We start from the raw sequence: 56,308 nt of genomic DNA, 5'->3' as shown, positions 1-56,308 counted from the left end.
GTGTTGCTGTGGGGCCTGGTACGCCCGTGGGGCCAGGTCTTCCCCCGCTGGACGCCGTGGCTGCGGGGTCGGCGTGTGCCCCGCCGGCTTCCCCTGGCTCCGGCTGCGATCGGTGCTGCCACCCCGGCTCCGTACGGGGTGTTCGGAGTCGCCTATGCCGCCCTGTCCTCGGCCGGCGTGGTCACGATGCGGCGCGGCGACTTCCCTTCCTCGAGCGACGCGCTGCTGGTGACCTGGGTCGGCATGACAGCGTTCGCCGTCCACGGGACGGCCCTGGTCGTCGCCATCCGCTCGTACTGGCTCCGGACCCGGCCACAGCCCCGACGCATGACCTCCCTTTCCTGACGGGCAGGTGAGCGATGTCCTCGTGCGGAGGCCGGCAGCCACCCCGGTCCGGGGCACCGCCGGATTCCCCGCCAAGGCGCCACGACGACCGTGCGGAACCGCTCCTCGCGGATGGGGGAGGTGTGGGAGTCGTTCGACATGGTGAAGCAGGAGTTTCTCGCCACCGGCGAGACCTCGGTCGTACTCACACAGGTCCATGCCCGCGCTCGGGCGACCGGCCGTGAACTCGGCTTCCCGATCCTGCAAACGATCACGGTCAAGGACGGGCGGATCACCGAGGTCCGCCCCTTCTACGGGGACACACGGGCGATCGCCGACGTCTGCACCGTGCCGACATCGGCCCCGCCGGACTGACGGCCGACACCGGCGTCGCCGGGCGATCGCCGCCCACTGGCGTGACGCCTCCCGCGTCCCCTTGTCCTCCATTCGCAGCAGTTGCGATGGCCCGCCCCCACGCTCTGGGCGACGGTGGGCAAGGCGTCGGCCGCCATTGCCGACGCGTGGACGACAGCCGAGGAGACAGCGTGTCCGACCGTCATACGATGCTGCGTGGATTGCACGATGTGGGGCTGGCCGCCTGGTTCGGCGGCTCCCTGATGGGCGCGGTCGGATTGAACGGCGCCGCCCGCGACGAGGGCGGAACCTGGGCGACGACGGCGCGTATCGCCAGTTCCGGCTGGGGCAAGTGGACACCGGTCAACGCCGCGGCGATCGCCGCCCACCTTTTCGGCTCGGGCGGCTTGCTCGCGGTGAACGCGCCCCGCGTGGCCGCCCAGCAGGGCGTGGCCGCCTCCACCCTCGCCAAGACCGTCCTGACCGGAGCCGCACTCGCGGCCACCGCCTACAGCCGCGTGCTGGGCAAGAAGATCGAACTCGCCTCCTCTGCCGACCCGGAGGACGCCCACAAGGCCGCCAAGCACCCCATCGACACCGACAAGGCCCAGCAACACCTGACCTTCATGCAGTGGGCCGTCCCGGCGCTGACCGGCGGTCTGCTCGTCCTCAACGCCCTGCACGGAGAGCAGCAGCGCCCCGCCGAACAGGCCCAGGGCATGTGGCAGCGCGCCCTGTCCATGACACCCGACGTGCCGCACTGGCACTTCTCCCACTGAGGGAAGGCGGCACGGGCTCGACCACCGCGGTCCAGCGTGAACGGCGCGCTGCCCCGGGACCGGGGGCCGGGCCCGCTCGCCCAAGTCGTCCCGTATGCGGCCGGACATGCCGGACACGGTCGCCCGAATCCGCGGGCACCCCGTCGAGGGCGGCGGCCGTCCGCGACCGTCGGGGAACCTGCGGGCTGTGCACCTCCGCGACCGTACGGTGCGGGGCCCTGCCGTCACAGACCACCGCACTCGGAGGACTGTGCTGCCACCAGGCCCTGACCTGCCGCGGTGCGGAAGTAGAGGACCGAGCGGCCGGCGCGCCGGCGCTGAGCCAGACGAGCCTCACGCAGGATCCGCAGGTGCCGGCCGACCGAACCCAGAGGCAGGCCGGTGAGAGCCAGCAGCTGGGTGGTGGACTTCGGGGTGTCGAGCAGGGTGAGGAGTTCCGCTCGGGCGGTCCCGAGAAGGGCGGCCAGAGCCCTCGGTGCCGCGCGGAGGCCGTCGCCGGCCAGAACCCCTGAGCACGGGTAGACGACCGCGTACCGCCGCACGGAACGCGAGCACCGATCGTCGGCGGACGGGACGTCCCAGCACAGCCAGCTCTGGCTCAGGGTGACCGGGACGAACATCAGCCGCCCCCGGAAGAGTTCCAGCGGCGGGCCGTCGCAGACAGTGGTTCGCAGACGGTCGCCCCCGAGCCAGCGCATGTCCGGGCGCATCTCGTTCAGAGCGGCGGCCCAGCCGTGCCGCCCGAGCCGGGCGGTACGGGCGACGATATCGGCCTCCATGATCCCGAGGCGGCGTGGCCACGAGGGCTCGACGGTCTCCGACCAGACCCACTCCAACAGGCCCGCGGCCCGCTGGGCCAGGTCGTCGCGGCGCAGCAGCTCCGGCAACGGGCCGTTGAGCGACTCCTCCAGGTCGGCGCGGACCGCCGCGGGCGGGGCGCTGCGGACCTGTTCCAGCTCCTCGGGGAACGTGCGACCGCCGTCGCCCGCCGGGGCGGGGGTGAGGAAGGTCGCGTTCCAACGGCGTCGCAGCGCGGCCCTGACCAGAATTGCCGTCACCGGATCACCGGCGAGGCGGTCCCGGTAGCGGGACAGGTGAGCGGCGAGCCACTGGTGCTCCCCGAGGTGGGCGGCGCGGCCGTGGTGCAGGGTCTTCAGGCCGGCGAGCGTCTCGGCCAGCGGAGAGATGACGAAACGGCTCCCGGCGAGAGTGTCCGAATCGACCCGCCACCAGCTCATTGGTTTCGCCTCCCCGCGAAGGATTACGACCGCTGCCCCATGTCGGAGACGCTCTCCGCCATGCGCGCGTATCGAGAATTGTTCCGTACCAGCGAATTCACCCCCCTCTTCCTCGCCTCGGCCGGGCAGACCACGGCCCAGACGATCGGCGGGCCGGCCCTCGGCATCCTGGTCTACGAGCGGACGGGCTCGGCGCTGCTGTCCTCCCTTGCCATGTTCGGTACCGCCTTCGCCCAGGCGGTGGGGGCGGCCACCGTACTGTCCGCAGCGGACCGGCTGCCACCGCGCGCCGCCATGACGGTCCTCGGCCTCCTCTTCGGAATGGGCGTGGCCGTGCAGGCCATACCCGGCCTGCCCGTGTGGGCCGTGTTCGCGGTACTGCTGGCGCTCGGCGTCGCCGGGTCGGTCAGCGGCGGGGTCGGATACGGGCTGCTCAACGACATCCTGACCCGGGACGGATATCTTCTGGGGCGCTCCGTCCTCAACATGTCGGTCGGGGTCATCCAGATCTGCGGCTTCGCGCTCGGCGGCGCGCTGGTGCCGATGATCTCGGCGCGCGGCACGCTGCTCCTGTCCGCCGTCCTGTACGTGGTGGCCGCCGTGGTGGCGGGCTGCGGGCTGAGCAGCCGGTCACCCCGGGGTGCCGGGAGGGCGTCGATCGCCGAGACCTGGCGCACGCACGCACGGCTGTGGTCGCTGGCGCCCCGGCGGTACGTCTACCTCGCGCTGTGGGTGCCGAACGGTCTGATCGTCGGGGTGGAGTCGCTGTACGTCCCGTACGCGCCCGACGACGCGGGCCTCCTCTTCGCCTGCGGGGCCGTGGGGATGCTGGTCGGGGACGTCGTCGCGGGCCGCTATCTGCCGGCCCGCTGGAGGGAGCGGCTGCCCGTCCCGTTGTGCGTCCTGCTGGCCGCTCCGTACCTGCTCTTCTCGATCGGCCCCGGATTGTCGATCGCCCTGGTGCTGGTCACCGTCGCCACCTTCGGATACGCGGCGGGGCTGCTGCTCCAGGAACGGCTGATGGCACTGACGCCCGACGCACTGAGCGGGCAGGCACTCGGCCTGCACAGCTCCGGGATGCTCACCATGCAGGGGGCCGGGGCGGCGGTGGCCGGGTCCGTGGCCGAACTGACGTCACCCGCCACCGGGATGGTGGTGACGGCGGCGGCCTCGCTCGCCGTGACCTTGCTGCTGGCACCCGGGCTACGCGGCGGCCCGGCGGCCACCGTGGCCACGGCCCCGGAACAGAGAGCCGCCACGCCGCCGTCCTCCTGAAGGCGCACTGGAGCCGTACCGCCGGTCCGATCCCGATCGGGCGACTCCTCCGCCGGCAGCTCGCGTCGGCGTCAGGCCTCGCGCCGCTCATACGGGGGGCGTTGAGTACCCGTACTCATGCGGGCGGCGTCGCCTCGTTCGTACCGTCGACCCCATGAGGAAGATCGCCGCGCTCCTGGCCCTGCTGCTGGCCGCCCTGACGACCACGGGCTGTTCCGTACTGGAGCGGGATTACCCTGCCGGCGACCCGGCGAAGCTGGCCCAGCGTCTCAGGGACCGCGCGCAGTGGGCGTACGACGGCATGGCCCTGCCGCCCCACAAGGCGGTCGGTCCCCGACCCGTTGAGCCCCAGCACAGCTGCTACGCGGGCGGCTTCACGATCGACGAAACGGTCCCCGACGTTGTCACCTTCAGCCTCACCTGGACGGTCGAAGGCATCCCGGACGACGTCGCCCGTGCCACGGAAGCCCGCTTGCGCCGGGAGTTCACCTCCGCCGGCTGGACCCTCACCCACGACGGCAACCGCCGGATCAAGGACCACGTCGAGTACGGCTTCCGCTTCGAAGATCCGTCGACAGGCGACAAGTTCGACCTGGACTGGAACAACTCGACCACCTCCCTCTTCCTGTCCGGCTATACGCCTTGTGCGCAGGTCCCCCAGGAGGCGGCCGACCATCCCTCAGCGCAGACCTGGACCCCTCAAACCGCCTGAAACGCCGCTCCGATCCGCGTCTGCGCGTAGGTGCTCACCTTCTGGCCCGCGTGCACGTCCGAGGGCCTCCCTTCCCCGACGTGGCCCGTCCTTAGCTGCTGGGCTCCCATCGGCGTCCCAGGGTGTCGTACGTGTACTGGGGCAGGCCCTCGATGGCGCTGGTGCGGAACGGACGGCCGTCGTCGTCGATGCGCACCGTGCCCTTGCGGCCCTGGGAGGACCAGTCCAGCTCCAGGTACCAGCGGCAGTCGCACGAGCTGGTCCCGGCCGTGACCAGCAGGACCTCGGGTTCCTTCGCCGAGACGCGGTAGGGCATGCGTACGGCCGGGATCGGCGTGCCGGCATCGTTCCCGGCGACCGCGCGGGCGAGGGGGCGGTCCTTGTCCAGGTCCACGGCGAAGTACCGGGGAGTGATCGAGCCGCCGCAGCCCTGATCCATGGCGTAGGCGTTGCCCTCGGCCGGCGCCTTACGGCCGACCACGCGCACACGCAGCGCCTCCAGTACGACGGCTGTGTCGCTGCGCCCCTGCACCGACAGATGCACGAGCGTTTCGCCGCCGTCCACCGCGCCTTGTGTCGCCGCCCAGGGCGCCGCGTCCTGCGGGGCCGGGGGAGGGGGGACCTGGCTCGGCGGCTTGGCGATGACGTAGTCGTGACCGCAACCGAGCTTCCACGTGTGGGAGGTGACGGACCAGGTGAGCGGCAGCCCGGCAGGCTGTGCACCGCGGGGCGGGGTGGAGGTCGCGCCGGGCGGGCGAGAGGTGTCCGGCTTCCTCTTCGGGGTGGCCGAGCCCGAAGGCCGCTCGGAGGCGGGGGCCTGGCTCGGGCTGGGTGAGGCATCCCGTCGCTTCGGGTGCCTGGCCTTGGCCGTACCGGGCGCCGCCGGACCGGCGGCCGGGGAAGGACCGTCGGCGGACGCCCGCCGCCCGTCCGGCAGCACGAACAAGGCCCCGAGCATCGCGAGTACGGCGCAGACGGAGGCCAGTCCGACCACGAGAGGTCTACGGCGGTGCCAGGGGCGGCGCGGGGGCGCCGGCGCCGGCGCGGGCGCGCCGGGCGGTCCGGGCGCAGGGTCCGCTGCGGCGACCGGACCGCCGGTGGCCTTCGGCGCCGTGTCCGGTTCGGCGATGCCCTCCACCGCTGTGTCCGGTCCGTTCGCCGCGTCGTTCACGGCTCCCGCCGCCATGGCGTCGGGCGCGCTCTCCGCCGCCCCCGCCGTAAGAGGCCGACGGCGGGCCGCCGCTGCCAGGAGCCAACGGCGGTGGAGTTCCAGGCGGTGTTCCGCAGTCGCCCCGCACAGGGCCGCGAAGCGCTCCACGGGGGCGAAGTCGACCGGCACCGCGTCACCCGCACAGTAGCGGTGCAGCGTCGAGGTGTTCATACCCAGACGGCGGGCCAGCGAGCCATAGCTGCGGTCCGTTCGCTCCTTCAGCGCCCGCAGCAGCGCCGCGAACTCCGCCACCTCGTCGATGCCGTCGCCGTCGTCCCGTACCGCCACGGCTTCCCCCGTCCTCGTACGACCCCACCCGGCCCGGGACGGCATCCCAGGCACCTCATGTACCTGCACGTCAGAGGGGCTGGGACGGTTCCACCCCGCCCGATCGGCCGTCGGCTGTTGCGCCCGGCCGCTGTGATCGCTGATGCTCTTGGTGCCGCACCGCCCAGGCCCGGGCCGACCAGCCGGCCTCGCCGCGGCGTCCACGTCCACGCACTCATCCACGGGGGAACACCCATGTCCATGCGCATCCGAACGAGCGCTCTCACCGCACTCGGCGTCGCCGCCCTCGCAGCGGGCACGGTCCTCACGGCACCGGCCGCCGGCGCCGCGCCGAAGGCCGCCGCGCCCACGTTCCTGTCGGCGTCCCAGTTGCCGCCGCACCCGACGTCGTCCTGGACCGCCGGGCCGGTCACCGACGGGTTCCCGGAGGAACTCGGCCTCTGCGTGAGCACGGAGGGCGTGCCCGCCTACGACTACCGGCACCGGACGTTCCGGACCGACCTGGACACCAGCGCAGTGCAGCTGACCGTCGTGACGGGCACAGCCGCCCAGGCCAAGGCCCTGGCGAAGCACTACGACGACCTGATCCGCACCTGCGCCGACCGTATCGAGAAGTCCTCGCCCGACGTCGAGGCCGAGGGCCGGGACTACGGCACGCTGCCGGTCGAGGAGGGCGCCCGCGTCCGTGGCCTGCACACCGAGACGTCCTGGGGTGCCACCGACATCGCCCTGCTGTCGGTCGGGCGCGACGACAGGACCGTCACCGTCGTGGAGTGGAGGCAGATGGGCGACTTCGGGAACGCGCCCGTCGCCGCCTTCAAGAAGACCACGAGCACGGCTGTCAACAAGCTCTACTGACCGGGCGGCCATCCGGAAAGGGCGGGGCCAGTGGTGCGGCCACCGGCCGTGCCGCTGCCCTGCCGGGTCTCGCCGCCGTGTCGCTGTCCTGCCATCGTGCGGTCGCTCCGTGCCCATTCCGTGGCTGGCCGACCGGTCACCGTCGCGCTGGTCGCCCGCGCCGAGGGCGGGCGCCCCGGGGCGGGCGCCCGCCAACACGCCCAGGCCGTACCCGCGATCCGCCGATCCGTCCCGCTGAGCTTCCTTGGGCGGCGGCAGCAGATGCTGTGCCTACAGCGGCACCGGCACGGCCGGCCCGCCCACTGCGGCGGCTGCGTCTTGCTGAGCCGGAAGTGGTGGAACACTCCAATACAGGCTCATGATCGTTGTTCCTGGCGGGGCCGCCGAGTACGGGGAAGTCTGCGCAGACTTGCAGGGCGTGGTCGGCCGGGCCGGTCACCACGTCCGTGCCCCGACCGACCCAAGGACTGTCATCGTGAGCGAGCGTGTTCTCACCCCCCGCAACCGGGGCTTCCTCTTCCTCGACTCCCACCCGGCGGGCTGCCGGAAGCTGGTGGACGACATGTGGCGGGCATGCCCGGCACCCGCCGGCGTGCCTGTCGACGACGGGCCGGTCGCGCTGGTCATCGGCTCCTCCGCGGGATACGGCCTCGCCGCCACGCTTGCCGGACTCAAGCGCGCCGGTATCCGCGGTATCGCGGTGTCCTTCGAGAAAGCCCCCACCGTGCGGCGTACCGCGACGGCCGGCTGGTACCGCACCGCGGCCACCGCCGACATCGCCCGCAGCGCCGGGCGGGACATGGTCTTCCTCAACGGCGACGCGTTCTCCGACTCGATGAAGGAGCAGGTCGCCGACCTCATCGAGCAGCGTTTCGGGGGCCGACTCGACTACCTGATCTACTCGGTGGCCGCGCCCCGGCGCACCGACCCCGACACCAATACCACCTACGCATCGGTTCTCAAGCCGATCGGCCGGGCGAACCGCACCAAGACCCTCATCTTCGACGATGAAGGCGTTGCTGAGGTCCGCGAGGTGGAGACCGAACCCGCCGAGGGCGACGACGTGGAGCAGACCGTCGCCGTGATGGGTGGTGCGGACTGGGAGCGCTGGATCGAGCACCTCGCCGCGCGAGGGCTGCTTGCCGACGGGTTCGCCACCGCCGCGCTGTCCTACATCGGCTCGTCCCTGACGGCGGCGATCTACCGGCAGGGCACCATCGGCGCGGCCAAAGCCCATTTGGAGGCCACCGCCCGCACCCTGAACGAGCGCCTCGACAAGACCGTGGGCGGGCTGGCCGTGACCTCCGTCAACGGCGCCGCCGTCACCCAGTCCTCCACCGCGATCCCCGGCATCGCCCTGTACACCGGCCTGTTGCGCGGCGTCCTCGGAGAGGGCCTCGTCCCGCCGATCCGCCAGCTCGCCACCTTGTGGGACCAGCTCACCGGCGCCGCCCCGCTCGTCCTGGACGACGAAGGCCGCATCCGGCTGGACGCCTTCGAACTGGCCGACGACGTGCAGGCGGCCGTCGCAGAACGCTGGGAGACCGCCACCACGGCGACCGTCGCCGACCTGGCCGACCTCGACTGGTTCCGCGCCGAGGTCCGACGCCTCTACGGATTCTCCGTCCCCGGCATCGACTACACAGCGCCAGTCGCCACCGACGTCCCTTGGCCCGCCTCCACCTTCTGACCGGTCCGTTAGGAGGACAAACATGATCAACTCCTTCCCCCCTCGGAAGGTACGCGGAGCACTGGTCATCGTCGCCATGCTGACCGCTTCAGCCTTCCCGGCGCTCCTGGCCGTCCTACCGCTGGCGCTCAACGGCGCGCAGCAGCTCCTGACCGACTCCACTCCCACGCACACCACGTCCGCCGCAGCGGGGTCCGTCATGCTCATGGCCGCCGCGCTTCCCTTCGTCGGCGGGCTCGCCACGCTGGGCTATGGACGGGCTCGACTGTCGAATGACAGGGCCTGGGGGGTGACGGCTGCGTTCGTATTCATTACTGGCCTCATCGCCTGCGTCGTCGCCATGTTCTACGCCGCCTGATCGTCTCCCCGATGGCTGCCGGCCCACCGTGCACCGTGCCCGAAGCACACATTCGGGCGGACGCCGCCTCGGCGTCCGGCACATGACCAAGCGGGCGAAGCAGCTCGGGGCGCCGTTCGAGGGCAGAGGGTGGCGGCTCAGCCGGACAGCGCGACGGTGAGGCCCACGTCGGCCCGCTTCCCGGGAAAGCCCAACTGTGTGACGCGCCCCGGCCGCGCGCGCTCGGCACCGCTGACTCCAGCACCGCCCCGCGCCGCCGGCGCGGCCACGTGGTCGTGTCGCTCCCGGACAGCCGCAGCAGAGCGAACGTGACGAAGTGTGCCGGCCACTGGCCCGTGGTTCGGGCCGCATGGGTGCCGTGCCGCGCCGCGCGAGCCGGTCCCGCAGCCGTTCGCATGCGAGGCGCCCGGCGGCGTCCCGTACCACAGACTCGTCGTCCAGTGTGGTTGGGTAGAGCGCGGGCGGACCATGCAGGCGTACCGGCGGGCCAGGAGGACCAACTCGGCACGCTCGGCCCGGTCCTCGACGCCGCCGTGCTCTCCGGGCCGCCGCACCGTGTCCCTCCACCCCGGTTGGCGGCGGCCTGGCCGCCTCGCGCAGCGCGGAGGCGGTCCGCCTGGACGACGAGGCCTGCGCCGAGGAATGAGCTGGACCCTCGGGTCCGGCTGGTCAGCCGTTCACCGGGGGGCCGAGCCCGGAACCGGGGTCGTGGATCGGAAGCATCAGCGCCGAGTCGGTGTGGAGCGTGATGCGCACCGGTGTGAAGGAAGTGGTGTCCACCGGCGACACCCCGTTGCCGGGATTGCGGGCGTAACGCGGATGGGCGCCCCCGCTGATCTGCCAGCGTATGCGGTGACCGACGGCAAATCTGTGGGCGGTTGAGCTCATCGGCACGGTGATCTGCGACGGCTCGTGCCCGTCCGTCCGCAGACGGCCCAGCCCGTCACAGATGTTGACGGAGCGGCCCCGCGTGTCGACGTCGCACAGACGGGTGAAGACGTCGCCATGACCGGTGTCCGTGGAGATGCTCAACCGCGCCGAGACCGGTCCGAGGATGTCCACGGGCTCGGTCAGCGGGGGGCTGGTGAACGTCAGGACGTCTTCCCGAGCCTCCAAGCTGCTGTTGTCGCGAGGTCCGGCGGTACGGGAGAGCACAGGGCCGCCGAGAGACGGGGTGGGGTCGTCGGGGTCGTAGCGGAACGACGCCAGTGGTGCCGAGTCCGTGGGAGCCTGCCGGGTCAGATGCCCCTGCGCGGTGGGAAACCAGGGGCCGACGGCCCTGGTCGGTGGCCAGTCGTCGAGGTCCCGCCAGGCGTTTTCGCCGCCGATGTGCACGCGCACCCTTGTGGGACGAACGCCGGAGGGGTCGGCGTGCAGGTGAGCGCGCAGCCAGGTGAGGCTTTCGGCGAACACCTCGGGCCACCCCTGTTGCAGGGCGGAGGTGTGGGTCCAGGGGCCGACAAGCAGGCTGGTCTCGCATCCGGCCAGACGTAGCCGGTCGTACTGCTCGAAGGTCTGATCGGCCAGCGCGTCATGCCATCCGGTGATCAGACTCGTGGGCACGCCGAGCCGCCCCGCCACCCGCGCCAGGGACGCGCCCCGCCAGTACGCGTCCTCGGCGTCCGGGTGTGTCATCACGTCGTCCAGCCACGGCACTTCGCCCCCCAGGGCTGACGCGTACGCCCCGCGCAGCGGCTGCGCGGTGGTGACATCACGCAGGCGTCGTTGCAGGCGCAGTGTCGCCCTCAGGAACGGCCCCATCCCCTGGTGCTGGTAGGTCATGCCGACGGCGACGGCGAGTGCGGTCTCCAGGCGTAGCGCACCGTGCGCATGGAACAGGGCGTAGGGATCGTGCAGGCCCACCTGCACCACCATTGCCTTCAGCTCCGGTGGCGGGTCCTCGGCGAGGGCCCATTGCACGTAGCCCAGATAACTGGGGCCGACGGTGCCCAGTGTCCCGTCGAACCAGGGTTGCTCGCGCAGCCAGGACACCGAGGCCTGGCCGTCGGCGGCCTCGTTGCGCCACAGGTCGAACGCACCCCCGGAGCCGCCGGTGCCGCGGCAGCTCTGCAGGAGTACGTGGAAGCCCTGTTCGGCGAAGAGCAGGCCGTACATAGGGGACCACGGCAGGCCTCTGCCGTACGGCGAGCGCACCAGGAGGGTGGGGAAGTCGCCCTCGGCACGCGGAAAGTAGTGGTCCGCGATCAGCGAGCTGCCGTCGGCGGCCGGCACCAGCAGCCCCGGCTCCCACCCGACATCGTGCCGTTTGGCTGGGAGGCCGCGCCAGGTCGCCCTCATCAACCGTGAGGCCAGGGGCGGCCTACCGGAAGGCGGAGCCCAGGGCGGCCTCGACGCGGAACCGTGCACGCGTGATGTCATCGTTCCCCTCGCTATTCTCGTACGTTGTACGAGAATAAAGGATGCTTGACTGTGGCCCACAAGGGCCATCGATCAAGGAAGGAGCATGGTCATGCCCCGCGACGGAGGGGGCGATGCCCCAAGCCTCGACCCGCAACAGCTCTGGCTGACCTCCGGTCGGCCGCGCAGGGGTCGGAAGCCCGGCTACAGCCGAGAGACGATCACCGCGGCAGCCGTTGCCTTGGCGGACGCCGAGGGTCTCGAAGCGGTCACCATGAGGAAGGTCGCCGCACAGGTCGGAGCCGGCGTCATGTCGCTGTACAGCTATGCCCCGGACAAAGAGACACTGCTGCACCTGATGGTCGACCATGTCAGCGGCGAACTGCCGATCACGAACACGCTCACCGGCGACTGGCGCGCCGACCTGAAAGCCATCGCCCACCTCCAGCGCACCCAGATGCTGCGACACCCCTGGCTGCCCGCAGCCCTGTCCACCCGGCGCATCCCCGGTCCCAACATCCTGGCCTTCCTGGAGCACGCGCTCGCCGCCCTGCGGCCCACTGGACTGGACGGCAGGGCGAAGCTGGAGATCTTCGCCCAGCTCACCGCATTCGTGGCCGGGCACGTCGCCCACGAAATCGCGCAGGCCACAGCCGCGCAGTCCCCTGAGCGGGCTGCAGCCGAAGCCCGCTACCTCGCCGCCGTCGCCGCGGACGGACACCACCCGGAACTTGCCGAAGCCCTCTCCGCCCCCGGGCGCCCCCTCACCCCCGAAGCCACCTTCGTCCGGTTCCTCAACCGCCTGATCGCTGGCCTCGACACCAAGTGATCCCGCACTGCCGGTGTTCGACGAGAGTCCGGTAGGTGTTCGCGACGGCGCGACGGCGCGTCGGCGGGCAGCGGGGTGGTGCGGCCGACCGGCCGCGGACCGCCGCCGGAGTCCTCGCGGCCAGCACCGCGCGGGCGGGGCGGCGCCCGCGCCCGGGTTGCCGCCGTACTTCAGGCCGTGCTCACGCGTCTGCCGACCTGCGGACGCGGGCGTGGGGGCTGGCACCACGAAGCTAATCAAGTTTGACTACTTGACTCTCAGGGCATACGGTCAACGAAAGTCAGCAACCTGCACAAGGGGGACCCGTGACCGTACTGCCCGACACCGGCTATACCCCGTCCGCCGAGGACCGCGCGAGCCTGGACGCCTGGTTCGCCGCGTACGACTCGGCCGGCGCCCGGCGCGACATCGGCCGCATGGCCGACATGGCAGTCTTCCCGCTCAACCTGGTCAGTGATGACTCCAAGGGCGACGGCCGCACCACTCAGTGGACCCGCCAACAGTTCATCGACACCATGAGCCAGGTCATGAGCGAAGGAGGCGGCGAGGTGATCTCCTTCGAGTCGACCCGCACCCCGGTCTTTCTGAGCCCGTCGATGGCCGTGGTGTTCACCGACTCGACCATGACTGCCGGTGAGGAGAAGCGGCAACTGCGGTACGCCGACATCCTCGTACGGCGAGGGGGAACCTGGGCCTTCCAGACCATGGTCCAAAGCGGCTGGGGCGACGCCCTGAGCTGACCGGCCGACGGGTTCGTGGGTCGGGAACGCCCCGGAGGAGCAGGCCGATGTACTGGGCCGACGCCGTCGGCCACGTCCGTCCGGGCCTGGGCCGCCCTGCAACTGGCGGTCCAGGCCGTGCCCGATTGAGCGATGTACTTCCATGGCCTCGGCGTGCCCTGACGCACCCTCACACGGCGCGGGACAGGCGAGGGCGGACGGACGGATACGGGCCGGGGAGCCGGGGGCGTACGGGCCGGCGGCTCCCTGGCGTTTAGGCCGCCACGAGTTCCTCGGCGACGAACGTGTCCACGAACTCCTTCGCGCGCCGGTCGAGATCGGCGTACTGCGCCTCTCGCTCAGCGCCAGTGACCGCTTCGCCGACCAGGAGGTTGCCTTCGGCGTCGACGCGCTGCGGGCGTTCCTCCGCGTCGGTGAGCAGGGCGACGGTGGAGTGGGACAAGCCGCAGTAGGAGGCGATGCCTTCGCTCAGATTGGCTTCGAGGACGGTTTGCATCCCCTCCACGACGGGATCGTCGCCAGTGGCGCCGGCCAGGCCCAGCCACAGCATGCGCTTGCCGGCGAGGCGGGGCTTGCTGCGGCCGTAGGCGAACCCGTAGTTCCATACGCGGTCGATCCAGCCCTTGAGGATGGCGGGCACGCTCTGCCAGTACACCGGGAAGACGGCGACGATGACATCGGCGTCGAGGATGCGCTGCATATGGGCGTGCACTTCGTCCGAATACGGCTTTTCCCTGTTGCCCCAGTCCGGCTGGTCCGACGTGGTCATCCGCGGGTCGAACCCCTCGGCGTGCAGGTCGAGCAGGTCAATGCGGTACCCGGCGGCTTCGAGCCGGGCGGCAGCGCGGCGGGCCGTGTGCGCGGTGAGGGAATCGGTGCGGTGGTGGGCGACGACCACGAGGGCTGTCCTGGCATGGCTGTTGTGCTGCTGCACGGTGTGTCTCCCGGCTGGTCTCGGTCGATTCGGTGAAACCAGTACAGCCGCGGTGACGTAGATGATCCATGGGAGAAGCGCTTCGGAACATAGGAGATCGTCTACGATGCGTTCCGTGGATCCTTTGAGTTCGTTACTGAGCGGCATCCGGGCCGAGGGTTCGGTCGTCAGTCACGCCGTATTGACGGCCCCTTGGACCATCCGCTTCGCCGACGACGCACCGCTCACCATGATCAGCGTGCTGCGCGGCGGGGGCACTCTGATGTTGCCCGACGGCACCGAGAGAGCGGTCGGCGTGGGCGATACCGCCATCGTGAGCGGCCCTGCACCGTTCCATCTCGCGGACCATCCCACCACTGTCCACAGCTCCCATGCCGCGTACGAGATCGCCTGCTTCACCAAGGACGCCGAGTGCACCGCCCAAGAACTCGACGGTATCCACTGGGGCACCGATGCGGAGGAGGCGACCGCGCTCATCGTGGGCGCCTACCGCGCCTCGGGCCATCGGCACGAGCGGCTCCTGCGTGCCCTGCCGCCCGTCCTGGTGATCAAGGAGGACGTCGAGGTATGTGCCTGGCTGGAGACGGCCGCCGCCGATGCCGCCCAACTCTCGGCCGGTTCACAGGCGTTGATGGACCGGCTCCTCGACTGGGCCCTGGTGTGCACGTTGCGCAACTGGTTCGACCGGGCCGGCGCCGACGCGCCCAGCTGGTACCGGGGTCTCTCCGACCCGGTCCTCGCCCCCGCCCTGGAGGCCTTCCATGACCGGCCCGCCGAGGCCTGGACAGTGGCGTCGCTGGCCACTCGAGCCGGCGTCTCCCGGGCGCTGTTCGCCAAGCGCTTCACCAAGCTGATGGGCCGCCCGCCTCTCGCCTACCTCACCGAATGCCGCATGGACGAGGCCGCGGCGCTCCTGACCGACACCGATCTCAGCATCGCCCAGATCGGAAGGTCGGTCGGCTATGCCGACGCGTTCGGCTTCAGCGCCGCGTTCAAACGCCACAAGGGCCTGAGCCCCAGGACGTTCCGCGCCGCAGCGGCCTGAGTTCCGGTCCGGGCGACCTCTGCTGGCCACCATCCACTGCACCCCTCAGCGGGGGGATGGCTGCGGGGGCGGCGCCCCCGCCGTTTCGCGGCCCGGCGCCCGGCCCTGTTGGGGCGCTTCAAGTCGCGGCGTTGCGTTGGTTGTCATTCGGTGCCGGTGCCGGTGCCGGTGCCGGTCACGTCGGCTGCGGGAGCGCGGCCGATCGTTACGGGTGGACGCTGAGGTCGCCGTAGGTCGACAGAACACCGGCCAGGCTGCCCGGTTTGTGCCGCAGCGTGGAGTCCAGGAAGGCGAGAGTGGCTGCGGCGACGACGCGCGGGCTTTCGGCGCGGCCCAGGGAGCCGACCATGGAGCGCACGGGCGGCAGGTAGAGAGGAGCGTCCATGAAGGTGAGGTGTGCGGAGCCGGGGATGGTGAGCCGGTAGCTCGTCGCGGTGCTGCGCTCGAGGGCCTTGGTGAGGCGCGGTATGTAACGCGAGTCGGTCTGGGGAGTGATGGCCTGGGTGAGCCCGAGCGCCGGCTGGTGGTAGGAGGTCGGGTCGGGATCGCGGGGATAGCCGTCCAGATCGATGACGGCGGCGAACCGGCGGTCCTGGCGGGCTGCCTGCAAGGCGGCAGCACCACCCAAAGAGTGACCGGTCACCGCGGCCCGGCCGGTGTCCAGACGCCCGGTCAGCGGGCCCGCGATCCGACCTTTGTCCAGACGGCCCAGTTGAGTCAGGCCGAAGCTGAGGTCCGCGGCGCGAATTCTCGTTGTTTCAATGGCCCGCTTGTCGTCTTCGTCGTCGTTGCCGGTGGGAGCGATCTTCGTGTTGATCGTTCTGCCATCGGCGAGAACGACGGCGGCGGAGTCGTAGGGGTGGTCGAAGGCGGCGACCACGTAGCCGTGGCTGGCCAGTTCCTCCGCCCAGGCGGTGCTCTGGGTACGCACTCCGCCCAGCCCGGGGGAGAACAGTACGACCGGAAACCGTCCGCCCTTGTCGGCGACCGGGGCGTTGAAGACCGCATGGGTGTGGGCGCGGGGGACGCCGTCGACCAGGAAGCCGGGCAGACCGGCATAGCCCGCGAGGGCGTCGGAGACGGTGTGTGCCTCGTCCCGCGTGCGTCCGAGGTACTGGGCCCGCTGCGCGTCTGCGGGGCTCTGTTGCGCCGGGTACCAGAGCTGGACCACGACCGTGCGCCGGTCTCGAGGGTCCGCCGTGGCGGTCTCAAGACGGTGTGGGTCGGTCCACTGCACCACGCGGGTACCGACCGCGAAGTCCCCTGACGGCGTGGGGAACACGGGTACGGGGAACGCCCAAGCGGCCACCGGGCCCGTGGCGATCAGGCCGAGGCAGGCCGCCGACCCCGGCAGCGCCAGCCACCATCGCGCCCGCCACGCCGGCCGGCCGCTGCGTCGCAGCAACGGAGACACGGCGAACGGCAGCGCGCAGGCAGCGCCGGCCAGTACCGGCAACATCTGCCAGCGGAGCCCCGCCACGCTCAGCACGATCGCAGACAGTACGACGACCGATCCCGCCGCGATCGTGACGCGTGGACGGGTGGCGGGGGGAAGCCAGCGCGCCCCCACGATCGCGGCGGCACCCAGCAAGGCGAGGACTTCCAGGGGGGACATGTACAGCCTCGTGATGATCTCGGTCACCCGGCCATCCTCGGCGCGGGGCACGCGCTGCTGCATCGGCCCCCGGTCGCTATCAGGTGCGACTGGAGTCGCACCCGAACACGCCGGGTCAGCGTCCGGTGTGCGACCACGGGAGGAGGCAGAGACCATCCTGTGGTGGCATCGCGCCCGGCGACGCCCGGCGGAGTGGGACCTGGGGCAGCAGGGCGGAGCGCGGCCCGGAAGCGGCGGGGGCGCGTGGCCGGCGCGCGGCGGCCCAACCGCAGATGCTGGACTCCACGGTCGCGCGACGGCACGGCCTACCGGGAATCGGCGGCGGGCGGGGGGGCAAAACGGCGGGCCGCCGGTGGCGGCGGCGCGCGGCACAGCAGCGGATGACGCGCCTTCGATCGAGCTAGGCCGGATCGGGTTCGTCGTGGATGCTCAATGCTCCTGCGAGGTCGAGGTCGCCGGCGGTGCCATGTGCGCCCGCGTGGACGAGAAGCACTGCGCCGAGCGCGGTGCTCCAGAACGTCCTGGCCTCCACGTTGAGCGGCCGGCGGGCCCGCCAGCCGCGCTTTTCGATGAGCTGGCGCACGAAGCGCTCGGATTGCAGGAACAGCAGCTGGAGGTGCTCATCGACCACGGGGGCGAGCTCGGGCTTGGAGATCCCGGCGGCGAGTGCTCGCGTGACTGACGGGAGCGAGGGCATGGCCAGTACGGCGCGGGCGATGTTGCGCCGAAACGTCGCTGCATCGGGGGCCTGGCGACCGATGCGCTCAATGCGTCGGGCGTCGTGCAGCAGGCCGAGAAACGCGGCGTGCACCAGGAGCGAGTCCTTGGAGCCGAAGTAGTACGTGACCTGATTGGGGAAGACGCCTGCCGCGTTCGCGATCTCCGCGACGCTCACTTCGGCGCCGGGCCGTTCCCTGCAGAGCCGTGCGGTGGCCTCGATGAGCCGGTGCCTCGTCGCGCGACCGCGGTCACGCGACGGAGCCGGCGTTGATCGTGCTTCGCTGCTTCGCTTCTTCTCCACACCAGAATTGTATGTGATACAACAAAGGGGTTCGCTTGTATCTCATACAAGAAAGTTTGAGGGGCATGCACCGCACGCACCGCACTGAAGTCGTCGTGACCGGACTCGGCGCGATCACCCCACTCGGGGCAGACGTAGCGTCCACCTGGGACGCCCTGCTCGCCGGCGAATCGGGCATCCGCGGAGGCGTCCCGCGAGGCCACGAGGACGCCGGCCTTCCCGACGACCTCGTCGCGGGGACGATGGCGATCGACCCCGCCGAGTCGCTGCCGCCGGTGCGGGCCAGGCGGCTCGACCGCTCACAGCAGGCGGCCTTGGCCGCGGCGGCCGAGGCCTGGGCCGATGCCGGGGCCCCGGAGGTGGAGCCGGAGCGACTCGCATCGGCGATCGGCACGGGCATCGGCGGCGTACAGACGCTGCTGAAGGAAGACGACGTCCTGGAGGCGTCCGGGACGCGGCGCGTCTCGCCCCGTACGGTCCCGATGCTCATGCCCAATGCGGCGGCGGCGCTGATAAGCATCGAATACGGTGCACGGGCCGGTGTCTACACACCCGTCTCGGCGTGCTCTTCCGGCGCTGAGGCGATCGCCCTGGGGGCCAGGCTCATCCGGGCCGGCGAGGCGGACGTGGTGATCGCGGGCGGGACGGAGGCCGCGATCACACCGATCACCGTCGCCGGATTCGCCCAGGCGAAAGCACTGTCGCGGCACACCTTCGAACCCGCCTCTGCGTCCAGGCCGTTCGCCGCGGACCGCAGCGGATTCGTCCTCAGTGAAGGCGCGGCCGTCATGGTGCTGGAAAGCGCCGAGCATGCCGACGCCCGGGGAGCGCGCGTCCACGCGGTGCTCGCCGGCGCCGGCATCGCCGCCGACGCCCACCACATCACGGCACCCGCACCGGACGGCTCCGGTCAGATCGCGGCCATGCGGAAGGCCCTCGCACAAGCCGGTTTGGCTCCCGAGCAGATCAGCCACATCAATGCCCATGCCACCGGGACGCCGGTCGGTGACGCTGCCGAGGCGCACGCGATCGCGGAGGTCTTCGGCCACGCCACCGTGACCGCCCCCAAGGCGGCGCTCGGTCATCTCTTCGGCGCCGCTGGCGCGATCGAAGCACTCATCGCCGTCCTCAGTGTGGAGCACGGTGTCATCCCGCCGACCCGCAATCTCACCGCGGTCGGCGTCGATCCCGACATCGATCTCGATGTCGTCGCAGAGCGACGAGACGTCCCTCAGGAGGCCGTGCTCAGCAATTCCTTCGGCTTCGGGGGGCAGAACGTCTCGCTCATCGTCACCGGTGCACCGCACCATGCGTCCCGCGTGGCCTCGACGGCACCTTGACCGACGCGAACGCCGGCACCCCACTGTGGTGCGGGCCGGGCCGGGTTTGCTGCCTGCTGGAAGCAGGCCCGACGCCCGTGCATGCTGCCGTGCGTGCCGCGCCCCGTCGGCCGCCGGCACGCCGGCCCGGACTGTCCGTTCACTTCGTCGTCGTTGCCCCATCGGCGGCCCGGGCCGACGAGGACCAGGGCGCCGCCGTGGTCTACCGCAACGACGACGCCCAGGTCGTCGTCGACCGGCTACCCACACGCCCGGCTCGACCGCGCGGCGGTCGACATGGTCGAAGCCGACCGCACGGACGCCGAGGCCGTCATCGGCTACGAGACGGTCCGAGCGGTGATGGATACGGCTTGTTCCGAGGCGTCAGGGGGACGATCATTCGGTCATGAGACCCGAAGTGCAGACGTTCGTCGCTGACGGACCGCTTCCCGACTGGGACGCGAGCGAGGATGAGATCGACCGGCGTGAACGCCAGCTGGTCGGGATCTCCCGTCCCGTTACGCCAGAAGAGGCGGCTGCCCTGGCCACTTGCTTCGGCCCCGACGATTGCTACGGCGTCGCCTGGACGCTCGTGCACCTGATCGAGACGGCTCCCGGCCCGGTGCCACAGCTGGAGGGCCCGGGTCCGGAAGCCGGCGACTGGGCCGAGGTTCTGAGGACGCGATGGGGCGGCTAGCCGCCGCTCTCGGACCGTGCCGTTGGCCCACCCCTGCCCCTTCGTTCCTGCCCACCAGGCGGCAGGATGGGCGGTGGCGATGAGCGAGACGGAACTGCTGGCGCTCCAGAGTGAACTCGACTGACCGGATGGTGAGGGGCGTGCACGGTGACGCCACCCGCCCCCGCCGTCGCGAAAGGGCGCCTACGGTGGGCTGCGGGGCGGCGGATAGCGTGCGGGCATGGCGATGACGGGGAAGCGACGGATTCTGTACCGGCAGGGCACTGGGTTCTGGGGGATGACGGCGAAGTGGGTTGTGGTCTTCGGGGCTCTGTACCTGGTGGACGGCGGGCTGCTCCGGTCGTGGGGCGACGCTCTGGTCTGGCCGATGATCGGGATCCTGCTGTGGGTGCCGTTCGGGATCGGCGTCGTCTGGTATCCGAAGAAGGACCAGCGCGTCGAGCTGACGGCGCGTGAACTGCGGGTGCGCCGCAAGCGGCTGCCGATGGAGAAGGTGAACCTGCTGCATGTGGCGCGGCTGTGGCTGGAGGGGCGGTCGACCGCGGACGTTCAGCCGGTGCTGGAGTGGACACGGGGCGACCGGGTGGTGTGGGTGCCGCTGCGGGACGGCCGGGCGTTCGGCGTGGAGTTCCGCGACCCGGCCGCTTTCGCCAAGGTTTTCGGGGCCTTCGCGGTCGCGGCGTGCGGCGGGCCCGACATCGTCCGCGCGAGGGCCGCAGCGGAGACCTACCAGGAGCCGCGCCCGATGCGGCCCCGCCCCGCCGACGACGCGGGCTCCTGGCTGGACGTCCTGGACGTCTTCAGCTGACAGCCGGAAACGCCCGGCAAGGGGCAGCGCTCCGGGCGCGGCCTGACGCCGCCGTGGACGCTGTGCCCGGCGGCTGCTGAGCGAGCGGGGCGTGGTCCGCTTGTGGCAAGTCCTCCTCTTCAGGGGGCCTCCGTCTCCCTGAACCAAGGAGGCAGAGGGCGAAGCCGACGGGGACCGCGACCAGCCCTGGCGTCTGTAAGGGGAAGACGTGGAAGTCCCGGTCGGGGAACAGTGCCGAAGGTGTGCCCGAGACGGCAGGGGAGAGGGCCATGAGCGTGGCCACCAGGACAGGTGTCCCGTACAACCCCCACCGCGCGCCGTGGGCCGTCATTCCGGTCCAGAACAGGGAGCACAGCAGCACAGGTACCAGTGCGGACGCTGCCACGACGAAGGTGAAGGCGAAGAGGACCTGAGGGTTGCTGTTCTGGGCCCATACGGAAAGGACCACGGCGACGGCACCGACCAGCAGCACGGCGTACCGTGCCCGCCTGAGCTCGGGCAGGGGGGACCGACACAGGCGGCGGCGAAGGGATGGTGCCAGATCGTGGGCGAGCGATGCGGCGACCGCCACAGTGATCCCCGCGACCGCAGCCAGCGTGGTCGCGCAGACAGCGGACGCCACCACCGCGAAGAGCGACGAGATCACGGGCGAGCTCCGCGACACCGTATGGCGGGGGTGGATCAACGACGACCCGTACCGGCCGACCTGGCCCGACGACGGAACGAACGCCCGAGCAGGTGTGCGGATGATCCCGTCAGCCGGGCGCGCACGGCCCTGCGTCGTTGGATCGTGGATGCGCGACAGTTCGGCCTTCACCAAAGCCGGCACCCGGGGACCGGTGGCCGTGTGGGCGACCTTCAACCGGCTTCCTGTGCAGGCCGGTCAGGCGGTGGAGCCGGTGACGGTCGCCCGGCGCCGCGGTAAGGGGCCGGCCGGCGGCGCGAGAACTCCTCCAAGATCACAGCGGGCGATCACGTGATGACACGTTGTCAGTGAGGCTCTCTATATGGGTGGGTTGCGCGGGAAAGCGCGTATTCGGCCAGGGAGGGGGCTTCGGCCTTGCCGTTCGTCAAGGGGTACACCAAGCCGGACGGGACAGTGGTCCGGCCGCACTGGCGAGCGCCCGGAGGGAACGCGGCGGGAGACCGCGCTCGATGTCGGCATCGTGGCAGCCGTGTTCAGCTTCGGCAGCTTCGGCCGGTCGACAGGCGGCGGAACGGGCAGCGAGCGGTTACCGGCGCCGCGGTCCTCGGCGGTGACGTACCCCAATAAGTGGCGCAGCTCGGACAAGCCGACGCCTCGCCCGGCTCCGCCGGTGTCGTATCGATCTGCCCGAATGTGGTTCTGCTAGGGGGACTTGAGGCGAGGGGACTGTGAGTGTGCCCCGACGCGGACCAGGCCTGGCGCCAGGCTGTTTGCCTGGGTCATGCCCGCAGACCTTCGGTCACGGGCAGGCACTCGGCGAGCAGGTCGACGACGTCGCGCCAGGCTCGCTGCGCGTGCTGTGGGTGGTAGCCGACGCCAGGGACCGTGGGGTGGTCGACGGGCGGGTGGTGGAAGGCGTGCAAGGCGCCGCCGTAGACCGCGAGGCGCCAATCGACGCCTGCGGCCTGCATCTCGGCGGTGAACGCGTTCCGTTGTGCGGGCGGCATGATCGGGTCTTCCGACCCGACGCCGGCCCACACAGGGCAGCGAATGCGCGCTGCCTCGCCCGGTCGGCCCGTGGTCAATGCGTTGACTGTCCCGATCGCGCGCAGGTTGACGCCGTCGCGCCCGAGTTCCAGCCCGACGGCGCCTCCGGTGCCGTATCCGATGGCGGCGACCCGGTCGGGGTCGGCCCGCGATTCGGTGCGCAACACGTCGAGCGCCGCATGGCCGATGCCCCGCATCCGGTCGGGATCAGCGAGCAGCGGCAGGCAACGGGCCAGCATCTCCTCGGGGTCGCCCAAATAGCGCCCGCCGTGAAGGTCGAAGGCCAGCGCTACGTATCCCAGCTCGGCGAGAGCATCGGCCCGGCGGCGCTCGACGTCGCTGAGCCCCATGCCCTCTGGTCCGAGCAGCACCGCGGGCCGGCGGTCGACACCGGCCGGGAGCGCGAGGTGCCCGATCATCGTCAAACCGTCGGCCGGATACTCGACCGTACGCGTCGTAATCGTCGCCATGACACCGGACTGTAGTGATCGTCGAGCCCGGTCCGTCCGGTGTTCTGCCGCTGGCAGAGCAGTGCGCGTGTCCCTCCGAAATACGGGGGCCGAGCGCTCAGGGCCTCAAGATCATCTCGTTGCCTCTTCAGCGCGTACCCCGGTCACACCCCGTACAGATCCACCCCGACCAGGGAGCGCCGTTTCCCGCTGCCCATCGTCGACTACGCCCGCGCCGACGGCTGCCCCGCTGACCGACGAGGACTTGGACCGGCTTCAGGAGCTCGCCGGCACCCCCTTCTCCCTTCCCTTCCCGTCCGGAAAGGTCACCATCCGATGCCGCTGAACGTACCGTTCCTCTTCTTGCCGGGAGAGGTGGACCGCGCCGCCGAGGCCGGGCAGTGAGCAAGCCGACCCCCGTCTGGGACGACACCCTCCGCTGGCCAGGAGTCATCCACGCCTCCGACGCCCCGCTGTCGCGCGTAAGGCCGTCCACAGAAAGGAATCCTGCCGTACAAGACGCCCGCGCCGGGGCGGACGACGTCTGGAGGCTGCCCGCCGGCCTGGACGGCGAGGCCCTCCGAGCCGCCTGGGGCCGCACCAACGGACGACCGGCACGCGCTGCGCACCGGCAAGGAGGTCGCCGGAGGCCCGAGCGGCACACAACCGAGAACCGGCGGCGCAGGCGGGTGGCCGACGGCACGGCCGGCGCGGAGCGGTTCACGGAGCCGACTGCCCTCCGTCCTGATATGGCCGGCCGTGGTGCCACCCACCGTGCAAGCCGACGCAGCCGCGCAGCACCCAAGTGGCGGATCGCCCCAGGGTGAGTTGCCATGGGAGGGATGGCGTCCAAGGCCCTGTCCGAGCGCCTCCGGCGGATCGCGCACCGACGCGCCGCACGACGGAGGCGGCGCGGTCGTGACCGTAGCTCCGGAGGCCAGGGGCTGGGCCGTCCCCGCGTCCAGTGGTCCGGGCTCCTGGCCAGTCTCCCGGGCCTGGCGGCACTCCTGGCTCTGCTCTTCACATGGATGCAGGTGTCGCAGGCCAACAAGGAGATCGCGATCATCGAACGAGGACAAGTAACCAACCGGTTCAATGCCGCCATCGGCAATCTGGGATCCGACTCCGCAGACGTCCGGCTGGGCGGGATCTACGCGCTGGAGCGCCTCATGCACGACTCCGCGCGAGACCACCCCACCGTCGTGTCCGTCCTTTCCGCCTACGTCCGCCGTCAGGCACCGGTCCGGGGCGACCCGAGGCAGCTCCCCGTGCCGTCTGAGAGCGAGCCGCCCGCCCGCGCCGACATCCAGGCCGTGCTGGCTGTGCTGTCCTCTCGCGATCCCGCGAAGGACCCACGTCAGCCCATCGACCTCAGCCGTACCAGTCTCCGTGGCGTCGAGCTGTACGAGACACCAGGGCAGGAGATTCAGTTCAGGCACGTGGACTTGACCGAGTCGGATCTGAGCGGTGCGGTCATGCACGGCGTCGACTTGAGTGGTGCCAATCTGTCCTGGGCAAATCTGGCGGACACTGCGTTCACTTCCTCCCGGCTTGCCGGTGCGGACCTGTACGATGCGGACCTCACCGACGCGAACCTCGAGAAGTCGGACCTTCGCGAGGCGTATCTGGCGGACGCTGACCTAACGGGGGCATGGTTCTGCTCGGAAACCGTCGACGGCGCCGGCGAAGTGCTTGAGAGGGAATGCGGCAGCCTCAAGGAGGCGGATCTGACCGGCGCGACGCTGACCGGTGCGGGCCTGAGCGGCATGAACCTCAGCACCACGGAGTTCTGCCCGCCCGACGAGCCGCTCTTCTCCGAGCTCAAGTGCGCGAAGTTGGAGGGCGCCAGCCTCGAGGACACAGATCTGACGGGTGTGGATCTGGCCGGCGCAAACCTGAAGGGTGCACGCCTCAACGGAGCCGACCTGACCGGTGCCGATCTCTCCGGGGCGGACCTGACCAAGGCGGACTTCACCGGTGCCACCACAGCGGGAGCCACCTTCAAGGGGGCAAGAACCAAAGGTTCCCACGGCCTTCCACCATCCGTCACCGCGGGTTGACCGACCGACTCGTCGATGCGCCATCGAGGGCTGCGGTGCCATGGATCTGTTGGGAGAGGCGTCCGCATGGGGTAGGCGTTGCTCATCGGTGCCTTACCGCGCCGTCCTGGTGCAGATCTGCTTCCTTGCCTTTCTCCTGGGGCCTGGATCTCAGCTCGCAGCCGAAGTCCAGGCCCCGGTGCCGACCGGCGGGAACGGCAGGCACCACATACGACCTGACCGCGCCGGGCGGTGCCCGGGGGAGCGGGGGGCCGGGTGCGGCGAAGCCCCCCGCGACCACCGGCCTCAGCCACGACCAGCGGCGGCGCTGTGCCGAAGGGCGTGAAGAGGCCAGTCGGTACCGATCGTGGCGTTTACCCGCTCGAACATGCGAGGGGCGCCGTGGTAGGCCAGCGGCTGAAACGGACGCCGCAGCGTCCACCACACTGGCCGTGTCCGCCTCGCGGCACCAGCTCGTGCAGCTCACGCCGATCAGCTCCGAGGCCCGGACTCCACTGGAACCAAAACGTGGGCCGGTAGCGGCGACCTGTCCGCTCCGGTGCCCAGGCGTCCATCGGGTTGTGGTGTGCATGCGCGCGGCCGGACGGAGCGACGCGCCGGATCCGACGGGAACGGGTTGAGCAGCGGCTCCGAACCGGCATCACGGTGCAGGTCGCAGAACCAGCGCAGCACCGTCTCGCTGTGGGCGACGGTCGACGGGGCATAGCCGGGCCCAGGCCTCGCTTTCCCGGTCAACGGTACTGGGCGACAACCGCACTTGTGCCCTGAAGTGCACATGCAACATGGTCCGTTCAATCAGTGGGGCGTCCCTGTTCGATGCTCCGTCCCGGCGCGGGGAAGGCGCCGGCCTTCAAGTCAGCCATGATGGGACAAAGGCCAAGCTCGCCCAGCTCGACGGCCGCTCCGCCGCCCCCTCGGCATGCCCAACATCAGCCGCGTGGTCGGGTGAATCGTCACCGGTCCGGAACCCTCAGCAGACGATGACTGACGCAGCGAACCCAGGCTCGGCTCATCGCCAGCCCGGGTTGTCGGTGGGCACGAACTTTCCGAAGAGTGACTCGTACTCATCCCCGGACTCAGTGACTACCAGGTGGTCCGGTTCCGTCCTCATCACCGCACTCCTCAGCCCACGGGACCACCATCGGGGCCCAGTCAAGGCAAGCCGAAATCCCGTGGAGCCCACTTGCGTGGCGTGGAATGCTCTTCGGCGACCGCTGACGGAAGGGAAAGCTGAAAACGTGTACGTACCGTCATCTGCACGAACGCTCGATGATGACGAGCGTGAGCTCGTGGAGCTGGCACGCCGCACCATAGAAGCGCATACCGACGCAGGGCCCGACGAGGACGGGATCCACACGATGGGCGCCGCGGTCATGGCCGCCGACTACCGGATGTTTGCCGGCGTGAACCTCTACCATTTCACCGGCGGACCCTGCGCCGAACTCGTGGCTCTGGGAGCCGCACGAGCCCAGGGCGCCCGCCAGATGCGCTGCATCGTTGCCGTGGGAAACCACGGGCGCGGGGTCATCGGCCCGTGCGGGCGCGATCGGCAGGTCTTTGTGGACTACTACCCCACCATGCGCGTCATCGTGCCCACTCCCGCGGGGCCCAGGTCGGTTCTCGCCGCTGACCTGATGCCGCTGACTCAGCGATGGGCCCCGGAAGGCATGAGTGGTCTCGACCCATCGCTCTACCAGGACCCCGAGACGGCCGGCCCCCCGATCATTCGGTTCAACCCCCGCTACCTCGAAGGCGTCCGATCCGGCACCAAGACCAAAACCACCCGCTTCCGGGACCCGGCCCAGCTCGGGCCGGCACGGCTGGTGTTCGAGAGCGACCCCGAGGTGGTCCTGCCGGCCGAGGTGACCGGCATCAGGCATTGCCCGGTCAGCGGCCTCACCAATCAGGACGCCCAAGCCGAGGGACTCACGACCGCAATCGAACTCCGGGAAGTCCTCAAAGGCCACTACCCAGACCTGGCGGAAACCGACGAAGTCGACGTAATCACCTTCCGGATCAACGGCAAGACTGGCGCTGCTTAGACCGCGGAGGCATCAACGACGACTGGGCAAGTTGCCGCGTTTTCGTCCTCAGTCGTCGTGCCGGGCGAAGTCGCCCGAGACGGCGAGCTGTTCGCTCCGCGTCCGGGCGGTGGCCGCGTAGCGGTCGTGCCGGGCGTCCCGGCCGCCGCGGGCGTGTGTGTACTGCCCGGCGAACACCCACTGGCCGGCCGGGACCGTACGACCCTCCTTCAGCCTCCAGGTGTGGACGAGGTAGCCGTCCTTCTCGGCGATCGTCAGTGTGAAGTCGGCCTCGGGCAGCGACCGCCAGGCACCGGTGGAGGTGACCCCGCCGGTCTGGGCGATCCGCAACTCGACGGTCAGCGCGGTCAGTTCTTCGCGCGTCTTGAGGGTGACGTTGCTCTGTGCCCAGAGGTCGTTGCTGTGCGGGTCCACGGAGCCGTCCGACCACAGCGGCCCGTCCTGCTCACCGGCGGCGGGCGCGCCGGCATCGGGCGTACGCGACGGGGAGGCGCTCGGCTCGCGGGAGGCGCTCGGCACGGGGTCCGCGGGTGCCGGATCCACCGGCGTCGGGTCCATCGGCGAGGGTGTCCGGCGCGTCGCGTCCGTCGACGGGGTGGGCGTGGAGGTGGAGGTGGAGGTGCGGGCGGGCGTCGGTGGGACCGCGACCGTCTGCTGCTCAGGCTCCTCCTTCGCCACGGAGGCCACGCCGTAGCCGCCGGCGGCGAGGATCCCCGCGACCGCCGCGGTGACGCCCACCGCGCGCACCCAGCCGAACCGGGGAGGGCGGGCCGCTCGGGAGCGGGGCAGGTTCTCCTGCGCCATGCCGCGTTCGAGCCGTGCCAGGATCCGCGCGCGGTCGGGCCGGTGCGCCCCGGCCGCCTCGTGCAGCCGGGCGCGCAGTTCGTCGTGCACGTCCCGCCGCATGGTCATCGGTCCCTTCCTCCGGCAGCCCCGGTACGCGCCATCGCCGTGTGTACCTTACGCGGAGCGTCCTGCGTGCCGAGCAGCCGCTGCAGCTCGGCCATCCCCTTCGACGTCTGGCTCTTCACCGTACCGACCGACACGCCCAGGGCCAGCGCGGTGTCCTTCTCGGACAGGTCGAACGCATGACGCAGCACAACACACGCCCGCTTCCGGAACGGAAGCCTGCGCAGCGCCTCTTGTACGTCGACCACCCCGGCCACGTCCGGATTCTCCGTCTTCTCCTCCCGCTGCGCCCAGAACAGCGCGATACGCCGCCGCTCGCGCACCGCGCTGCGTATCCGCGTCCGGGCCAGATTGGCGACCACGCCCCGGGCATACGCCACCGGATACTCGCTCGCCCGCACCCGGTCCCAGCGGTGCCACAGCGCGAGCAGCGCATCCGCGGCCAGGTCGTCGGCGGCATCGGCCTCGCCGGTCAACAGGTGCGCGAGCCGGGCCAATTCTGCGTAGTGCCGCTCGAAGAAGGCATGGAACTCCACGGAGGCGGCGTCATCGACAACTGTGGCCACGGGCGATGTCTCCTCGCAGCGACCTCGGGGCCCCGGAACCGGGCGCCTGTGCGTGTCATGTGTGCGGCATATGAATGTCCGGACGAGATCCGCAAGAGTAGCAGTGAGCAAGCGCTTGGTCTGCAACCCCTGCTACCTGACGGCACTCCTGGTCTCGATCGGCGGGCAGAGGTGCCGGCACGGATGGGCAGGGGGCGCCCGCGGCCGTCAAGGCGATCGGCTGCATCGAGGCGCGCTCGGACCGGGAACGTGGACGGCGTCTTGGACACGCATACAAAGACAGAGATAGCTACCTTCGGTGACCCCCACCTGCTTCATCGGGTCTCGGGGTGGCGGGGTGTGAACCCACGACCTCTTCGTCCCGAATGAGGTTCTTGCTGACCTGGCCCGTAAAAAGATCCCCGCACGCGGCAACCATTCACGGGTCGGCGGCCACTGACAGGGCGTAACCCCGTTCCTCCCCCTGTAAGGAAGCCCCGTGGCTGCTCGCTCCCACCGCCGGTCCCTCCGCTCCCGTCGTGCTGCCGTCATCGGCGCGGCCGTCGTGGCCGCTGGCGTCGGCGCTGGTGTCGTCGTGATGAACGCCAATGCCGGGACCGTCGACCTGTACCACCAGACGCTCACCGCGGGAGACGGCTGGGCGTCCTCCGGTACGGGGACCACTGGTGGCACGAAGGCCGACGCCGCCCACACCTTCACCGTCTCCACCCGTGCGCAGCTCGTGAAGGCGCTGGGCTCGGCCTCCGACACCACGCCCCGCATCATCAAGATCAATGGCATGATCGACGCCAATACCGATGACAGCGGAAAGAAGCTGACCTGCGCCGACTACGCCCTCGGTACCGGCTACTCCCTGTCGGCCTACCTCAAGGCCTACGACCCGGCCACCTACGGCCGCTCGAAGCTGCCCTCCGGCACCCAGGAGAAGGCACGCGCCGCCGCCCAGGCCAAGCAGGGCAAGAACATCGTCTTCAAGGTCCCCGCCAACACGACGATGGTGGGTGTCCCTGGCACGAACGCGGGCCTCAGCGGGGCCATGCTCCAGATTCAGAACGTGGACAACGTCATCGTCCGCAACCTGACCTTCGCCGCCACTGAGGACTGCTTCCCGCAGTGGGACCCGACCGACGGCGACGACGGCAACTGGAACTCCAACTACGACTCGGTGTCCCTGCGCGGCGCGACCCACGTGTGGGCGGACCACAACACGTTCACCGACGCGCCGCACTTCGACAGCGCCAACCCGAAGTACTTCGGACGCGAGTACCAGATCCACGACGGCGCCCTCGACATCACCAAGGGGTCCGACCTGGTGACCGTCTCGCGCAATCAGTTCACCAACCACGACAAGACGATGCTGATCGGCAGCAGCGACTCCGACAGCGTCGGCAGGCTGCGCGTGTCCATCCACCACAATGTGTGGAAGGGCATCATGCAGCGCGCCCCGCTGGCCCGCATCGGCCAGATCCACATCTACAACAATTACTACGACGTCACGCCCCTCAACGGGTACACGCCGCAGTACAGCATCAACTCCCGTGCCAGGGCTCAGGTCGTCGCGGAGAACAACTACTGGAAGCTGCCGTCCGGCGCTAAGGCCGCCAAGCTCCTCAGCGGTGACGGCACCGGCTCCGTCAAGGGCTCCGGCAACCTCGTCAACGGCACGGTGACCGACGTCGTCGCCGCCTACAACGCCGCCTCGTCCAAGGACCTGAAGACCACGGTCAACTGGACCCCGACCCTCACGACGGGCCTGGAGGCCTCGGCGAGCCACCTGCCGACGTCGCTGGCGACGACGACGGGGGCGGGCGTGCTCAAGTAGCACCCGAGACACGCGAAGGCCGGGACACCACGAGCCCGGCCCTCGCGTACCCATGCTGCGCGGTCCGCCGCGCCACGGACTGTGCGGGGCCCGGGATGCTTCCCGGGCCCCGCATGGCGTCTGCCGGGCGACAGTCCACAGGCCGCTTCACCCACGCCGCATGTTCTTGTTCTCGGTGGCAAGAAGCCGGCGGAGATGGTCCACGAGCGGCGCCGGCCGCTACCTGTGGTGCTTCCACGGCTTCGGCCGACCACCATTCGAGTGAGATTACCTCTCTGCCGGACACGCGAAAATCTATGTCGGCCAGAGTAGACATTGAGCAGTGGTGTGGATATGTTTCTCCCGTAACCCAGAAGGACCGCAGGGCCCGGCAGAGACGAACTGCCGGGCAGCAGTACCCGCAGTTGCAGGACGGTGCGGTGGTGGAGTTCCGAAGCCAGGATGGTTGCAGGACGGCGACGGGACTGACGACCGGACCGGGCGGCCCGCAGTGATCAGGGGCCGCCACCGTAGGGGCAGTACCCAGCAGTGAAGTCAGTGAGCGGTACCCCGGTGAAGGCGTCGGCTGCGGACGCGCGCACCGGGAGGTTCGGCAGTGGGGTTCTAAGCCAGAGCAGACGCAGGACGGGCAACGGGGCTGGCTGCCGAAGAGTGGCGCTGTCACAGGTCACTTGAGCGGTTCGCATCACCAGCAGTACGCACCAGAGCAGTACCCGCAGGAGAAAGTTCCCGTTTGGTAGGTAGTTGATCACCGAGGGAAGAACGGAGGAACGAAGCGCCATCAGGATCGCCCGGGCGGAAGTGCTGAACCCGGGTACCGCAGGACATCGATAGTGAGGTGGTCTCCGGTCAAGCAACCGCGATCCCCGCACCCCCGACAGCAGCCAGGTCGAGTGGGCGGACACAGAAGGCCGGCGCAGTATCAGGGCCGGCAGATGGTGTAGTTCCTTCGGGGCCCTGGTGCCGTACGGCACCAGGGCCCCTCCATGCGTTCCGCAGAGAGGTGCAGAGGACAGCAGACGATTCGTGCGGCCGTCTCGACGACGATGACTGTCCCGCCTGCACCATGCGCCGGGCCGCCGACATGCTCCGCACCACCCCCGCCTTCCTCCGCGCCCTCGGCGAAGCCCGCCTCATCACCCCGCTCCGCTCCGAAGGCGGCCACCGCCGCTACTCCCGCTACCGACCGCGCATCGCCGCCCGCGCTCGGGAACTCGTCGACCAGGGCACTCCCATCGAGGCCGCGTGCCGCATCGTCATCCTGGAGGACCAGCTCGAAGAGGCCCAGCGCATCAACGCCGCGTACCCCCGCGCCGCCGAATCCGACGGCCGCGGCCTGAGAGCGCGCGTCCGCCACCGGCGGGCCCTGCGCACATCAGGGTTCCTGGGGTGACAGGGTGCGCGACGTGTAACGTCCGGGCATCGGGAACTGCCGGCGGACAAGGGGCGGAGGCGACCCGCTGTGACCGCATACGTTCACCGGCTTGGGTGTCGGTGGCTCGGCTGGGCCTGGGTACCCTCGGCTCGTGGAAGATCGCGAGGAGTATGTGAGGTATCGGCAGGATCGGGCCGTGCTGGCATCGATCGGGGCTCATCTTGATCCCCAGATCAGTCGGATCAGCGTGCGGTTGCCTCGGTCCGTGGCTGAGTCGGCAGTCGCTGCCTGGGAACGCGAGGAGCTGGGCGGGATCGGCGAGGAGAGCCGCGAAGAGTACGAACTGCGTGACGATGCTGCCGAGCTGGCTTTCATCGGCCTGGCAATCTCCTCGCGCGGCGTGTGGGACGGCGAGGAGGTCGTCGTCGACCTGGATGTCGTCCAGATCGCGGCGGCGTTGCGGGCTGCGCGGTAGATCAGGCTGCAGCGGCGGGGGATCGTCCTCCCCAGCGGATGCCCTTCTCACTGCGGATTCGGGCGCGTTTGCGTCGCTGGGCGGCGAGGACGTCGGGGTGGCGGGCGTTCTTGTCGCGCCAGCGCGGGTAGGCGTGAAGGGCTCTGGTCCGGGCGGGTGGCTCGGATCGTTCTCAACGCGACCCAGGTGTGGTCGATGCCCTTGGGGTAAAGCCACTGGCCAGCAGGGCTGTTCCCGTGGCAGTGTCCCGGTCGTGACAGAGATAGACAGCATTGTGATCACCACTCTTGCCGAGCGTCCGTCGTTGTTCTCCCGTATGTATGAGATCGCTGAGACGTGGCCGGCCTTCATACCGCACGATCCGGTAGGGGAAGCGTTGCTGGGCCGGGTGGCGGAGGACTTCCCTCGGTACTGCGTGGTGGCAACGGATGGTTACCGTGTCGTCGCCCGCGGGTTGAGCGTGCCGTTCAACGCAGAGCTTGACGGCCGTGAGGAGATGCCGGACAAGGGCTGGGATCAGGTACTCGTCTGGGCGTTCCGTGACCAGCGCCATGGGCACTCACCGACAACGGCCAGTGCCTTGGAGATCACGGTGGACACCGAATATCTCGGCCGTGGTCTGTCCTACCGCATGCTGGCCGCGCTGCAGGACGCCGTCGGCCGGCAGGGCCACAACGTGCTGTTGGCCCCGGTCCGTCCCACAGCCAAGCACCACGAACCGCGAGTCGCCATGAGCGACTACATTCGGCGACAGGGCGACGACGGATTTCCGATCGACCCCTGGCTCCGAGTACACGTCAAGGCCGGTGGCAGCATCGAGAAGATCGCCCCGGCATCGATGACGGTCAGCGGCTCACTGTCCCAGTGGCGTCAGTGGACTGGCCTGCCCTTCAACAGCAGCGGTGACATCGACGTACCAGGCGCTCTCGTCCCGGTGCACTGCGACACCGCACATGACCAAGCGGTCTATGTCGAGCCCAATGTGTGGATTCGGCACAAGGTGAAGCCGCCCACCCCCTGACCACACCGTTCGACGAGACAAACCACTGGCTCAGCGGTTGACTTCGAGGCTCGTCAGGACGAGCAGGGCGCGCATGAGCTGGGTGGTGCGGGCCGCCGGCTTCGGAGCGGTGGCGGACCTGGGCTTTCGCGGTCCGGACAAGGACGTACTCGACCCTGTGATCGTCACCGGCTCCATGCCGGCCGCACTCACAAGCTCGCCACCGGCGAAAAAATCGCCAACCGCGTCCTGGCCGTCGGGCGGGCACCGGTACGAGCACGGCCTCGCTCATCTCAAGAACTGGCGGACGCTCACCGAGCTACGCACCTATCCTGCCCGCAGGTGGGTCAGGACGTGGTCGTGGCGGGCGGCGGTGTTGTCGTGGGTGCGGCCGCGCTGGGCGGCGGATATCCACATCAGCCGGCCTCTCTCGTCGGTCAGGGCGAGGAAGTGCAGGCCGTGATGTGGTGTTTGCCGGAGTAGTGGCGTCGGTCGGACTTCCCTCGGCCTGGCGGGTCGGCTCCTCGCCCTCCAGCACGCGCCCCGCTCGCTGAGCTCCGGCCGGACGGGTACGGCGTCGGTCACGGACAAGCCCGCCCGGTCAGGGGGCAGTCAAGGCGAGAACGGACATCCGTCAGCGGTGGCTGTCAGACCGCGGTCAAGGGGTGGCTCCTCACGGTGGCTCCGGCCCGGGCGCAGATCCGCGCGCGGGCCGGACGACCGCCGACCCGGCCCGCGGGCCGGAGGAAGCCGAGGACCACCGTGCCCGCCCAGAGCGCGCCCGACCCCGCCCACGGGAGGTCGAGCTCGCAGGTGCGGCCGAGGGCCTCTCGGCAGGCGGAAGCTGCCGACCGGGCTCAAGCTGCTGGTTCGCGCCTGGCATCCCACGATCGGAGACCTGGCACCCCATCAGCCCCGCGCGTGCTCCACGAGTGGCAGCACCGTGCGCGGGTCACCGCCCGCGAACCACACCCCGATCACGAACGCGGCGGTGGCTTCCACGTAACCAGCCCGGTCCAGGCCACCCGCGTCGAGCGGGATCGCGCCCAAGTCCGTCACCAGCGTGCGCACCAGGTCCAGGGCGCCCGCGTCCTCCCCGCACAGCGGTACCGCGAGGCCATCCGCGTACCGGGCCCACACCTCTGCCGCACACACGTTGAACGCCTTGACCACGTGCGCGTCCGGCGCCGCGTCCGCGATCAGGCGGGCCGCGGACGGGCCGCCGCCGGTGGTGAGCATGAGCCCGCCCGGCCCTTGCACGATCGGGTTCGAGCAATCGATCACGGCCCGCCCCGCGAGCGTATCGGCCAGCGACGCGACCACGTCGAGCATCACGGCGTGCGGAAGGGCGGCGAGCACCACGTCCCCGTGGGCTGCCGCCTCGGCGAACGTGCCCGCACGGGCACCGAGCCGGGCCGCGAGGTCCCTCGCCTTGCCCGCGTCGCGCGCTCCGACGACGATGTCGTGTCCCGCCTTCGCCCAGCCCGCGCCAAGGGCCTCGGCCATGGCGCCCGCACCCACAATTCCGATCCGCATATCGATCCCCTTTGCTTGACCTGCCGCTTCGTTCCAGTGAATCTAGGCCGGCCGAAAGGAACCGTTCGGTTCCCGCCGGGGGGACCATACTCGGGGGATGGGGAACAACGGTGAGTACCTGGCGGACTGTCGGGCGCGTGTGGGCTTCGACTTGTTGACCAATCGGTGGAACAGCGTGGTGCTGTTCGCGCTCGCGGACGGCCCGATGCGGCCCGGGCGACTGCGCGCGGCCATCGGCGGAATCAGCGCCAAGGTGCTCAACGAGACGCTGCGCCGCCTTGAATACGACGGGCTCGTCATACGGCGCGCCTACGCGGAGGCGCCCCCGCGCGTCGAGTACGAACTGACCGACCTGGGCCACAGCTTCATGGTCCCGATCCGCGCGATGGGCGCGTGGTCGGCGGAACATGGGCACCTCGTCCTGGAGGCGCAGGATCGCGCCGACGAGGCGTCAGCCACGGCGTAACGTATCGCCTGTCGCTGACCGCCCCCGCAGGATCGGTCACTCCTTCCCGTGCTCGTCGCTTTAGCCGTGCCGTCGTGCTGACCGCCTCCGAGCGCCACCGGCCGAAGAAGATGGCCTACAGCCACAAGACCGCACATCGGGCTCGGCAGGCGGGCAACCATCGTCCGCTCGACGAGCGCCCGCAGCCCGGGGACGCTCAGGAGCGTTTGAGGTCCGGGTCCTGGCGCAGCTGGGCTTGCCGCTGCTGCCCCTCTCGCCGGGGCCGCGCTACCCCGAGCGCGCGGACTCCGGCGACGTCAACGGCCATTGGGCGGAGCCAGCGCTACCCCCAACCGGCAGGGCGCTGACCGCGGCGCGGGCTCCCCCCAGCACGCGGGGCCGCCACCCGAGGCCGCACCGCCCGAGCTGGGGGTGAAGACCCCGGCGTTCTTCATCGCCTTTGACGCCCTGCAGATCGACGGCATCGAGCTGCTGGCCCTGCCCTACGCCCAGCGCCGCAGGCGCCTGTAAGTCCTCTTCGCCATCCGCCCACTGACCGCACCATGGACGCTGTACCCGATGAGCACCGGGTCGGCCAGAGCCGGGAGTGGCTGGAGGACTGGACGGACGTCTCCGACGTCGAGGGCCTGGTCATGAAGAAGATGGACCAGCGCTACTAGGCTGTGCGCCGGTCGGCCCCGGGCGCGGGGTCCAAGGGGGTGGGGAACACGATGTCCGTAGAACGTCATATAGCGGGGATGCTCCAACAGATCGCCCGTCAGCAGGACGTTGTCGAGATCGCCCCCCAGGGCTCCACGCCGAAGGCGGCCGCCCTGGCGCACGTGGCGGAGCAGTACGGCTACACGTACGGCATGGCGTACAGGACCGGGTTCAAGAACTCGCTGGTCCAGGTCCGGATGTACCGGGACCCGCGGCCCGACGCGCGCGTCCGCGAGGCGGCCACCATCGCCGCCCATCCGCGGGCGGGCAACGGCGGGACAGTGCCGGGGCTGAAGCAGGGCTCGCTGAAGCCGCTGCCCGAAGCGGCCGCTGCCGTGGCCGTGCTGAAGGACCTCGTCACCTTCGACGTCATGGCCCTGTACATAGCCGACCGGAGGCAGAAGGTGATGTGCTACCTCGCCTGCGTAGTCCTGGCGGGCCTTCTACTCATCGACAAGTCGCCGGTCGAAGCGGTCGCCTCCGGCGGGGCGGTCGCGCTGCTCTGCACCGTGGCGTTCAAGGTGGGCGCGATACGCCGCGGGAAGATCGCACAGCGGCTGACGGACGCCGGGTTCCTCGCGGTGCGCGACGAACAGGGCGCCCAGCGGTTCCTGCGCCCGGGGCAACAGTTGCCCGGCCACACCAACCCGTTCGCCGCCTGAGGCCCTGGCCTGCGGCGCAGGCAGGACTGGAACACCGCGCTGCGCCTTGCTCAGGCCCTTCTCCGTGCGGCCGACTGGAACTTCGAGCGGCCCACCGCGGTGGTTCGACGCCTTTGACCTGACCGTGGAACTGGTCATCGACCCCGACCTCCGCCGGTACGAGTGGAAGGACGTGGACGAGTACGCGCACGTGCGGCGGCTGGGCATCATCACCGACACCGACCCCAAGGCCGTGAACGCCGCTCGCGACCAGGCCGTTGCGACGCTTGAGGAACTCTCCGGCCCCTTCGCCGATGCCGTCGCCTGGACGACCTGGCGGTGAAAGCCGGGCTGGCCCACCCCACGCCTCTCCGCGGCCGACGGCGGCCGCCGCAGAAAGGGTGCACCGAAAGAGCAGCGGCCCAGGTCGGACCTGGCGGCCTGCTTCGCCAGCGCGGCGAGCGGGAAGCGCCGGCCTTCTCCACCGCGCGCAGTTACTCCCAGTCGACCACAAGGTGTGCGGGGATGACCGCGTCGACGGACGCCGTGATGTACAGCTCGACGTCGACTGCTCCGGCCCGGCTGGTGCCGAAGCCGACCTCGATCGACCGCGGGGAGCGGACCCAGCCGAGCCGCACCATCCAGTCGAACTCGGCCCTGCACACCCCGAGGCGGGCGGCTGCCTGCTCGGGTTCGAGCGGGGTACCGGCGGCGAACAGGTCCGCCGGGTCCTCCCGCGCACAAGCCTGGTCGACCCGGACGGGGTGGTGCAGTGTCCCGTCCGGGTTCGCGCTCAGGTCGACCAGCAGTCCGCGGTCGACGGACTGCCGCACCACGAGCGCCGTCTCGTCTCGCAGGCCGTCGTCGTGTCCCCGCCGGGATCAGTCCGGGTCGACGACCGCGCGCTGGGCGGCCTGCTGCCCGCCCAGCGTGCCGGGACGGCGGCCGTTGGCAGGGGCCATCCTTCCGCAGGACATCCTCCCACCAGCCGGGCCGAGGAGGGCGTCCTCGCTCTCTAGCGGCGTTCACTATCGCCGGTGAGGAAGACGAAACGGTGAGGAACGCTTGCTGCGCCCGTTGAGGCCCTTCGGCGAGCGGCCGGCCGTCACCAAGCCAGGCCTCAGAGGTCACACGCGTTCTCTGTGTCGAACGGCGAATTGGGGTTCAATGCTGCAATGGATCAAGGTATTGCGGGCCTCGTCGGGGCCCTTACGGGTGGTCTCATTGGGATCACAGGAACGCTGGGGGCCGCCCGCATTGCCGGGCGCGACCAGCGGCGAACTCAGCATGAGCACTGGCGTCGGCAGGTTCGGCGAGACGCCTATGGGCAGTTCATAACCAAGACAGCGCGTGCCTTGCGGGCGGGCGAAGCCGCTCACGAAGCTGCGCGGAACGGCCTGCTCGAGAGAGACCACTACGCGGCGGTCACGGCAGCGGCTGCGGACGTCGAAGAGGCCTACTCGCTGGTGCAGCTGGAGGGCCCGGAAGAAGTCGGGAGCGCTGCCGACGAGGTGAACAGCCAGATTCAGGGCTGGAAGTACGCGGTGGGCTGGCTCCTGGAAGAGGGCAGCGTGCCGCGCGAGCGTGCACTCCAGAGGTCCGCCGAAGCCAGTCACCTCGGCACTGACCGCTTGGACGATTTCACAGAACTTTGCCGCAATCTTCTGGATGACAAGTAGGCGTGCGCCTGTCCCCTCTTGCGGCTCGGACTTGGACCACGGCTGCTACGAGGACAGCGCAGTACGGGAGGCCGCCTGGACACGGCGGCCACCCCTAGGGCGTGTCCGGAAAGTCGATTGCTCGTTGCTCCGCTCGTGGTGCGTCGGCATGAACTGACCGATGCTGCCTGGGCGGTCATCGGGCCGCTGCTGGTGCCGGGACGCATGGGCAGGACCATGCGGGACCGTCGCCAGGTGGGCAACGGGATTCTGTGGAAGCTGTCCACGGTGCCGCCTGGCGGGACCTGCCCGAGCGTTATGGGCCGTGGAAGACGGTCTACGCTCGCTTCCGTCACTGGTCGGCCGACGGGACCTGGGGCCGGCTGCTGACGCATGTCCAGCAGCGTTCCGATGCCGTTGGAGCTGTGGACCGGACGATCGTGTGCGTCGACTCGACCACGGTGCGGGCCCATCAGCATGCGGCCTGGGCCCGGAATGAGGACCCTGGGAGGGCGAGGCACTCGGCCGCTCAAGAGGCGGGCCGACCAGCAAGATGCACCTCGCCTGCGACAGCCACGGCAGACCCCTCGCGTTCACGCTCACGGCGGAAACGTCAACGACTGCACCCGGTTCGAACCCGTCCTGACCCGGATCAAGGTGGCACGGCCGGGACCGGGACGGCCCCGCACCCGGCCCGACCGCGGGGTCGCGGACAAGGGCTACTCCGCAGGACGGGTCTGGGGCCCACGCCCTCAGCCGCCCGGAGTATCTGCTGTGCCTGCTCCAGAGCCGTGGCGTACGTCTTGGCCCGTGCCCCACTACGTGCTCTACCCGGCCGGCTGGAACGACTGGCCCGCAGCCGCTCCCACGCCTCAAGGGGATCGATCTGCATGTACATGGTGGGACGCTATCCCACAGCTGGTGGCCACGGAGGGCGCTGCCACACGCAAGCCGAACCGAGGTGCCCGCTCCCCGGGCGCCCGCCGCGCTGCTGTAGCGCCTCGGTTGTTGTTCGGCAGTCGTGGCATCGTTCTGCCCCGCCGACCGCCGACCGCCGACCGCCGACCGCCGACCGCCGACCGCCGACCGCAGACCGCCGACCGCAGACCGCAGACCGCCGACCGCCGACCGTGCCCGTGGGCCGCCCTGTTGTTCCTGGGTCCCGTCGTGCTGCTGCCGTGCTGGGACCGTGGCGCGCCCGCTCTGCTGCTGCGCCGTCGCGCCCTTCGTACGGCGGATGGGACTGGGACGTCCAGTGGGCGCGCTCCTTTGATTCCGCGGGCGTATGGACGCGGCAGTCACCAACCCATCCGAGCTGCTTGCCGTTCGTCGGCCGAGACCAGCAGCGGATCGCGGACGAGAAGCGTGCTGCTGCCCGCCCCGGAGGCTTGGTCAGCGCGTTTTGGGGCAGGTGAGGCTTGTGTCTTCTGTCCCGCCCGACCTGCTCACGCACGTTCGGCATGCGTTGACGCAGGCGGGGTTCCACCTCGTCCGTGGTGATGCGGAGGACGGCCGGCCGGGGACTTCGGTGACGCAGGTGCCGACCGGGGTGCTTGTGAGGTGGACGGCCTCGGACGGGTTCAGGTCGCTGGCCCATGAACGCCTGGAAGATGAAGCCGACCTTGTCGCGGCGTAGCCGGGTGAGCTGCCGGTCCCCCAGACAGGACAGCTCGACGTCACCGATCCGGGCCGTGCCGGAGGAGATGGAATCCAGACCCGCCATGCAGTGCATCAATGTGGACTTCCCCGAGCCAGACGGGCCCATGATCGCGGTGAACCGGCCCCTGTCGAACTCCACCGACACGGCGTCCAGCGCGGTCACACGGGTCTCCCCCTGGCCTGTACGCGGCGTCGCTGCGGCGCCGAGACTGGCCCGTCCGCCCAGCTCCAGCCCGGCACCATGAGGATGTGGCAGGGAACAGGTCCACCTGTGCGAGCCGTGTGCACAGCAACGGAAGAGACCGCGGTCCGCGAGACGGTTGCAACGGAGACGAGGATCAGGGCTGGGGTGCGACGCGTGCCTGGGTGGAGAAGGGGCTCACCGAGGCAGAACGCATCGAGGATGTCGCGCGGTTGCGCGGCGGCTGGACGTCGGAAATGCGCCGTCTGGACATCTGCGGGCCGGGCGGTCGACGGTCGCTGGTCCTGCGGTCTTTCGTCAAGCCCTTCTACGTTCGCCACGCGGAGGGCTTGCTGACCCGCGAGGCAGCCGTTCTGCGCCTGCTCGCGGCACGGACGTGCCCACGCCCAGGCTGGTGGCCGTGGACCAACAGCAGAGTACTGCGACCATCCGTCCTTGCTGATGTCCTTGCTGCCTGGGACCGTGCGCCTGGGCGATGAGGGGGCCGAGCGGCGTGGCGGACTGCTGGCCCAGCAATGAGGGTCTGTCTCTTCGATCTTGCTGAGTGTCACGGAAATCTGGTCGAGTTCATCCCGGTCGGACCGTACCCTGACCCGCATGGCCCACGCGAAGACCTCCTACGTCTGCCTGAACTGTCGGGCCTCCTACAAGCAGCCTTACCTCGGTGACCACGACCGGATCTGTCCGCGCTGCGCCAAGCCGTTGATCCATGCGGGTTCCGCCTTTGCAACGCCGCGGCGGCGCGACACTGCTGCCTGGCGGACCCTGTCGGTACTTTTGAATGCCGGTGTCCGTTTCCACAAGAGTTGCTGTGGCGGCCCTGGCTATCGTCCGCGCACACTCAGCGAGGTGCGCGAGCGAATGGCATTCGCGCGCAAGACCGGTGAGCCGTTCGCGCGTGCACTGGTGCGCCGCGAACTGCCGTAGCCCTTGGCTCAGCAGAGCAGCCATGCCTGTCGTGAAACCACACATCGACGACTGGTTGCTCGCTGCGGCCTGGTCGACGTCGCAGAGAGAGCTGCCTGTACTGCGAGGGTCCCATGCCATCCCTCCTCCACGAGAACCGAGACGAGCTGGTTCAGCACTTCGGTCGTGAAGGGCCGCGGCGATTCGGGGTCGGGCGGCAGTCAGACCCCGGGAAGCGGATCGGAGCGTCGGAACCCCGAGAAGCGATGGGAGGGGGGCGAACTACGCCTGGCTATGGGACAGTTCATGATGCCGTGTCACTGGCTGCTGGGAGAAGGGCAAGATATGGCTGACGAGGTGGAGGGCGACTGGCTGACGGAGCGCCAGGTGAGCACTTTGTGGCCGGGCGTCGGTGCTCGCTCGGTGTATGTAAATGCGCTGGCCCATGGAGTGCGGGTCCGTACGGAGAGCTGGATGACCACTACCGGGTCCGCCGGTAAGAGGCGGTATCAGGCCGACGACGTGCGCCGAGTGGCGCCGCAGATAGCAGCCCAGCCACCCCTCAAGGGGCCCTCCCCGCTACCGTGCTGTCTACTGCTGATCGTTCTGGCAGCGGGACCAGTCGTCTGGCTGGTGCTGGCCATACGAAGCGGGCAGTAGAGGTCAAGCGCGTGGCTGCGGCTGGCCAGCCGCGAGAGCGTGCGGTGTCAACTGCAGCATCTCTGGCTCGTTGGGCAGGGCGCCGCCGAGCCTCGAGGGGAGGCCAGTCAGATGCCTGCCCGCGAGCGGCCGCCTCCGCCCCATCGGCCGCACGGTCCCGCTGCGCCACGACGCCGCCCGCCACCTCGCCGAGCACCTGACCCCCGCCGGCGGCCACCCTGGACCGGCGCGAACCCCGCCTCGAGGAGACCCGTTTCGAGGAAACTGGCCTCGAGAAAAGCCGTCTTGCGGAAACTCGTCGCCACCTGCTGGACCTGGCCGCCCGCTCACCGGACGACGCCGGCGTGGCGTACCGCACGGCCTGCGTCCACGACCGACTGGGCCTGGAGGCGGAGGCGGCCCCGTTCTACGAGCGCTGCCTGACCGGAACCGGCCTCTCGGCCGAGGACCGCCGTGGCGCCTTCCTCGGGCTCGGCAGCACCTACCGGGTGCTCGGCCGGTACACCCGCGCCGTCGACACCTTCCGCCGAGGCGTGGCGGAGTACCCCGACGGCGGCGGCCTCCGGGCCTTCCTCGCCATGGCGCTGTACACGGGCGAGCGCCACGAGGCCATGCGGATTCTGCTGGACATGCTCGCCACGACCAGCCACGACCCGTCCGTCCAGCAGTACCGCCGCGTCATCGCCCTCTACGCCGAGGACCTCGACCCCACGGGATGACGACGGCACGTCGGGGGAGCCCCGGGGCCGGGTCTAGGTAAAGAATCATTGACATCATGTACGTGATTCTTTACGCTCCTCGATGTCAAGTTTGTTTTACGTGGGGGAGGGCGAGTGGCGTTCGAAGAGAAGCGCGCATGGATCATGGCGGTGGTCGCGGTCGGGGCGTATCTGGCCTACGTCGCTGTGATCCTGGGGCGCGCGCAGGGCATCCCCCTGGCCGAGGTGACGTACGCGGCGACGCTGCTGTGGAGTGTCGGAGCCGCGATCGCCGCGGCGATCGCGCTCAACATCCTGGCCGCGGTCGCCTCGCCCAAGGAGGCCAACAAGAAGGACCAGCGCGACAGGGAGATCAACAGGTTCGGCGAATACGCCGGACAGTCGTTCCTCGTCGTCGGCGGTGTGGCCGTCCTGGCCCTGTCGATGGCCGAGGTCGACCACTTCTGGATCGCCAACACGATCTACCTGGCGTTCGTTCTCTCCGCCGCCCTCGGGGCCGTCGCGAAAATCGCCGCCTACAGGTGGGGTTTCCAGCCGTGGTGAAGCCGACCCGCGTCACGAACCAGATCCGCTCCCTCCGGTTCGCCCACGGAGAGATGACCCAGGCGGAGCTGGCGGACCGCCTCGGCGTGACCCGTCAGACCGTCATCGCCATCGAGAAGGGCCGCTATTCGCCCTCCCTCGAAATGGCGTTCCAGATCGCCCGCGTGTTCAAGGTCCGCCTCGACGAGGTCTTCCAGTACCCGGGCAACGAAGGAGATACGCCGTGAAAGCCATCGCGCACGACAGGTACGGCTCCTCCGAGGTACTGGAGCTCCGGGACGTCGACCGACCGACCGTGCCGGGTGAGGGGGACGTACTGATACGGGTGCACGCGGCCGCCGTCGACGCGGGCGTCCGGCACCTCATGACGGGCCTGCCGTACCTGCTCCGGCTCATGGGGTTCGGCCTCTGCGCCCCCAAGGTCCCCGTCCGGGGCCGCGAGGTGGCCGGCCGCGTCGAGGCCGTGGGCGCCGCGGTGACCCGGTTCCGGCCGGGCGACGACGTGTTCGGCTTCTGCGAAGGTGCCTTCGCCGAGTACGTGTGCGCCCCCGAGGACCGGTTCGTCGCGAAGCCCGTGAACCTCACCGCCGCGCAGGCCGCTGCCCTCCCCATCTCCGCCGTCACCGCCCTCCAGGCCCTCCGGGACGCGGGGCGCGTCCAGCCGGGCCAGAAGGTCCTGGTCATCGGCGCGGCGGGCGGTGTGGGCACGTACGCGGTCCAACTGGCCAAGGTGTTCGGCGCGGACGTCACCGGCGTATGCAGCACCACCAAGACGGAACTGGTCCGCTCGATCGGCGCCGACCGGGTCATCGACTACACCCGCGACGACTTCACCGCCGGTGGCCACCGCTACGACCTCGTCGTCGACACCGCCGGCAACCGCCCCCTCTCCCACCTCCGGCGCGCCCTCACCCCCCGCGGGACCCTGGTTCTCGTCGGCGGCGAGAACGGAGGCCGCTGGCTCGGCGGCACCGACCGCGTCCTGCGGGCGCTGCTGCTCTCCCCGTTCGTGGGCCACAAGCTGCGCGGTCTGTTCTCGGCGGAGCGCCAGGAGGACCTCCAGGCGCTGAAGGACCTCATCGAGGCCGGCCGTCTGACCCCGGTCGTGGACCGTACCTACCCCCTGGCCGACACCCCGGAGGCCATCCGGTACTGGGAGCGGGGCCACGCGCGCGGCAAGGTCGTCATCACCGTCTGACGGTCGGCCCGGCCGTCGCGTGTCCTGCGTGTTCCGCGTGTTCGGCGTGTTCGAGAAGGGCGCACCCCATGCCTGAGCTGCCGGACGTCGAGGGTTTCCGCAAGGTGCTCGAAGCCTGCGCGAAGGGCAGGGTCGTCCAGCGCGTCGAGGTGCGTGACGCGGGCATATGACACGGGGTGAGCGCGCGGCGGCTGCGCGACGCGCTGGAGGGCCGCCGGTTCACCAAGGCGGAGCGGCACGGGAAGTGGCTGCTCGCCCGCACCGACGGTGGCCCCACCCTCGTGCTGCACTTCGGAATGACCAGCCTGCTGGTCTGCGGCCACCCCGACGAGCCGGCCGGGCCCCACGGCCGCGTCCTGTTCACCGTCGGGGACGGCCGTCAGCTCCGCAGCCGACGCCGGTCCGGGTCTGCAGCCGCGCGGGGGGCGTGGTGTCCCGTGAAACGACGCGGCATGTCCCCCCTGTGCGCATGCGGGAATGCCCGAGCTGGGTAAGCTGGAAGATGGAACGCGAAAAAAAGGACAGTCGTCTTGGCGACAAGGAGTCCGCAAGCTCGCTATCCCGGCGAGCGAGTGCGAGTGTACCTATGACGTGGGTATACCGGCCGCGTTCCCAGGCGACCAGGGCTGAGACCATTCGGAGAATCCCCCCGTTCAGCCGTCATTCCTATTCCTCGGGATGACAACTGACGTCCGGTTCCGTTGACCCAGCTCAGTCCACCCGACAAGTGGCCCTCCCGGGAGGTTGGTTGGGGTGAACCAGCGACCGCGAAGCCAGGCCGTGATGGTCGCCGTCAGCGTATGCGTCGTCGTGCTGATCGCGCTCTACTACACATATCCGGAACAGCCGCTGATCTTCGTATGCATCGGAGTGATCGGCGTCATCGGTATCGGTCTGGGCGTCTATTTCAACCGGCCGGCGCATCGACTTCCTTGGCTGCTGCTCGCCGCGGGAAATCTCACCTTCGCCGCGGGTGAAACCGCTCAGATCGTCCTCATCGAGACGCACCCCGAGCAGATGCCGTTTCCGTCCGTCGCCGACGGCTTCTATCTCGCGGCCTATCCGCTCTATGCGGCAGGGCTGCTGGGCTTCGTTCATTGGCGCACGGGGTGGCGAGACCGCGCGAGCCTCGTCGACGCGCTGACGCTGACGGTCGGCCTGGCACTGCTGGTGTGGCTCTATCTCATCGAGCCCTACTCCCGCGTCCCGGGTCTCACCTGGGTACAGAAGGCATTCTCCATGGCCTATCCGCTCGGCGACATCCTCGTCCTGGCGATGCTGCTGCGCCTGCTCACCGGCCGAGGCGGCAAGAGCCTCGCGCTCGTACTGCTCACCACAGGCACCCTCGCCCTGCTCGCGGCGGACGTGGCTTACGGCCTCATACAACTGCACGGGACCTGGCGCACGGGTACCGCGGTCGATCTCGGCTGGGCCGTCCTGTACGGCGCCTGGGCGGCCGCCGCGCTCCATCCGTCCATGCGGTCGCTGACCCAGCCGGTGGCATGGCACGGCGAGACCGGCACGAGCCGGCTGAGCCTACTCACCCTGGCGTCGCTGATCGCGCCGACCATCCTCCTGACGGAGGCGGTGCGCGGGGAGAGCGCCAACGTCGGCGTCATCGGGGTGTTCTCCGCGGTGCTCTTCGTCCTTGTGCTGTACCGCTTGTCCGGCGTGGCGGCGACCCACCGGCAGGCAGTGGGGCGGGAGAAGGTGCTGCGCAAGGCGGTGTCGTCGCTGGGCGGGGCGGGCAATCCACGGGATGTGGCCGCTGCCGTCCTCTCTGCGGTGACAGAGCTGATGTCGCACGGCCCGCCGCGTTCCGCGCTGCTCACCGTGCCGGACAACTCGCTCTGGCTGGACCGGATGCACGGCGGCGTACGAGGTCCACTGACCGCGCCGGTGACCGCGAACGTCCGGGAACTGATCGCGTCGGGCGGGAGCCGCCTGGTCACCCTCGACGGGGTGGGGCCAGAGCTCGCCTCCCACCTCACGGGCCAGGACAAGGAGCCGAACCGCACCGGCCATGCGCTGGTCTGCCCGCTCACCTCGCAGGATCACCCGTCGGGCGATCCGCTGATCGGGGCACTGATCGTGGCCGGGGACGAGCGGAACCTGCTTGTGCTCCGCGAAACGCTGGCGACTCTCGCCGCGCAGGCGGCACTCGCCGTGGCGCGGGTGGCGCTCGCCCAGGAGGTCAACCGGCGCAACAGCGAGATGTACTTCCGCACACTGGTGCAGAACGCCTCCGACGTCATTCTGATCCTCGACGACGACCGGGTCCGTTACGCCAGCCCGTCCGCCGACCAGATGCTCGGCGTTGCCAACCTCGAGGGCGCCCACATCATCGACCTGGTGCCGCCGCAGGACAGCCGCACGGTGGCCGAGACGCTGGGACGGATACGGAGCCGCGAGTACCAGAGCAAGAGCGAGCACTGGCGCATGGTCCGCGCCGACCGGGCGACCATCGAGGTCGAGGTGAGGTGGAGCGACCTGCGCGACGAGGCCACCGTCGGCGGGGTGGTGCTCACCCTGCGGGACGTAACCGAACAGCGAAAGCTCGAACGCGAACTCACCCACCAGGCGTTCCATGACTCGCTCACCGGCCTGGCCAACCGCGTGCTCTTCGAGGATCGGGTCAACCACGCTCTCGTGCAGGCCCAGCGCGACGGCACGGTGGTGGGCGTGCTCTTCGTCGACGTGGACGACTTCAAGGTCGTCAACGACATACACGGCCACGGTGTGGGCGACGAACTTCTCGTCGCGCTGTCGCTCCGGCTGCAGACCGCAGTCCGTGCCTCCGACACCGCCGCGCGCATCGGCGGCGACGAATTCGCCCTGCTGGTGGAGGGCTCCGCCACGCCGACGGGCGTGGAGAGGTCCACCGAACACCTGATGTCCGTGTTCGCGGAGCCGTTCCGGCTCAGCGTGGGGCCGCTGAGCACCTACGCCAGCATCGGCGTCGCGACGACGGAGGACAGCGTCGACTCGGTCGAATTGCTGACGCACGCCGATCTCGCGCTGTACGCGGCGAAGACGGCGGGCAAGCGCCAGTGGCGCCGCTACCACCCGGATCTGCAGCGCGGCATGGCCGAACGTGCCAGGTTGCAGGAGGGGTTGGACAGTTCGTCGATCGAGACCTCGTTCATGGTGCTTTACCAGCCCATCGTGGAGTTGGCCAGCGGGCGGATCGCCGGCTTCGAGGCACTCGTTCGCTGGCCCCACTCCACGCACGGCATGGTGCTGCCGGAACAGTTCATCACGCTCGCCGAGGAGAGCGGGCAGATCGTTCCGCTCGGAGCGTGGGTGCTCGACCAGGCCGCGGCCGAGGCGGTCCGGTGGCAGGACTCCGTGCTGCGCGAGGGGACGGCCGACCACAACGCTCCGTACATCAGCGTGAACGTGTCTCCGCGTCAGTTCCGGGACGAGGGGTTCTACGACGTGATCCGGCGCGCTCTGGAGATTTCCGGTGTCGCACCGTCGTCCCTGGTACTGGAGCTGACCGAAAATGTGCTGATGTACAACGATGAACGGATTCTGGCCGAGATGAGTTCGCTCACCGACCTCGGTATCCGTATCGCGATCGACGACTTCGGAACGGGCTACTCGTCGCTGAGCTATCTGCGGGAGTTTCCGATCTCGATACTCAAGATCGACAAGTCGTTCGTCGACGAACTCGGCCGCTCGCCCGAGCAGTACGCCCTGGTCGAGGGGATCACGCATCTCGCGGACACGCTCGGCCTCACTGTGATCGCCGAAGGAGTGGAGGACGTGAGGCAGCAGGAGTCGCTGATCTCCATGGGCTGCCGGTTCGGCCAGGGGTACCTCTTCGCCGAGCCGGTCGGTGCCGAGGAGGCGGAGCACCTCGTCCTCGCGCCACCGCTCGGCCAACTGGCCGGACTGCGCGGACTGACCGCGGACAGGAAGCCGTGATGGCGGCGGCCCTCTCCCGCGAGTGGCGCAGGTCGTGGTCCGCAGCACTCTGCGCGAGGCAGGAGAACCAAGGTGACGGAACGTGACCGAGCTCCGACGGAGTCTGCTGCGCTGTGTGTCGTACTGCGCAACGACGAGGAACAGTACGCGATCTGGCCCGCCGGTCGCCGGCCTCCGGCCGGGTGGCGTCAGGTCGGCGGGCCGGAGTCCGCCGGGTGGTGCGCGGGTCTGGTCGACCGCCTGTGGACCGACATGCGGCCCGCGAGCGCCCACGCCGAGCGGCGGCACCCGGAGTCCTGGCCGAGCAGTGTGCCCGAGCTGATCCGGGAGCGGGCGCGGCGTGAGCCGTCCGCTCTCGCAGTTCTCTCGGACGAGGGCCGGCTCAGCTACGCTGAGCTGACCGGCCGTGCCGACCGGTTTGCCCGCCGACTGAGGGAGTCGGGCGTCGACGCGGAGTCCGTCGTCACCGTGTGCCTCGACCGTGCGCCCGAGCTGGTCGTCGCGCTGCTGGCGGTGCTGAGCTCCGGCGGCGCGTTCCTGCCCCTCGACCCCGCGACACCGCGGCAACGGATGGCCGGACTGGTCGGGGAGACCGGTTCACGTCTCATCGTCTCCAACCGCGAGTACGCCCCGATGTTCGCCGGGTGCGAGGCGCGCATCCTCCACGCCGGGGAACCGGCCCCGCCGGCCCCGGAACCGGCCCCGGAACCGACCCCGGAACCGCCCCCGGAGCCGGGCCCCCGGCCGGACGACCTGGCCTACGTGATCTACACCTCCGGATCCACCGGACCTCCCAAGGGAGTGATGATCAGCCACCGGTCGCTGGCTCACTCCCTCACCGCGGTGGCCCGGGCCTACGAACTCGCGCCCGGCGACCGGGTGCTGCACGCCGCGGCACTCGGCTTCGACACCTCGCTGGAGCAGATCTTCGCCACGCTGATCAGCGGCGCGACACTCGTCCTCGCGGGAACACATACGTGGGCGCCCACCGATCTGCTGCACCGTCTCCCGGAGCACGGGATCACCGTCGCCGATCTGACGCCCGCCTACTGGCATCGGATCGTCTCCGCCCCGGACCACGACGAGGCCCTCGCATCGCTGAGGCTCGCCATCGTCGGCGGCGAGATCGTCCATACGAAGGCCTGTCGCGCCATCCTGCACCGGATCCCCGGCGCCCGGCTCGTCAACGCCTACGGGCTCACCGAAACCACCATCACCTCCACGCTCTGCGACCTGAACGAGGAGTTGCTCGCCGCGCCGGACACCGCCCTCGCCCCGATCGGCAGACCCCTGGAGGGGACGCATGTCCACGTACTCGACGCCGAACTGAACCGGGTGCTGCCGGGCGAGCGCGGCGAGATCTACATCGGCGGTCCGGGGCTGGCGCGCGGTGTCTGGCGCCAGCCTTCCCTGACCGCACAGCAGTTCCTGCCCGACCCGCACGGCTCGGCGCCCGGCGACCGGATGTACCGCACCGGGGATCTGGGCCGTCGGCGCCCGGACGGCAACCTGGAAGTCCTCGGCCGGGTCGACGACCAGATGAAGATCCGCGGCTTCCGGGTCGACCCGGCCGAGGTCGAGGCCGCGCTCGGCTCCCACCCTGAGATCGGCCAGGCGATGGTGGTGGCCCGGACACGTGGCAGCAGCGACCGGGACCTCGTCGCCTACGTCACGCCGACCTCGCCGCCGGCCGGCGGCGAGGCGGTGCTGTGCGCACGGCTGCGGTCGGCGCTCGCCGAGGTCCTGCCGGGCTACATGATTCCGGCGGCCTTTCACGCGGTGGAGCGACTGCCCCTCACGCCCGGAGGAAAGCTCGACCGCAAGGCCGTGCCGGAACGCGTGACCGCGGCGCCGACGGCCGCGGCCGACGACCGTCCGGTGCCGCAGGGGATGGCCCAGTTGTGGAGCCAGATCCTGGATGTCGACCACGTCCGTCCGCGCGACGACTTCTTCGAGCTGGGCGGCAACTCCCTGCTGGCCATGGAGATGCTCGCCCGAACCCGCGTCGTATTCGGCATCGGCATCACACAGATCCGCGACCTGACCCGTTCACTGCTGCGGTATCCGACGCTCGCCGCGTTCGCCGAGTCCGTGCGGAAGGCACGTGCCGGGACGCTGGCCCACCCGGGCGGCGGGAGCGTCGACTTCACCGCCGAGACCGACCGGCGCTTTCCGGAAGTAGGTCATGGCGCACCGGCTCCGGACCCCCGGCGCCCCGGCGACGTCCTCCTCACCGGGGCGACGGGGTTCTGCGGGGCGTACATGATCGACGAACTACTGCGCCGGACGACGGGACGGGTCCTGTGCCTGGTCAGGGCCTCCGACGAACAGCACGGCCTGGAACGGATCCGCGTGAGTCACCAGCGGCACGTCCTCAGCGATCTGTCCAGCGATCGTGTCCAACCGGTCGTCGGCGACCTGGGCAAGCCAGGGCTGGGGCTGTCACCCAGCCGGTTCGAGGAGCTCGGATCGACCATCGACGCCGTGTACCACTTTGGTGGACACGTCAACTTCATCTACCCGTACCACGAGTTGCGCACGGCCAATGTCGACGGAACATCCGAGATCATCCGCCTCGCCGCCGGCCGTGCCGTCCCCGTCCACTTCACCTCCAGCATGGCGGTGCTCGCCGGATTCGGCCCCGCCGGGGTGCACGAGGTGACGGAGAGCACCCCGTTGCGCTTCCCCGAATACCTGTCGGTGGGATACGTGGAGACCAAATGGGTTGGCGAGGCGCTGCTGCGGCAGGCGTCCGACGCGGGCCTTCCCGTCACCGTCTACCGCCTGATGGACGTCACAGGCAGCATCGAAACCGGCGTGATGAACACCAGCAGCGAGATGGTCGCCCTCATCGACTTCATCGCGCGGACCGGGCTGTGCCCGGCCGTCCGGCTGCCGCTGGACTTCCTGCCGGCCGACCAGCTCGCCCGCGCCGTCGGACACATCTCCACCCGCTGTCCCGCCCGCGGCGAGGTCTACCACCTCACCAATCCCCGCCCCGCATTGTTGAGCTCGCTCGCCGAGCGTCTTCGCCGACGGGGTTATCCGGTCCAGGAGATCCCGTACGCCGAGTGGATCGCCGCTCTGGTGAAGTACGTGGCCGGGCACCCCACCGACCCGATCACACCGTTCGTCCCGCTCTTCGTCGACCGGTGCGCGCACGCCGACATCACCGTGAGCGAAATGTACTTCCAGGGCGTTTTCACAGAGTTCACCCGCAACAACGCCGAACGGGCCCTGGTGGACAGCGGGATCGACATTCCGCCGGTGGACGCGCAGATGATGGACCGCTACATCGACTTTCTTCAGCGGTCCGGCGCCGTCCGCCCGGTGAGGAGCCAAGGGCGGGAAGCGGCACGGTGGTGAGCCGATGCCCAAGCTGGGAGGCGCTCGACGTGCTGGACGCGGCCCCCGACGGTCCGGTGGCCTTCTGTGCCGACCTCAGTCCCGCCGGCCTCCTGGCCGGGTACCGCGCCGGGGTCTATCCGTTCCCAGCATCCGACGACTACGCCCGCGTCTTCAACGAGGTGGTCTACGCCGACCAGGTCGACGAGGGCCGCATTCCGCTCGTCGGTGAGGAATCAGAGGATCACTACGCCGTCTCCTGGTGGTCGCCCGATCCCAGGCCGGTGCTGCCCGTCTCGGCCGCGCACATCAGCCGCAGCCTCGCCCGGCGGCTGCGCGGTCGGCCGGCGTGGTCGACCAGCCTGAACCGGAGGTTCGAGCAGGTCGTCCGCGAATGCCGTGCCGACCGCGTCCCGTTGTGGCTCACCGACGAGCTGATCGCAAGCTTGATACGCCTGCACGAGCTGGGCCATGCTCACAGTGTCGAGGTGTGGGAGGACGGCGATCTGGTCGGCGGCGTCTTCGGTCTTCAGGTCGGATCGGTCCTCAGCATGGACTCGATGTTCTTCCACCGTCCCGGTGCCTCGAAGGCCGCGGTCGCCGACCTCGCGGCGCGCTTCGGACAGGTCGGCGGCCTGCTGCTCGACGCCCAGCGGGACAGCCCGCACGTCCGCGGCCTGGGCGCCCTTCTCGTACCTCGAGAGCAGTACGTGCGACAGCTCCGCCGCACCGCGTGCGACAGCCTCCCGATGATGCCTGCCGCCACTTTGCCCGCCCGCCGCCTCACCCGGCCGACGGGATCGCGATGAGCGCGGTCGCCGCACTGCTCGCCCGGCCGATCAACGCACTCGAGATCCACCGTGCCACCGCGCCACTCGCACCGGACGCGAAGGACCCGACCGCGATGCGGTCGGGTCCTTCGTCTGCTGGCAGGACTGTCCGCTCATTCCGCCCGCTGGCTAGGGGAGCTCGCGTACCAGACATGAGGCGTCCCAAAAGCGTACGAGGTGCGCACGCGGCGCGTACCTTACCGGGTGTTCCTCCCCGGGACTGCCGCCTCCCGGGCCTCGACGTCGGCCGAACCAGACAACCCGAGCGCCGCGGGCCACCACCCGGGTGGGGATAGCACGGCGTTATAGCCCACCAGCGGGGGAGAGGCACCGCCACCAGCCTCAACTGGTGCAGCGACGAAGCTCGCCGCCCCGACGACTTTTCCGTGCCCGGCGTCATCTACATCGCCGCCGTCGAATCGCCACCTGACCCGCGCCCCGAGCGGCCGTAAGACGCCTCATCCGGGCGGTTACCTCCCAGCCCGCGTGCCGCACTCAGCACGGAGAACTTGATGGAGAGGTCGTCGCCGGGGTCCCGCGCAGGCTGCCGCTGGAGGCCCCGGGAAGAGGCCAAGCGCCTCGACCAGCGCCGCCAGCTCCGGCCACCGGGGAAGTACCAGGGCCCACGTCGTCGGAGGAGCACTTCGGCAAGCGGAGGGTGGCGGGCTGGACTCCTACGGGGCGCCCAGACGGGACGACGTACGCGCACGCCTGCTTCTTCAACTGGCGCTCGTTACCTGGGGCCTGAGTAAACCGCATGGCCTGCGTGCTGATGGGAGGACCGTGCAGCAATGCATGTCCACCGCCCTGTGTCAGCTGCGAGAGGCTGGGCTGCCGGTTCTGTTTTGGCTTCGTCTTCGCTCGCCTCCGGTGTCGCTCATGACGCTGGTGTCGGCTCCCAGCGGTTCCTCCGGACCGGCTGAAGCCCGGCATACCGAGTTGGACCGGAGCCGACTGTCTCACCACGAGCACGTCGACCTGGGCGAGCCTACCTTCGGAGCTGGCCAAGCTGACGCGGGGTCCCGCGACCTCCCCGCGCCAGCCTTCCGCTGGGCCGGGTCCGGCCGGGGGAGCGAGCAACGAACGCAAGCATGCTCACCATCAATGCAGACCAGAGCGACAGCCCGGTGATCGAGCTGTCCGTCTCCGAGCTCCGCCACCTGCATGCCGTGCCGGTGCGACCTGGCGACTTCCCAGCGGCGGCAGCCGATTGATCCTCTAGTTATCTGCGTTCGGCATGGAGCCGCAAGAGGTGGCTCCTGCGCTGAGCGAGCAGTCGGCGGCCCGACCCGGGCCAGAATCACGTCCGCAACCGCGAGACGGCTTCCAGCCCAGGCTCCCAAAACCAGCGAAGGGTTCACCCTGTCGGCCCGAAGTTCCCCGCAGCCTGCGTGTCAGCCTCTCGACGATGCCCGCCTCGGCTGGTCGTGCACCGGCTGGGCCCGTGGTGGTCTTCGTACAACGGGGTGGTGGAAGGAACGAGGACGCTCGTGCGGGCAAGCCATGCGCCAACGCCGTGCGGCGCGGACGCGTACCGCGGGAGGACTCCCGCGTACGGCTGGCCGCCGAGCCGGGCGGGCTGCTGCGGGTAGCGGTGTCGCTCACCCTGACGCAGCCGCGGCCCAGTCCCCGTAGCGACCCTCGCGACCACGGTCCCTGAGGCTCGGCCGACGTGTGGCTGGTGACTAGTGCCGCATCAGGCAATGTTTGCCCTGTTCACGACCTCGCGTAGCCGCTTGTCGGCGGCGTGCTTGTTCCGCCACATGATGTAGCGGCGGATCATCGTTCCTTGCTCCTCGTGGCAGGTGTGGTCGGTGCCGTCGAGCGCGAAGTAGCGCAGGGCAGTGAACTGGGCCTCGATCCGGTTAAACCAGGAGCTGTTGATCGGCGTGTAGGCCAGTTCGACGTTGTTGGCTGCGGCCCAGTCGCCGACGCGGGCATCTGTAAGCCACGGGCCCAACGCTCCAGTATTTCCACGTGGTCCGGACCACCGACGCTTTCCACCACGTGTCCCCCGACCCGGTAACCGCGCCCAGTGCGCACCTACCATCCCGCCCAACTATGAAGCGACTGTCAAGAGCGCACCGCAGGCCGCCGGCTCGTCGTGGGGCGTGCCGCCGTTCGTCAAGCCCCCTATTGCATTGACTTGTAAGGCGCAGGGCGAACGTTGCCTGATACGGCACTACTGGCGCTTGCCCCGACGGGTGGCGGAATGCGGCCGGCGACGAGCTCAACCGCTGATACTCGTCCTGCCAATGTGTTTCTGGGTGTTCAGAGCGGCCCTGCTCAGGCCCCCGGGGTGGGCCTCGTGGGCGCCGGTCTAACGCCTGGGCAGGGGACGCTCCTCAGGCGGATTCGAGGACCGGCCGGAGTTCGAGTGTCTCAGGTGTGGGGAAGCTGCGGGCCAGCTCGATGGCTTCAGCGTGATCTGTCACCTCCAGCAGGAACCAGCCGCCGAGGGTTTCTTCGCCGCCGTGCACAGCCCCGTCGGTCACCGAGACGGTTCCGTCCGCCGCCGTACGCACGGTGACAGGGCCTTGATGCTCGGTGTCGAGGGCATCGCCGCCCGCAAGTTTGCCCGCGGCAGCCAGCTTGCCGATCCATGTCTCGTAGGCCGTGCGGTGGGCATCGCGGTCGGCCTGGATCCGGGCGCGTGACGCGTCGGTCTCGAAGATGACGAGGGCGTACTTCATGACAGGTTCCTCTTCTCGGTGGGTACTGCAGAACTGGTGGTTCTCGCATCGATGGCGGTCGGGGCGAGGCGCGCCAGTGCACCTGTCTCCAGCGCGGTCCATAGCGCGCTGTCCGGGCCCACCGTGATGCCGTGCGGTTCGGAGGCCGGGGTGGGCAGGTCATGGACGGTGACGTTGCCGTCACCGGTGAGTGAACCGACCCGGTTCGCGCCCCACTCGGTGAACCACGTGGTGCCTTGCGCGTCGGTGGTGATGGCGTGCGGCCGGGCCGACCGGTCGGGCAGCGGGTACTCAGTCATCCGGCCGTCGGGTGTTCTGCGGCCGATCTGACCGGCCGCGATCTCGGTGAACCAGACGGTGCCGTCCTGGGCCACGGTGATCCCTACCGGTGCGGCCGCTTCGGTGGGCAGCTCGTGGACCGTGATGCGGCCGTCCATGTCGATGCGGCCGATGGCGCCCGCCTGGTTCATCGTGAACCACATCGCGTCCTGGGACGCGGCGATCGCGGAGGGGAACGCGCCGGTGCGCGGCAGCGGGTATTCGGTGACCGAGCCCTGCATGGTGATCCGGCCGATGCGGTCCGCGGCGGTTTCGGTGAACCACAAAGCCCTGTCTGGCCCGACGGCGATACCGAAGGGACCGCACTGCGCGGTGGGCAGGGGGAACTCGGTCACCTCGCCGGCGGTGGTGATCCGGCCGATCCGGTGCGCACGGTACTGGGTGAACCACAAGGCGCCGTCCGGCCCGGTGCAGATGGCGGTCGGACCGCTGTCCGGGGCCAGTTGATGATGGACCGGTTCCTGCCCCGGGACGAGTCGTCCGATCCGGCCGCTGTGCACCAAGGTGAACCACAGCGCGCTGTCCGGACCCGTGGTGATCGCGTATGGGCCGCCGGCGGGATCGGACACCACATACTCCTCGAATTGCCGTGCCGTCATCGCTTCCCCAGACCTTCGGTGGCGGCGATGCGGGCGATGTCCTGTGGGGAACCGGCCATGATGGTGCGGGCGTTGGCGCTCACCACGTCGACGGGCCAGTCCCACCAGGCGGCGCGCAGGAGCTGCTCGACGGCCTGGTCGTCGAAGCGCTGTCTGATCGCTCTGGCCGGGTTCCCGCCCACGATGGTGTACGGCGGCACATCCGTCGTGACCACGGCACCCGCCGCGATCACGGCACCGTCACCGATCCGTACGCCCGGCATCACCGTGGCCCCGTATCCGAACCACACGTCGTTGCCGACCACCGTGTCGCCGCGGCTCGGCATGCCGGTGACGATGTCGAGCGTCTCCTCGGCCCACCGGCCTCCGAACATGGTGAAAGGGAAGGTGGACGTCCCCATCGACGGATGGTCGGCGCCCGCCATCAGAAACCTCGTGCCGGTGGCGATCGCACAGTACTTGCCGATGATCAAGCGCTCCGGACCGTAGGCGTACAGCACATTGCGCTGGACGAAGTCGGTCGCGCCGTCGGGGTCGTCGTAATACGTGAAGTCACCCGCCACGACGTGGGTCCCGGTGACCAGGGGTTTGAGGAAGACGACCCGTTCGTGCTCCGGCAGTGGATGGAGCGTGTCCGGATCGGGTGTGCACACAGCATTGCGGTCAGACGTCACGCGGGAATCTCTCCCTATGGGTTCCAAGGGGCAGGCAAGCAGGCAGCGCAGGGTGTGGGAGCCCCAGAGGCGGCTGAACTGGCTCCGTCCCAGCATGCGGAGCACCGAGCCCGGGAACAACTGCCGATCTTGTTAGAGTCGTTAACTCAGAGGTTCACGATCCGGGAC

50 protein-coding genes and 7 pseudogenes (1 of these 57 only partly in view) are annotated in these 56,308 nt (G+C 69.9%); 38 read left to right on the top strand and 19 right to left on the bottom strand.

Annotation, left to right across the window (positions count from 1 at the left end):
* From ACZ7LK_RS11155 to ACZ7LK_RS11145, 3 genes and pseudogenes are all read left to right on the top strand, one after another.
* On the top strand, positions 1 to 345 hold the 3' portion of the coding sequence (locus ACZ7LK_RS11155) for a hypothetical protein (protein ID WP_471139775.1). It extends 198 nt beyond the left edge of the window; the window shows 345 of its 543 coding nt (coding positions 199–543); its start codon lies off the left edge, out of view; its stop codon occupies positions 343 to 345.
* Positions 346 to 456: 111 nt separating this feature from the next.
* Positions 457 to 699, top strand: a pseudogene (locus tag ACZ7LK_RS11150) (nuclear transport factor 2 family protein); the annotation flags it as partial.
* A 170-nt stretch (positions 700 to 869) separates the two neighbouring features.
* Entirely contained in the window at positions 870 to 1,457 is a 588-nt protein-coding gene (locus ACZ7LK_RS11145; RefSeq protein WP_471139772.1) for a hypothetical protein, read from the top strand.
* A gap of 224 nt (positions 1,458 to 1,681) precedes the next feature.
* On the opposite strand, the gene ACZ7LK_RS11140 is transcribed toward ACZ7LK_RS11145, so the two are convergent.
* On the bottom strand, positions 1,682 to 2,695 hold the full coding sequence (locus ACZ7LK_RS11140) for a helix-turn-helix domain-containing protein (RefSeq protein ID WP_471139769.1): 1,014 nt from the start codon (positions 2,693 to 2,695) through the stop codon (positions 1,682 to 1,684).
* Between the two features lie 60 nt (positions 2,696 to 2,755).
* Between ACZ7LK_RS11140 and ACZ7LK_RS11135 the strand changes: the two genes are divergently transcribed.
* Together ACZ7LK_RS11135 and ACZ7LK_RS11130 are read left to right on the top strand one after the other, a co-directional pair.
* Complete coding sequence (locus ACZ7LK_RS11135; protein WP_471140611.1) at positions 2,756 to 3,970, top strand: MFS transporter; 1,215 nt, start codon at positions 2,756 to 2,758, stop codon at positions 3,968 to 3,970.
* A gap of 154 nt (positions 3,971 to 4,124) precedes the next feature.
* Entirely contained in the window at positions 4,125 to 4,682 is a 558-nt protein-coding gene (locus ACZ7LK_RS11130) for a hypothetical protein (RefSeq protein WP_392273158.1), read from the top strand.
* Positions 4,683 to 4,773: 91 nt separating this feature from the next.
* On the opposite strand, the gene ACZ7LK_RS11125 is transcribed toward ACZ7LK_RS11130, so the two are convergent.
* Positions 4,774 to 6,225: a helix-turn-helix domain-containing protein gene (locus tag ACZ7LK_RS11125; protein ID WP_471139766.1), complete on the bottom strand. Its 1,452-nt coding sequence runs from the start codon at positions 6,223 to 6,225 to the stop codon at positions 4,774 to 4,776.
* A 189-nt stretch (positions 6,226 to 6,414) separates the two neighbouring features.
* Here ACZ7LK_RS11125 and ACZ7LK_RS11120 point away from each other — a divergent pair, with 189 nt between their 5' ends.
* From ACZ7LK_RS11120 to ACZ7LK_RS11110, 3 genes are all read left to right on the top strand, one after another.
* Positions 6,415 to 7,038, top strand: coding sequence for a hypothetical protein (locus ACZ7LK_RS11120; protein ID WP_392273160.1), 624 nt, complete (start codon positions 6,415 to 6,417; stop codon positions 7,036 to 7,038).
* 475 nt (positions 7,039 to 7,513) lie between these two features.
* Complete coding sequence (gene fabV, locus ACZ7LK_RS11115) at positions 7,514 to 8,728, top strand: enoyl-[acyl-carrier-protein] reductase FabV (protein ID WP_392273161.1); 1,215 nt, start codon at positions 7,514 to 7,516, stop codon at positions 8,726 to 8,728.
* Positions 8,729 to 8,750: 22 nt separating this feature from the next.
* Entirely contained in the window at positions 8,751 to 9,086 is a 336-nt protein-coding gene (locus tag ACZ7LK_RS11110) for a hypothetical protein (protein ID WP_392273162.1), read from the top strand.
* 669 nt (positions 9,087 to 9,755) lie between these two features.
* Here ACZ7LK_RS11110 and ACZ7LK_RS11105 read toward each other — a convergent pair.
* The gene (locus ACZ7LK_RS11105) at positions 9,756 to 11,384 is read right to left on the bottom strand and encodes a CocE/NonD family hydrolase (protein WP_392273163.1); all 1,629 of its coding nucleotides are present in this window, start codon (positions 11,382 to 11,384) and stop codon (positions 9,756 to 9,758) included.
* Between the two features lie 172 nt (positions 11,385 to 11,556).
* Between ACZ7LK_RS11105 and ACZ7LK_RS11100 the strand changes: the two genes are divergently transcribed.
* Positions 11,557 to 12,273: a TetR/AcrR family transcriptional regulator C-terminal domain-containing protein gene (locus ACZ7LK_RS11100; RefSeq protein ID WP_471139761.1), complete on the top strand. Its 717-nt coding sequence runs from the start codon at positions 11,557 to 11,559 to the stop codon at positions 12,271 to 12,273.
* 305 nt (positions 12,274 to 12,578) lie between these two features.
* The gene (locus ACZ7LK_RS11095; protein WP_471139758.1) at positions 12,579 to 13,013 is read left to right on the top strand and encodes a nuclear transport factor 2 family protein; all 435 of its coding nucleotides are present in this window, start codon (positions 12,579 to 12,581) and stop codon (positions 13,011 to 13,013) included.
* A 253-nt stretch (positions 13,014 to 13,266) separates the two neighbouring features.
* Here ACZ7LK_RS11095 and ACZ7LK_RS11090 read toward each other — a convergent pair whose 3' ends face one another.
* On the bottom strand, positions 13,267 to 13,947 hold the full coding sequence (locus tag ACZ7LK_RS11090) for an NAD(P)H oxidoreductase (RefSeq protein WP_471139756.1): 681 nt from the start codon (positions 13,945 to 13,947) through the stop codon (positions 13,267 to 13,269).
* 115 nt (positions 13,948 to 14,062) lie between these two features.
* Between ACZ7LK_RS11090 and ACZ7LK_RS11085 the strand changes: the two genes are divergently transcribed.
* Positions 14,063 to 14,992 (top strand): AraC family transcriptional regulator, encoded by a 930-nt coding sequence (locus ACZ7LK_RS11085; RefSeq protein WP_469462888.1) that lies wholly within the window; start codon positions 14,063 to 14,065, stop codon positions 14,990 to 14,992.
* A 205-nt stretch (positions 14,993 to 15,197) separates the two neighbouring features.
* On the opposite strand, the gene ACZ7LK_RS11080 is transcribed toward ACZ7LK_RS11085, so the two are convergent.
* Both ACZ7LK_RS11080 and ACZ7LK_RS11075 read right to left on the bottom strand, forming a co-directional pair.
* On the bottom strand, positions 15,198 to 16,670 hold the full coding sequence (locus ACZ7LK_RS11080) for an alpha/beta hydrolase family protein (RefSeq protein WP_471139753.1): 1,473 nt from the start codon (positions 16,668 to 16,670) through the stop codon (positions 15,198 to 15,200).
* Between the two features lie 337 nt (positions 16,671 to 17,007).
* On the bottom strand, positions 17,008 to 17,628 hold the full coding sequence (locus ACZ7LK_RS11075) for a TetR/AcrR family transcriptional regulator (RefSeq protein WP_471139750.1): 621 nt from the start codon (positions 17,626 to 17,628) through the stop codon (positions 17,008 to 17,010).
* A gap of 65 nt (positions 17,629 to 17,693) precedes the next feature.
* Here ACZ7LK_RS11075 and ACZ7LK_RS11070 point away from each other — a divergent pair, with 65 nt between their 5' ends.
* The 3 genes from ACZ7LK_RS11070 (at position 17,694) to ACZ7LK_RS11060 (ending at position 20,452) form a co-directional block, all read left to right on the top strand.
* Positions 17,694 to 18,968 (top strand): beta-ketoacyl-[acyl-carrier-protein] synthase family protein, encoded by a 1,275-nt coding sequence (locus ACZ7LK_RS11070; protein ID WP_471139747.1) that lies wholly within the window; start codon positions 17,694 to 17,696, stop codon positions 18,966 to 18,968.
* Positions 18,969 to 19,353: 385 nt separating this feature from the next.
* Positions 19,354 to 19,644, top strand: a complete 291-nt coding sequence (locus ACZ7LK_RS11065; RefSeq protein WP_392273171.1) for a hypothetical protein — start codon at positions 19,354 to 19,356, stop codon at positions 19,642 to 19,644.
* Positions 19,645 to 19,864: 220 nt separating this feature from the next.
* Complete coding sequence (locus ACZ7LK_RS11060; protein ID WP_471139743.1) at positions 19,865 to 20,452, top strand: hypothetical protein; 588 nt, start codon at positions 19,865 to 19,867, stop codon at positions 20,450 to 20,452.
* On the opposite strand, the gene ACZ7LK_RS11055 is transcribed toward ACZ7LK_RS11060, so the two are convergent.
* Entirely contained in the window at positions 20,445 to 21,074 is a 630-nt protein-coding gene (locus ACZ7LK_RS11055) for a sodium:solute symporter family transporter (protein ID WP_471140608.1), read from the bottom strand. The two genes, ACZ7LK_RS11060 and ACZ7LK_RS11055, sit on opposite strands and share 8 nt — an antisense overlap.
* Between ACZ7LK_RS11055 and ACZ7LK_RS11050 the strand changes: the two genes are divergently transcribed.
* Positions 21,049 to 21,432 (top strand): hypothetical protein, encoded by a 384-nt coding sequence (locus ACZ7LK_RS11050; RefSeq protein WP_471140677.1) that lies wholly within the window; start codon positions 21,049 to 21,051, stop codon positions 21,430 to 21,432. The two genes, ACZ7LK_RS11055 and ACZ7LK_RS11050, sit on opposite strands and share 26 nt — an antisense overlap.
* A 445-nt stretch (positions 21,433 to 21,877) precedes the next feature.
* On the opposite strand, the gene ACZ7LK_RS11045 is transcribed toward ACZ7LK_RS11050, so the two are convergent.
* Positions 21,878 to 22,615, bottom strand: a complete 738-nt coding sequence (locus ACZ7LK_RS11045) for a dienelactone hydrolase family protein (RefSeq protein WP_392273173.1) — start codon at positions 22,613 to 22,615, stop codon at positions 21,878 to 21,880.
* A gap of 1,007 nt (positions 22,616 to 23,622) precedes the next feature.
* On the opposite strand from ACZ7LK_RS11045, the gene ACZ7LK_RS11040 reads away from it, so the two are divergent.
* Positions 23,623 to 24,654, top strand: coding sequence for a pentapeptide repeat-containing protein (locus tag ACZ7LK_RS11040; protein ID WP_471139740.1), 1,032 nt, complete (start codon positions 23,623 to 23,625; stop codon positions 24,652 to 24,654).
* A gap of 1,289 nt (positions 24,655 to 25,943) precedes the next feature.
* Positions 25,944 to 26,696: an ASCH domain-containing protein gene (locus ACZ7LK_RS11035; RefSeq protein WP_469462908.1), complete on the top strand. Its 753-nt coding sequence runs from the start codon at positions 25,944 to 25,946 to the stop codon at positions 26,694 to 26,696.
* A gap of 48 nt (positions 26,697 to 26,744) precedes the next feature.
* Here ACZ7LK_RS11035 and ACZ7LK_RS11030 read toward each other — a convergent pair whose 3' ends face one another.
* Both ACZ7LK_RS11030 and ACZ7LK_RS11025 read right to left on the bottom strand, forming a co-directional pair.
* Entirely contained in the window at positions 26,745 to 27,608 is an 864-nt protein-coding gene (locus ACZ7LK_RS11030) for a hypothetical protein (protein ID WP_471139737.1), read from the bottom strand.
* Positions 27,605 to 28,171 carry a SigE family RNA polymerase sigma factor gene (locus ACZ7LK_RS11025; protein ID WP_469462912.1) on the bottom strand — a complete coding sequence of 189 codons (567 nt, stop codon included), beginning with the start codon at positions 28,169 to 28,171 and terminating at the stop codon, positions 27,605 to 27,607. The genes ACZ7LK_RS11030 and ACZ7LK_RS11025 overlap by 4 nt, the downstream gene beginning before the upstream one ends.
* A 478-nt stretch (positions 28,172 to 28,649) precedes the next feature.
* Between ACZ7LK_RS11025 and ACZ7LK_RS11020 the strand changes: the two genes are divergently transcribed.
* The 3 genes from ACZ7LK_RS11020 (at position 28,650) to ACZ7LK_RS11010 (ending at position 31,843) form a co-directional block, all read left to right on the top strand.
* Positions 28,650 to 29,993, top strand: a complete 1,344-nt coding sequence (locus tag ACZ7LK_RS11020) for a pectate lyase family protein (protein ID WP_471139734.1) — start codon at positions 28,650 to 28,652, stop codon at positions 29,991 to 29,993.
* A gap of 1,066 nt (positions 29,994 to 31,059) precedes the next feature.
* Positions 31,060 to 31,386 carry a MerR family transcriptional regulator gene (locus tag ACZ7LK_RS11015; RefSeq protein ID WP_471139731.1) on the top strand — a complete coding sequence of 109 codons (327 nt, stop codon included), beginning with the start codon at positions 31,060 to 31,062 and terminating at the stop codon, positions 31,384 to 31,386.
* 133 nt (positions 31,387 to 31,519) lie between these two features.
* The gene (locus tag ACZ7LK_RS11010) at positions 31,520 to 31,843 is read left to right on the top strand and encodes a hypothetical protein (RefSeq protein ID WP_392273180.1); all 324 of its coding nucleotides are present in this window, start codon (positions 31,520 to 31,522) and stop codon (positions 31,841 to 31,843) included.
* A 1-nt stretch (position 31,844) separates the two neighbouring features.
* Here the strand turns inward: ACZ7LK_RS11010 and ACZ7LK_RS11005 are convergent.
* A pseudogene (locus ACZ7LK_RS11005) lies at positions 31,845 to 31,994 on the bottom strand (IS630 family transposase); the annotation flags it as partial.
* A gap of 102 nt (positions 31,995 to 32,096) precedes the next feature.
* Between ACZ7LK_RS11005 and ACZ7LK_RS11000 the strand changes: the two are divergent.
* Positions 32,097 to 32,864, top strand: a complete 768-nt coding sequence (locus ACZ7LK_RS11000) for an N-acetyltransferase (RefSeq protein WP_471139728.1) — start codon at positions 32,097 to 32,099, stop codon at positions 32,862 to 32,864.
* A 306-nt stretch (positions 32,865 to 33,170) separates the two neighbouring features.
* Here ACZ7LK_RS11000 and ACZ7LK_RS10995 read toward each other — a convergent pair whose 3' ends face one another.
* Together ACZ7LK_RS10995 and ACZ7LK_RS10990 are read right to left on the bottom strand one after the other, a co-directional pair.
* Positions 33,171 to 33,260: a hypothetical protein gene (locus ACZ7LK_RS10995; RefSeq protein WP_469462923.1), complete on the bottom strand. Its 90-nt coding sequence runs from the start codon at positions 33,258 to 33,260 to the stop codon at positions 33,171 to 33,173.
* 492 nt (positions 33,261 to 33,752) lie between these two features.
* Positions 33,753 to 34,379: an NADPH-dependent F420 reductase gene (locus ACZ7LK_RS10990; protein ID WP_392273183.1), complete on the bottom strand. Its 627-nt coding sequence runs from the start codon at positions 34,377 to 34,379 to the stop codon at positions 33,753 to 33,755.
* Between the two features lie 97 nt (positions 34,380 to 34,476).
* Here ACZ7LK_RS10990 and ACZ7LK_RS10985 point away from each other — a divergent pair, with 97 nt between their 5' ends.
* The 3 genes from ACZ7LK_RS10985 (at position 34,477) to ACZ7LK_RS10975 (ending at position 36,528) form a co-directional block, all read left to right on the top strand.
* Positions 34,477 to 34,845 (top strand): winged helix-turn-helix transcriptional regulator, encoded by a 369-nt coding sequence (locus ACZ7LK_RS10985; protein WP_392273184.1) that lies wholly within the window; start codon positions 34,477 to 34,479, stop codon positions 34,843 to 34,845.
* A gap of 737 nt (positions 34,846 to 35,582) precedes the next feature.
* Positions 35,583 to 36,206 carry a hypothetical protein gene (locus tag ACZ7LK_RS10980; RefSeq protein WP_469462926.1) on the top strand — a complete coding sequence of 208 codons (624 nt, stop codon included), beginning with the start codon at positions 35,583 to 35,585 and terminating at the stop codon, positions 36,204 to 36,206.
* Between the two features lie 64 nt (positions 36,207 to 36,270).
* Positions 36,271 to 36,528: a DUF402 domain-containing protein gene (locus ACZ7LK_RS10975; RefSeq protein WP_471139723.1), complete on the top strand. Its 258-nt coding sequence runs from the start codon at positions 36,271 to 36,273 to the stop codon at positions 36,526 to 36,528.
* A gap of 151 nt (positions 36,529 to 36,679) precedes the next feature.
* On the opposite strand, the gene ACZ7LK_RS10970 is transcribed toward ACZ7LK_RS10975, so the two are convergent.
* A complete protein-coding gene (locus tag ACZ7LK_RS10970) occupies positions 36,680 to 37,021 on the bottom strand; it encodes a hypothetical protein (RefSeq protein WP_471139720.1) in 342 nt (113 codons plus the stop codon).
* Positions 37,022 to 37,360: 339 nt separating this feature from the next.
* Here ACZ7LK_RS10970 and ACZ7LK_RS10965 point away from each other — a divergent pair, with 339 nt between their 5' ends.
* Both ACZ7LK_RS10965 and ACZ7LK_RS10960 read left to right on the top strand, forming a co-directional pair.
* Positions 37,361 to 37,864, top strand: coding sequence for a hypothetical protein (locus tag ACZ7LK_RS10965; protein ID WP_471139717.1), 504 nt, complete (start codon positions 37,361 to 37,363; stop codon positions 37,862 to 37,864).
* A gap of 135 nt (positions 37,865 to 37,999) precedes the next feature.
* A pseudogene (locus ACZ7LK_RS10960) lies at positions 38,000 to 38,572 on the top strand (IS5 family transposase); the annotation flags it as partial.
* Between the two features lie 751 nt (positions 38,573 to 39,323).
* Here ACZ7LK_RS10960 and ACZ7LK_RS10955 read toward each other — a convergent pair.
* Positions 39,324 to 39,734: pseudogene (locus ACZ7LK_RS10955) on the bottom strand (ATP-binding cassette domain-containing protein); the annotation flags it as partial.
* Positions 39,735 to 39,940: 206 nt separating this feature from the next.
* Here ACZ7LK_RS10955 and ACZ7LK_RS10950 point away from each other — a divergent pair.
* The 12 genes and pseudogenes from ACZ7LK_RS10950 to ACZ7LK_RS10895 form a co-directional block, all read left to right on the top strand.
* Positions 39,941 to 40,220, top strand: a pseudogene (locus ACZ7LK_RS10950) (phosphotransferase); the annotation flags it as partial.
* An 81-nt stretch (positions 40,221 to 40,301) separates the two neighbouring features.
* Positions 40,302 to 40,631 carry a deoxyxylulose-5-phosphate synthase gene (locus tag ACZ7LK_RS10945; RefSeq protein WP_471139714.1) on the top strand — a complete coding sequence of 110 codons (330 nt, stop codon included), beginning with the start codon at positions 40,302 to 40,304 and terminating at the stop codon, positions 40,629 to 40,631.
* A gap of 857 nt (positions 40,632 to 41,488) precedes the next feature.
* Positions 41,489 to 41,989 (top strand): tetratricopeptide repeat protein, encoded by a 501-nt coding sequence (locus tag ACZ7LK_RS10940; RefSeq protein ID WP_471140606.1) that lies wholly within the window; start codon positions 41,489 to 41,491, stop codon positions 41,987 to 41,989.
* A gap of 114 nt (positions 41,990 to 42,103) precedes the next feature.
* Positions 42,104 to 42,532 (top strand): hypothetical protein, encoded by a 429-nt coding sequence (locus tag ACZ7LK_RS10935; protein WP_469462933.1) that lies wholly within the window; start codon positions 42,104 to 42,106, stop codon positions 42,530 to 42,532.
* On the top strand, positions 42,526 to 42,759 hold the full coding sequence (locus ACZ7LK_RS10930; protein WP_392273190.1) for a helix-turn-helix transcriptional regulator: 234 nt from the start codon (positions 42,526 to 42,528) through the stop codon (positions 42,757 to 42,759). The genes ACZ7LK_RS10935 and ACZ7LK_RS10930 overlap by 7 nt, the downstream gene beginning before the upstream one ends.
* Entirely contained in the window at positions 42,756 to 43,730 is a 975-nt protein-coding gene (locus tag ACZ7LK_RS10925; RefSeq protein ID WP_471139710.1) for an NAD(P)-dependent alcohol dehydrogenase, read from the top strand. The genes ACZ7LK_RS10930 and ACZ7LK_RS10925 overlap by 4 nt, the downstream gene beginning before the upstream one ends.
* A 68-nt stretch (positions 43,731 to 43,798) precedes the next feature.
* Entirely contained in the window at positions 43,799 to 43,900 is a 102-nt protein-coding gene (locus ACZ7LK_RS10920; RefSeq protein ID WP_392273192.1) for a DNA-formamidopyrimidine glycosylase family protein, read from the top strand.
* Positions 43,901 to 43,906: 6 nt separating this feature from the next.
* A pseudogene (locus tag ACZ7LK_RS10915) lies at positions 43,907 to 44,125 on the top strand (DNA-formamidopyrimidine glycosylase family protein); the annotation flags it as partial.
* A 358-nt stretch (positions 44,126 to 44,483) separates the two neighbouring features.
* On the top strand, positions 44,484 to 47,660 hold the full coding sequence (locus tag ACZ7LK_RS10910) for a putative bifunctional diguanylate cyclase/phosphodiesterase (RefSeq protein ID WP_469462938.1): 3,177 nt from the start codon (positions 44,484 to 44,486) through the stop codon (positions 47,658 to 47,660).
* A 72-nt stretch (positions 47,661 to 47,732) separates the two neighbouring features.
* Positions 47,733 to 51,026: an amino acid adenylation domain-containing protein gene (locus tag ACZ7LK_RS10905; RefSeq protein ID WP_471139706.1), complete on the top strand. Its 3,294-nt coding sequence runs from the start codon at positions 47,733 to 47,735 to the stop codon at positions 51,024 to 51,026.
* On the top strand, positions 51,023 to 51,814 hold the full coding sequence (locus ACZ7LK_RS10900) for a leucyl/phenylalanyl-tRNA--protein transferase (protein WP_471139703.1): 792 nt from the start codon (positions 51,023 to 51,025) through the stop codon (positions 51,812 to 51,814). Before ACZ7LK_RS10905 ends, ACZ7LK_RS10900 begins: the two co-directional genes overlap by 4 nt.
* A gap of 1,112 nt (positions 51,815 to 52,926) precedes the next feature.
* Positions 52,927 to 53,049: a hypothetical protein gene (locus tag ACZ7LK_RS10895; protein WP_471139700.1), complete on the top strand. Its 123-nt coding sequence runs from the start codon at positions 52,927 to 52,929 to the stop codon at positions 53,047 to 53,049.
* Between the two features lie 482 nt (positions 53,050 to 53,531).
* Here ACZ7LK_RS10895 and ACZ7LK_RS10890 read toward each other — a convergent pair.
* The 4 genes and pseudogenes from ACZ7LK_RS10890 to ACZ7LK_RS10875 all read right to left on the bottom strand — a co-directional run.
* Positions 53,532 to 53,771, bottom strand: a pseudogene (locus tag ACZ7LK_RS10890) (hypothetical protein); the annotation flags it as partial.
* A 409-nt stretch (positions 53,772 to 54,180) separates the two neighbouring features.
* Positions 54,181 to 54,528, bottom strand: coding sequence for a YciI family protein (locus ACZ7LK_RS10885; protein ID WP_471139698.1), 348 nt, complete (start codon positions 54,526 to 54,528; stop codon positions 54,181 to 54,183).
* Entirely contained in the window at positions 54,525 to 55,466 is a 942-nt protein-coding gene (locus tag ACZ7LK_RS10880) for a Vgb family protein (protein ID WP_471139695.1), read from the bottom strand. Before ACZ7LK_RS10880 ends, ACZ7LK_RS10885 begins: the two co-directional genes overlap by 4 nt.
* A complete protein-coding gene (locus ACZ7LK_RS10875) occupies positions 55,463 to 56,140 on the bottom strand; it encodes a CatB-related O-acetyltransferase (protein WP_392273197.1) in 678 nt (225 codons plus the stop codon). The genes ACZ7LK_RS10880 and ACZ7LK_RS10875 overlap by 4 nt, the downstream gene beginning before the upstream one ends.
* Positions 56,141 to 56,308 lie beyond the last annotated feature (168 nt).

It is taken from the genome of Streptomyces sp. NPDC039423 (assembly GCF_055598725.1).
Note: the sequence above shows the minus strand (reverse complement) of the source record. Positions and strands in the feature narration are given on the sequence as shown.

Excerpts from the sequence above, each read along its gene's own strand:
- ACZ7LK_RS11100 (WP_471139761.1), top strand. The coding sequence starts at position 11,557 with ATGCCCCGCGACGGAGGGGGCGATGCCCCAAGCCTCGACCCGCAACAG.
- ACZ7LK_RS10965 (WP_471139717.1), top strand. The coding sequence starts at position 37,361 with ATGGATCAAGGTATTGCGGGCCTCGTCGGGGCCCTTACGGGTGGTCTC.
- ACZ7LK_RS11135 (WP_471140611.1), top strand. The coding sequence starts at position 2,756 with ATGCGCGCGTATCGAGAATTGTTCCGTACCAGCGAATTCACCCCCCTC.
- ACZ7LK_RS11030 (WP_471139737.1), bottom strand. The coding sequence starts at position 27,608 with ATGACCATGCGGCGGGACGTGCACGACGAACTGCGCGCCCGGCTGCAC.
- ACZ7LK_RS10985 (WP_392273184.1), top strand. The coding sequence starts at position 34,477 with ATGGGGAACAACGGTGAGTACCTGGCGGACTGTCGGGCGCGTGTGGGC.
- ACZ7LK_RS10990 (WP_392273183.1), bottom strand. The coding sequence starts at position 34,379 with ATGCGGATCGGAATTGTGGGTGCGGGCGCCATGGCCGAGGCCCTTGGC.
- ACZ7LK_RS10980 (WP_469462926.1), top strand. The coding sequence starts at position 35,583 with ATGCTCCAACAGATCGCCCGTCAGCAGGACGTTGTCGAGATCGCCCCC.
- ACZ7LK_RS10895 (WP_471139700.1), top strand. The coding sequence starts at position 52,927 with ATGCTCACCATCAATGCAGACCAGAGCGACAGCCCGGTGATCGAGCTG.
- ACZ7LK_RS11110 (WP_392273162.1), top strand. The coding sequence starts at position 8,751 with ATGATCAACTCCTTCCCCCCTCGGAAGGTACGCGGAGCACTGGTCATC.
- ACZ7LK_RS11070 (WP_471139747.1), top strand. The coding sequence starts at position 17,694 with ATGCACCGCACGCACCGCACTGAAGTCGTCGTGACCGGACTCGGCGCG.
- ACZ7LK_RS11140 (WP_471139769.1), bottom strand. The coding sequence starts at position 2,695 with ATGAGCTGGTGGCGGGTCGATTCGGACACTCTCGCCGGGAGCCGTTTC.
- ACZ7LK_RS11125 (WP_471139766.1), bottom strand. The coding sequence starts at position 6,225 with ATGCCGTCCCGGGCCGGGTGGGGTCGTACGAGGACGGGGGAAGCCGTG.
- ACZ7LK_RS11130 (WP_392273158.1), top strand. The coding sequence starts at position 4,125 with ATGAGGAAGATCGCCGCGCTCCTGGCCCTGCTGCTGGCCGCCCTGACG.
- ACZ7LK_RS10880 (WP_471139695.1), bottom strand. The coding sequence starts at position 55,466 with ATGACGGCACGGCAATTCGAGGAGTATGTGGTGTCCGATCCCGCCGGC.
- ACZ7LK_RS11105 (WP_392273163.1), bottom strand. The coding sequence starts at position 11,384 with ATGAGGGCGACCTGGCGCGGCCTCCCAGCCAAACGGCACGATGTCGGG.
- ACZ7LK_RS11015 (WP_471139731.1), top strand. The coding sequence starts at position 31,060 with ATGCGCCGGGCCGCCGACATGCTCCGCACCACCCCCGCCTTCCTCCGC.
- ACZ7LK_RS11060 (WP_471139743.1), top strand. The coding sequence starts at position 19,865 with ATGGCGATGACGGGGAAGCGACGGATTCTGTACCGGCAGGGCACTGGG.
- ACZ7LK_RS11120 (WP_392273160.1), top strand. The coding sequence starts at position 6,415 with ATGTCCATGCGCATCCGAACGAGCGCTCTCACCGCACTCGGCGTCGCC.
- ACZ7LK_RS10995 (WP_469462923.1), bottom strand. The coding sequence starts at position 33,260 with ATGTGGATATCCGCCGCCCAGCGCGGCCGCACCCACGACAACACCGCC.
- ACZ7LK_RS11080 (WP_471139753.1), bottom strand. The coding sequence starts at position 16,670 with ATGCAGCAGCGCGTGCCCCGCGCCGAGGATGGCCGGGTGACCGAGATC.
- ACZ7LK_RS10920 (WP_392273192.1), top strand. The coding sequence starts at position 43,799 with ATGCCTGAGCTGCCGGACGTCGAGGGTTTCCGCAAGGTGCTCGAAGCC.
- ACZ7LK_RS10945 (WP_471139714.1), top strand. The coding sequence starts at position 40,302 with ATGGCCCACGCGAAGACCTCCTACGTCTGCCTGAACTGTCGGGCCTCC.
- ACZ7LK_RS11040 (WP_471139740.1), top strand. The coding sequence starts at position 23,623 with ATGCAGGTGTCGCAGGCCAACAAGGAGATCGCGATCATCGAACGAGGA.
- ACZ7LK_RS11065 (WP_392273171.1), top strand. The coding sequence starts at position 19,354 with ATGAGACCCGAAGTGCAGACGTTCGTCGCTGACGGACCGCTTCCCGAC.
- ACZ7LK_RS11045 (WP_392273173.1), bottom strand. The coding sequence starts at position 22,615 with ATGGCGACGATTACGACGCGTACGGTCGAGTATCCGGCCGACGGTTTG.
- ACZ7LK_RS10885 (WP_471139698.1), bottom strand. The coding sequence starts at position 54,528 with ATGAAGTACGCCCTCGTCATCTTCGAGACCGACGCGTCACGCGCCCGG.